40 protein-coding genes and 1 pseudogene (1 of these 41 running past the window's edge) are annotated in these 57671 nt (G+C 70.3%); 21 read left to right on the forward strand and 20 right to left on the reverse strand.

What is annotated here, in order from left to right:
- The 3 genes from ACWDR4_RS27645 to ACWDR4_RS27655 all read left to right on the forward strand — a co-directional run.
- A partial coding sequence (locus ACWDR4_RS27645) for a cyclase family protein (protein ID WP_450412684.1) occupies positions 1-942 on the forward strand: 942 nt, incomplete at its 5' end.
- Between the two features lie 189 nt (positions 943-1131).
- Complete coding sequence (locus ACWDR4_RS27650) at positions 1132-1860, forward strand: TetR/AcrR family transcriptional regulator (protein WP_450412686.1); 729 nt, start codon at positions 1132-1134, stop codon at positions 1858-1860.
- A gap of 98 nt (positions 1861-1958) precedes the next feature.
- Positions 1959-2717: an SDR family NAD(P)-dependent oxidoreductase gene (locus tag ACWDR4_RS27655; protein ID WP_450412688.1), complete on the forward strand. Its 759-nt coding sequence runs from the start codon at positions 1959-1961 to the stop codon at positions 2715-2717.
- A 63-nt stretch (positions 2718-2780) separates the two neighbouring features.
- Here the strand turns inward: ACWDR4_RS27655 and ACWDR4_RS27660 are convergent, their stop codons facing one another.
- The 7 genes and pseudogenes from ACWDR4_RS27660 to ACWDR4_RS27690 form a co-directional block, all read right to left on the reverse strand.
- Positions 2781-4925, reverse strand: a complete 2145-nt coding sequence (locus tag ACWDR4_RS27660; RefSeq protein ID WP_450412690.1) for a beta-galactosidase — start codon at positions 4923-4925, stop codon at positions 2781-2783.
- Between the two features lie 58 nt (positions 4926-4983).
- Complete coding sequence (locus ACWDR4_RS27665; RefSeq protein ID WP_450412692.1) at positions 4984-5922, reverse strand: carbohydrate ABC transporter permease; 939 nt, start codon at positions 5920-5922, stop codon at positions 4984-4986.
- Positions 5919-6800: a carbohydrate ABC transporter permease gene (locus ACWDR4_RS27670; RefSeq protein ID WP_450412694.1), complete on the reverse strand. Its 882-nt coding sequence runs from the start codon at positions 6798-6800 to the stop codon at positions 5919-5921. The genes ACWDR4_RS27665 and ACWDR4_RS27670 overlap by 4 nt, the downstream gene beginning before the upstream one ends.
- A complete protein-coding gene (locus ACWDR4_RS27675) occupies positions 6800-8188 on the reverse strand; it encodes an ABC transporter substrate-binding protein (protein ID WP_450412696.1) in 1389 nt (462 codons plus the stop codon). Before ACWDR4_RS27675 ends, ACWDR4_RS27670 begins: the two co-directional genes overlap by 1 nt.
- 137 nt (positions 8189-8325) lie before the next feature.
- Positions 8326-9433 (reverse strand): annotated as a pseudogene (locus tag ACWDR4_RS27680) (LacI family DNA-binding transcriptional regulator).
- Between the two features lie 319 nt (positions 9434-9752).
- Positions 9753-11159, reverse strand: a complete 1407-nt coding sequence (locus ACWDR4_RS27685) for a M20 family metallopeptidase (RefSeq protein WP_450412698.1) — start codon at positions 11157-11159, stop codon at positions 9753-9755.
- A 46-nt stretch (positions 11160-11205) separates the two neighbouring features.
- Complete coding sequence (locus ACWDR4_RS27690; RefSeq protein WP_450412700.1) at positions 11206-12288, reverse strand: Lrp/AsnC family transcriptional regulator; 1083 nt, start codon at positions 12286-12288, stop codon at positions 11206-11208.
- Positions 12289-12446: 158 nt separating this feature from the next.
- Between ACWDR4_RS27690 and ACWDR4_RS27695 the strand changes: the two genes are divergently transcribed.
- A complete protein-coding gene (locus ACWDR4_RS27695; protein ID WP_450412702.1) occupies positions 12447-14024 on the forward strand; it encodes an AbgT family transporter in 1578 nt (525 codons plus the stop codon).
- A 104-nt stretch (positions 14025-14128) separates the two neighbouring features.
- Entirely contained in the window at positions 14129-15283 is a 1155-nt protein-coding gene (locus ACWDR4_RS27700) for a M20 family metallopeptidase (RefSeq protein WP_450412704.1), read from the forward strand.
- Positions 15284-15649: 366 nt separating this feature from the next.
- On the opposite strand, the gene ACWDR4_RS27705 is transcribed toward ACWDR4_RS27700, so the two are convergent.
- Positions 15650-18745 carry a BTAD domain-containing putative transcriptional regulator gene (locus ACWDR4_RS27705; protein WP_450412706.1) on the reverse strand — a complete coding sequence of 1032 codons (3096 nt, stop codon included), beginning with the start codon at positions 18743-18745 and terminating at the stop codon, positions 15650-15652.
- Between the two features lie 209 nt (positions 18746-18954).
- On the opposite strand from ACWDR4_RS27705, the gene ACWDR4_RS27710 reads away from it, so the two are divergent.
- A complete protein-coding gene (locus tag ACWDR4_RS27710; protein WP_450412708.1) occupies positions 18955-21429 on the forward strand; it encodes an ATP-binding protein in 2475 nt (824 codons plus the stop codon).
- 270 nt (positions 21430-21699) lie between these two features.
- Here the strand turns inward: ACWDR4_RS27710 and ACWDR4_RS27715 are convergent, their stop codons facing one another.
- The 9 genes from ACWDR4_RS27715 to ACWDR4_RS27755 form a co-directional block, all read right to left on the reverse strand.
- On the reverse strand, positions 21700-22011 hold the full coding sequence (locus ACWDR4_RS27715) for a hypothetical protein (RefSeq protein ID WP_450412710.1): 312 nt from the start codon (positions 22009-22011) through the stop codon (positions 21700-21702).
- On the reverse strand, positions 22008-23216 hold the full coding sequence (locus ACWDR4_RS27720) for a hypothetical protein (RefSeq protein ID WP_450412712.1): 1209 nt from the start codon (positions 23214-23216) through the stop codon (positions 22008-22010). Before ACWDR4_RS27720 ends, ACWDR4_RS27715 begins: the two co-directional genes overlap by 4 nt.
- Positions 23217-23401: 185 nt before the next feature.
- Positions 23402-25570: an ArnT family glycosyltransferase gene (locus ACWDR4_RS27725; protein WP_450412714.1), complete on the reverse strand. Its 2169-nt coding sequence runs from the start codon at positions 25568-25570 to the stop codon at positions 23402-23404.
- Complete coding sequence (locus tag ACWDR4_RS27730; protein ID WP_450412716.1) at positions 25567-26412, reverse strand: dolichyl-phosphate beta-glucosyltransferase; 846 nt, start codon at positions 26410-26412, stop codon at positions 25567-25569. The genes ACWDR4_RS27725 and ACWDR4_RS27730 overlap by 4 nt, the downstream gene beginning before the upstream one ends.
- A 133-nt stretch (positions 26413-26545) precedes the next feature.
- On the reverse strand, positions 26546-27151 hold the full coding sequence (locus ACWDR4_RS27735) for a GTP-binding protein (RefSeq protein WP_450412718.1): 606 nt from the start codon (positions 27149-27151) through the stop codon (positions 26546-26548).
- Positions 27138-27494: a DUF742 domain-containing protein gene (locus ACWDR4_RS27740; protein WP_235474180.1), complete on the reverse strand. Its 357-nt coding sequence runs from the start codon at positions 27492-27494 to the stop codon at positions 27138-27140. Before ACWDR4_RS27740 ends, ACWDR4_RS27735 begins: the two co-directional genes overlap by 14 nt.
- 1 nt (position 27495) lies before the next feature.
- Positions 27496-27921: a roadblock/LC7 domain-containing protein gene (locus tag ACWDR4_RS27745; RefSeq protein WP_006377390.1), complete on the reverse strand. Its 426-nt coding sequence runs from the start codon at positions 27919-27921 to the stop codon at positions 27496-27498.
- Between the two features lie 14 nt (positions 27922-27935).
- The gene (locus ACWDR4_RS27750) at positions 27936-30380 is read right to left on the reverse strand and encodes a nitrate- and nitrite sensing domain-containing protein (RefSeq protein WP_450412721.1); all 2445 of its coding nucleotides are present in this window, start codon (positions 30378-30380) and stop codon (positions 27936-27938) included.
- A gap of 272 nt (positions 30381-30652) precedes the next feature.
- Entirely contained in the window at positions 30653-31672 is a 1020-nt protein-coding gene (locus tag ACWDR4_RS27755; RefSeq protein WP_450412723.1) for a substrate-binding domain-containing protein, read from the reverse strand.
- Between the two features lie 356 nt (positions 31673-32028).
- Here ACWDR4_RS27755 and ACWDR4_RS27760 point away from each other — a divergent pair, with 356 nt between their 5' ends.
- The 10 genes from ACWDR4_RS27760 (at position 32029) to fxsT (ACWDR4_RS27805) (ending at position 50192) form a co-directional block, all read left to right on the forward strand.
- A complete protein-coding gene (locus ACWDR4_RS27760) occupies positions 32029-33093 on the forward strand; it encodes an AAA family ATPase (RefSeq protein ID WP_450412725.1) in 1065 nt (354 codons plus the stop codon).
- Positions 33094-33125: 32 nt separating this feature from the next.
- Complete coding sequence (locus tag ACWDR4_RS27765) at positions 33126-36605, forward strand: SAV_2336 N-terminal domain-related protein (protein ID WP_450412727.1); 3480 nt, start codon at positions 33126-33128, stop codon at positions 36603-36605.
- 110 nt (positions 36606-36715) lie between these two features.
- Complete coding sequence (locus ACWDR4_RS27770; RefSeq protein ID WP_450412729.1) at positions 36716-36892, forward strand: YxD-tail cyclophane-containing RiPP peptide; 177 nt, start codon at positions 36716-36718, stop codon at positions 36890-36892.
- Between the two features lie 122 nt (positions 36893-37014).
- Positions 37015-38298 (forward strand): FxsB family cyclophane-forming radical SAM/SPASM peptide maturase, encoded by a 1284-nt coding sequence (locus tag ACWDR4_RS27775; protein ID WP_450412731.1) that lies wholly within the window; start codon positions 37015-37017, stop codon positions 38296-38298.
- Between the two features lie 111 nt (positions 38299-38409).
- Positions 38410-41361, forward strand: a complete 2952-nt coding sequence (fxsT, locus tag ACWDR4_RS27780) for an FxSxx-COOH system tetratricopeptide repeat protein (protein ID WP_450412733.1) — start codon at positions 38410-38412, stop codon at positions 41359-41361.
- Between the two features lie 364 nt (positions 41362-41725).
- A complete protein-coding gene (locus ACWDR4_RS27785; protein ID WP_450412735.1) occupies positions 41726-42940 on the forward strand; it encodes an FxsB family cyclophane-forming radical SAM/SPASM peptide maturase in 1215 nt (404 codons plus the stop codon).
- A gap of 57 nt (positions 42941-42997) precedes the next feature.
- Positions 42998-44302 carry a toll/interleukin-1 receptor domain-containing protein gene (locus tag ACWDR4_RS27790; protein WP_450412826.1) on the forward strand — a complete coding sequence of 435 codons (1305 nt, stop codon included), beginning with the start codon at positions 42998-43000 and terminating at the stop codon, positions 44300-44302.
- Positions 44303-44307: 5 nt separating this feature from the next.
- On the forward strand, positions 44308-45297 hold the full coding sequence (locus tag ACWDR4_RS27795) for an AAA family ATPase (protein ID WP_450412737.1): 990 nt from the start codon (positions 44308-44310) through the stop codon (positions 45295-45297).
- 4 nt (positions 45298-45301) lie between these two features.
- The gene (locus tag ACWDR4_RS27800; protein WP_450412739.1) at positions 45302-46291 is read left to right on the forward strand and encodes a hypothetical protein; all 990 of its coding nucleotides are present in this window, start codon (positions 45302-45304) and stop codon (positions 46289-46291) included.
- Between the two features lie 31 nt (positions 46292-46322).
- A complete protein-coding gene (fxsT, locus tag ACWDR4_RS27805; RefSeq protein ID WP_450412741.1) occupies positions 46323-50192 on the forward strand; it encodes an FxSxx-COOH system tetratricopeptide repeat protein in 3870 nt (1289 codons plus the stop codon).
- A 26-nt stretch (positions 50193-50218) separates the two neighbouring features.
- On the opposite strand, the gene ACWDR4_RS27810 is transcribed toward fxsT (ACWDR4_RS27805), so the two are convergent.
- The 3 genes from ACWDR4_RS27810 to ACWDR4_RS27820 form a co-directional block, all read right to left on the reverse strand.
- Positions 50219-51034, reverse strand: a complete 816-nt coding sequence (locus ACWDR4_RS27810; protein WP_450412743.1) for an SAM-dependent methyltransferase — start codon at positions 51032-51034, stop codon at positions 50219-50221.
- Between the two features lie 66 nt (positions 51035-51100).
- Positions 51101-51385 (reverse strand): DUF397 domain-containing protein, encoded by a 285-nt coding sequence (locus ACWDR4_RS27815; protein ID WP_450412745.1) that lies wholly within the window; start codon positions 51383-51385, stop codon positions 51101-51103.
- A gap of 1 nt (position 51386) precedes the next feature.
- Positions 51387-52262, reverse strand: a complete 876-nt coding sequence (locus ACWDR4_RS27820) for a helix-turn-helix domain-containing protein (protein ID WP_450412747.1) — start codon at positions 52260-52262, stop codon at positions 51387-51389.
- 293 nt (positions 52263-52555) lie between these two features.
- On the opposite strand from ACWDR4_RS27820, the gene ACWDR4_RS27825 reads away from it, so the two are divergent.
- The 5 genes from ACWDR4_RS27825 to ACWDR4_RS27845 form a co-directional block, all read left to right on the forward strand.
- The gene (locus ACWDR4_RS27825) at positions 52556-53446 is read left to right on the forward strand and encodes an ATP-binding protein (protein ID WP_450412749.1); all 891 of its coding nucleotides are present in this window, start codon (positions 52556-52558) and stop codon (positions 53444-53446) included.
- A complete protein-coding gene (locus ACWDR4_RS27830) occupies positions 53394-54002 on the forward strand; it encodes a hypothetical protein (RefSeq protein WP_450412751.1) in 609 nt (202 codons plus the stop codon). Before ACWDR4_RS27825 ends, ACWDR4_RS27830 begins: the two co-directional genes overlap by 53 nt.
- 147 nt (positions 54003-54149) lie before the next feature.
- On the forward strand, positions 54150-55364 hold the full coding sequence (locus tag ACWDR4_RS27835) for an MFS transporter (protein WP_450412753.1): 1215 nt from the start codon (positions 54150-54152) through the stop codon (positions 55362-55364).
- A 79-nt stretch (positions 55365-55443) separates the two neighbouring features.
- Positions 55444-57204 (forward strand): glycoside hydrolase family 35 protein, encoded by a 1761-nt coding sequence (locus ACWDR4_RS27840; protein ID WP_450412755.1) that lies wholly within the window; start codon positions 55444-55446, stop codon positions 57202-57204.
- Positions 57201-57671, forward strand: the 5' portion of a protein-coding gene (locus ACWDR4_RS27845) for a beta-galactosidase (RefSeq protein ID WP_450412757.1). It continues 1881 nt past the right edge of the window; 471 of the gene's 2352 nt are visible here — the first part of the coding sequence; its start codon is at positions 57201-57203; the stop codon falls past the right edge of the window. Before ACWDR4_RS27840 ends, ACWDR4_RS27845 begins: the two co-directional genes overlap by 4 nt.

Raw genomic sequence — 57671 nt, forward strand, 5'->3', positions numbered from 1 at the left:
CAGGGTGTGCGCGAGGTCGAGCACGGCATCGCCTTCAGCCTCAGTCTGCCGCTCGACTACCCGGGCGGTTCAGCCATGAACCAGCGCCGCTACCCGCCGATCCTGCGCCCCACCGAGGACCTCCAGCACAACCAGGACGTCTTCTACAACATCAAGGCCAGCGAGCACTTCTCCCCCGACCTGATCGACGTCTGGTCGGACGACGTGGTCACCCTGTGGCTCCAGTACTCGACCCAGTGGGACTCCCTCGCCCACCAGGGCGCCGAGTTCGACGCGGACTCCGACGGCGTGGCCGAACCCGTCTACTACAACGGCTACCGTCCCGACACCGACCTCGTCGGTCCCAAGGACGACGCCAAGGGCGACGGCAGCGGCAGTCTCAGCCACGCCCGTCACCTCGGCATGGAGCACATGGCCGAGCACGGGGTCCAGGGGCGCGGTGTCCTCATCGACATCGCCCACCACCTCGGCACCGGCTATCAGGCCGTCAACTACCGCCAGTTGCGCGAGATCATGGACGCCGACAACGTCGTCGTCGAACCCGGCGACATGCTCCTGCTGCACACCGGCTTCGCCACCCAGGTCCTTGCCTGGGAGAAGAACCCCGACCCGGTCGCCATCCACCAGACCGCCGCCTATCTCGACGCCGACGACCCCGCCCTGCTGGAGTGGATCGCCGAGTCGCAGATCTCCGCACTGGTCGCCGACAACTACGCGGTCGAGGGCGTCGGCGTCACCCAGGCCCAGGGCCCGCACACCCTGCTGCCGATCCACCACCTCTGCCTCTTCAAGCTCGGCGTCCCCCTCGGCGAGATGTGGAACCTCGGCCCGCTCGCGGCCTGGCTGCGCGAGCACAACCGCAGCCGCTTCCTGCTCACCGCGCCCCCGCTCAACCTCCCGGGGACTCAGGGCAGTCCCCTGACGCCCGTCGCCACGGTCTGACGACCCCAGAGATGTTCGGTGCGGGTCGGGAATCCTGCCCCCGACCCGCACCGAACTGCCGTTTCTCCGCGCCCCTCCCCACCTGGGGGCGCAAATTGATCGTGTATCGTCACGCGGTGCTACAGGCAATTCCGGGATGCCGGTTCTGGTACCCCGTGACGGCGTACCGGGTTTTGAAGGACTGGTGAAATGCCCCCCACTCGGCGGGAGCGCGGCAAGACCGAGCGCTACTACCGCATGCGCGAGAACGTGGTGGACATCGCCGTCGAGCTGTTCTCGAAGAACGGGTACACCGGTACTGGCGTCGCGGACATCGGCGAGGCGGCCGGACTGGCCCGGGGCGCCCTGTACTACTACATCGGCTCGAAGGAAGCGCTCCTCGCCGAGATCCACGACCGCGTCATGGATCCGCTGCTGAAGGAAGCCACCGCGATCGTCGAACTCGACCTGAGCTTCCAGACCCGGCTGCGCCTGCTGTCCGAATCCCTGCTCTGGCAGATCGTCAACAGGCAGGAACACGTCTGGGTGTTCCTGCACGAGTACCGCCAACTCCAGGGCGAGTACCGCGAGTTGTTCCGCGACAAACGGCATCGTTTCGAGTCGTGCATCCGCGACATACTCGCCGACGGCAACCGCCGGGGACTGCTCCAGGGGCGCCCGCAGGACGACTTGGAGCTGGCGACGCTCGCCTTCCTGAACCTGCACAACTACACGTACCAGTGGCTGGCCGGCCGCCGGGACATGCAGGTCGAGGAACTCTCCGCCTTCTACTGCGACATCTTCTTCAACGGCATCCTCACCGAGCCCGCCGACCGGGCGGGCGCCGAGGGCGAGCTGGCGGAGGGCCGGGCCGTCCTCCAGGGGCTGCGGGGCATCAAGCCCGAGGCCGGGTCAATGAAAACCAAGACCGAGGCGTAGCTCGCACTGTGTAGCTCGCACTGTTCTGTTCCCCTGCTCCAGGGCGTGCATTACTCTCAGAAATGTACCGACCGGTCGATCCATTCAAGGAGGACGGAATGCCGATATCCGCCGGGAACGCCGAGGTCGCCGGGCGACGTGTCGTGATCACCGGGGCCGGACGGGGTCTGGGGCGTGTTCTCGCGCAGGCCTTCGACGCCGCGGGGGCACGGCTGGGGCTCGTGGCCCGTTCCGAGGACGCCCTCAAGGAGGTCGCCGGGACGCTCCGGGGCGACCCCCTCATCTGCGCCGGGGACGTGCGCGAGGAGGCCTTCAACGAGTCCGTCGCCGAGGGCATGGTCGAGCGGTACGGCGGTGTGGACGCCTGGATCTGCAACGCCGGGGTCTCGCCCGGGGTCGCGGCGGTGACCGACACCAGCGCCGACGCCTGGCGCGAGGTCATCGACGTCAACCTGACCGGGACGTTCCTCGGGGCACGGGCGGGCGCGGCCGTGATGGGCGCCGGAGGGCGGATCATCGTCACCGGTTCCGTGCTGGGCGACCGGCCCAAGGGAGGCCTCGCCGCGTACTCGGCGTCGAAGAGCGGCGTCCAGTCCCTGGTGGGGGCGCTGGCACAGGAGTTGGGGCCGCGCGGGATCACCGTCAACACGGTCGCCCTCGGCTGGTTCGACACCGGGCTCGGCGCACACTGGCGGCGCAGCGCGGAGCGCGACAGCGGCATCGTCGACCACACGGCACTCGGACGCTGGGGCACCCCCGACGACCTCCCCGGCATCTACCTCTTCCTGGCCTCCGAGTCCTCGGCCTATGTGACCGGCACGACGATCACGGTCGACGGCGGCTACTCGCTGCTGTGACCGGCCGTTGCCGCGGAGTGGGCCTGTTGGCGTCGCGTGACGTCAACAGGCCCTGCCCGGTGGTCAGTTGGTGCTGAACACCCGTACGTCCCAGGCGCCGAGCTCCAGTTCGCTGCCCGCCGCGACCGGACCGCCGTCGTTCAGTACGTCCGTCAGGTCGGCCGGGGCCGTGACGCGCACGGGCTCCCAGCTCCAGTTGTGGACGATGTGCACGCGCCGCCCGTCCTCGGCCGTACCGGTGGTCGCCGTCACCGATTCCGGGAGGTCGCCCCAGGCACTGCGGGCGGCCGGGGTCAGCCAAGTGGCCAGCTCCCGGGCGAGGTCGCGGCCCGGGACCGTGCCGACGTACGTCACCTGCCCCGAGCCGTGGTGGCGGGTGGTGACCGCCGGCCAGCGGCCGAAGTGCGGGTGGTCGTACGTCACCAGCGGCTCGGCGTCGGTCACGGTGAGGCCGTCGGCCCAGTGCAACGCCGTCGCGCCGTCCGGGAGTTGGAGCGGGCCGCCGGGCACGGTACGCACCGGGATCCCGTCGGTCAGGTTGCTGAACTCGTCGTAGGTGACGCCCGCCGCGTCCACCAGGCGCCCGGGGGCGGGTTCGTGGCGGGCCCGCGCCTCGTGGTCGGCGTACGCCGTGCGCGGGCCGAGGACCAGGTGGCCGCCCGCGTGGGCGTATGCGGCGAGCCAGTCGAGGGTCGTGTCGTCGACGACGTACAGCGCCGGGACGACCAGGACCGGGTGCCGGACCACCGCTTCCTCGGGGGACAGGCTCTCCCGTTCGCCGCTCGGGTCGTGGAGCTGGCGGGCGTGGACGATCCTGACCTGGCGGCCGGCGTCGAAGGCGCCCCGGTAGAACGGGTCGAAGATCCGGTGGTAGGCGGTGTCGTCGGGGCCGCCGTCGCCCGTCGCGAGCGGCGGATACTTCTGCATCAGCCACTTGCTGGGCGTCGAGTAGACCATCGTGATGTCGGCGTCCGGTTCGAGACCGGCGACCAGTGGGCCCGCCGCGTCCAACTCGGCGCCCAGCCGGGCCAGTTCGGCGTACGTACGGCCGGGTCGGCCGTTGTGCGGGAGGACACCGCCCCAGTACGTCTCGGCGCCGAAGTGCAGGGTGTGCCAGTGCCAGTACTCGATCATCCTGGCCCCGCGCCCGACCAGCGCCCAGGCGGCCTGACGCCACTGGCCGTCGTAGGCGGGGCGGTTGTGCCAGGGCTCACCGATCGACGAGGCGTTGGTCTCGGTGACCAGGAACGGGGCCTGCTTGGAGGAGAACATCCAGTCGGCGGTCTGGTACAGGGCCCAGACGCCCGTCGTCCGCCAGCGCTGCGCGTGCGCGTCCGGGGTCAGGTCGGGGAGCGCGAGGCTGTCCTGCATCTCGTAGTACGGGTTGCCTGATGCGATGTCGAGCCGGACAGTCAGCTCGTCGTCCTGGACGGCCGGGCGGGTGTACGAGATGCAGGTGGTGACGAACTGGTCGGGGTTCGCGTACTCCCGGACGATGTCGGCCTGCCAGCCGATGAACTCGGTGACCTGGCGGGCCTGGAACTCCCGCCAGGCGACGTCGTACTGAGGCTGGACGTTGCCGTCCGGAGTCCACAGGTCGGCCCAGGTGGACAGGCGGTGCGACCAGTAGACGAGGCCCCATTCGCGGTTCAGGGTCTCGATGTCCCCGTACTTCGCCCGGAGATGGTCGACGAAGCGCTCGAACACGCCCCGGTTGTGAAGGAGTTCGTTGCCGGGTTCGTTGTCGACCTGGAAACCGATGACCGCCGGGTGGGCGGCGTACCGGGCGACGATCTTCCGGATCACCCGCTCGGCGTGGAACCGGAACGCGGGGTGCGTGAAGTCGACCTCCTGCCGGGCACCCCAGCCGATCCGCTGCCCGGTGGCCCGCTCGCCGGTGATCTCCGGGTACTGGCGGGCCAGCCACGGCGGCACGGCGTACGTCGGAGTCCCGAGGACCACGGAGATACCGCGCTCATGGGCGCCGTCGAGGACCGGCTCCAGCCAGTCGAGGTCGAAGTGCCCGTTTTCCGGCTCCCAGGTCGACCAGACCGACTCGCCGACCCGGATCACGGTGAACCGGGCCTCGGCCATCAGGTCCAGGTCGGCCTTGAGCTGTTCGCCGGGACGGTACTCGGGGCCATGGGTGGGCTGGTACTCGTGGTAGTACGCGGCGCCGAAGAGGACGCGGGCGGGCAGAACCGCCATGAAGTCAACCTCCAGGGAAGAAGGGGGAGTTGGACAACTTGCTTGGCCGGGCGGCGAGTTACTGCTTCACCCCGCCCGTGGCCAGACCGCTCTGCCAGTACCGCTGGAGCAGCAGGAAGGCCACGACGAGCGGGACCACCGAGATCATCGACCCGGTCACGACGAGCGCGAGCATGTCGCTGCTGGCACCCGCCCCGCCGTTCTGCGCCTGGGCGGCCCAGGAGGAGAGCCCGAGCGTGATCGGGTACAGATCCGAGTCGTTGAGCATGATCAGCGGCAGGAAGTAGTTGTTCCAGGTCGCCACCAGCGTGAACAGCAGCACGGTCACCAGGCCCGGGGCAAGGAGCCGCAGCACGATCTGGGAGAAGATCCGGAACTCCCCGGCCCCGTCCATCCGGGCGGCTTCGAGGAGGCTGTCGGGCACGGCGTCCTGGGCGTACACCCGCATCAGATACAGCCCGAAGGGGCTCACCAGCGAGGGCAGGATGATCGCCCACGGCGTGTTCACCAGCCCGACCTTCGCGAACAGCAGGTACGTCGGAATGGCCAGCGCCGTCGCCGGCACCATGACCGCGCCGAGTACGAGGTTGAAGGCGGCGCCGTTCCCACGGAACCGGAACTTGGCGAACCCGTACCCTGCCGCAGCCGCCAGCAACGCGGCACCGACGGCGCTGACACCGGCGTACAGCAGGGTGTTGAGCAGCCAGTGCAGGAAGACGCCGTCGTCCTGGGTGAAGGTGTCGCGGATGTTCGTCAGCAGCTGCGGGGCGTCGGAGAACCACAGGCCGAAGCTGTTGATCAGGTTCTGGGTGCTCTTCGTGGAGGCGATCAGCAGCCAGAGGAGGGGGAGGAGGAAGTAGGCGAGCACCGCCAGCATGGCGATCGTGAGGGGGGTGCTGCGGCGCTGGGACGGGCGTCGGCGCCGCTGATTCGGTGGTTCGGGTGCCTGGTCCGCCGTACGAACTACGCCGGTCGCGGGGGGAGTTGTGGTGGTCACGCGGGCCTCCTGCGGTTCGCGGTGAGCAGGAAGGCGTACGAGATGATCACGATGACCAGGCCGAGGAGGAAGGAGACCGCCGCCGCGTAGTTGATCTGCTGGCTGGTGAAGGCGAGCGTGTAGGCGTAGAGGTTGGCGGTGTACGAGCTGTCGATGACGTCCGGGACGATCTTCATCAGCAGGTTGGGCTCGTTGAAGAGCTGGAAGCTGCCGATCACCGAGAAGAGCAGGGTGAGCGTCAACGCAGGCCGCAGCGCCGGGAGTTTGACGGACCAGGCGATCCGCCAGGCGCCCGCTCCGTCCAGTGCGGCGGCCTCGTACAGGTCCGTCGGAATGGTCCGCAGGGCCGCGTACAGGATGATCATGTTGTAGCCGACGAACTCCCAGGTGACGATGTTCGCGAGGCTGCCGAGCATCCAGCTGTCGGTGAGGAAGTGCGGGGCGGGCAGGCTCAGTTTGTTGCTGAGCTGGGCGAACGGGCCGAAGTCCGGGCCGTAGAGGTAGCCCCACATCAGGGTGGCGACCACGCTCGGGACGGCGTACGGCACGAAGATGCCCAGCCGGATCACCCGGGCGAGCCGCAGCAGGCCGCTGTCCAGCGCGAGCGCGAAGAGCAGGGCGAGCAGCAGCATCACCGGGACCTGGATCACGAAGAAGGTAGCCACCCGGACGACACCCTCGCGGAGCTGCGGGTCCTTGACCGCGGTGAGGTAGTTGTCCAGGCCGACGAACGACGTGCCGCCGACCAACTTCTCCTGGAACAGGCTCAGATAGGCCGCGTAGCCGAGCGGGGCGAGGAAGAGGAGGAGGAACAGGACCATGAAGGGGGCGATGAACAGCGGGCCCGCTGATCGTGGTCGTACGAGGTGCTTGGGCATCAGGGGGCCGCCTTCACCGTGAAGCCCTGGCTCTTGGCGAACGTGGTGATCCGGGACTGCCAACTCCCCAGCGCGGCAACGGTGTCGGTCTTTCTGGCCAGGGAGTGGCCGACGGTCTCCGTCCAGTCGGTGGCCACCTGGTCGAGGAACGGCGGCCACTGGAAGGAGGGGTCGACCTGGGCGCTGATGCCGGCGAAGACCTCGTTGACCTTCTGGCCGCCGTAGAAGGCGGGGGTGGCGCCGATGTAACTCGCGTCCGCGAGCAGCGCCTTGGTGGCAGGGAAGAAGAACTGCTTCGTCGCGAACATCTTCGCGCTCTCCGCGTCGCTGTTGAGGAACTGGGCGAACAGGGCAGCGGCGATGGGGTTCTTGGTGGAGCGGATCACGGCTGTCGTCGAGCCGCCCCAGTTGCCGGCGCTCGGCTTGGCGGCATCCCACTGCGGCATCGGGGCGGCCCGCCACTTGCCGGAGGTGTCCTTGGCCGAGCCGGAGAGGAAGGCCGGGCCCCAGGCGCCGGTGATCCAGGTGGCGTACTTGCCCTTGTTGAGCGCCGCGTACCAGGAGTCCGTGAAGTCCGGCTCGACACCGATGACGCCCTCCTGCGCGAGCCCGCCCCAGAACGCCCCGAGCTTCTTGGAGACCACGTCGTCGACGCTGATGGTTATGTCGCTCTTGCCGGAGGTGACGTACGGCTTGGCGCCCGCCTGCCACAACAGCCCGTGCCAGGCGGCGACTTGGTTGGCGGCGAGGTTGGTGAGGTACACGTCCGGGTCGGCCTTGTGCAGCTTGCGCGCGGCCTCGGCGAACTCGTCCCAGGTCTTGGGGACTTCGATGCCGTGCTTGTCGAAGATGTCCTGCCGGTACAGCATGCCCATCGGGCCGGTGTCCTGCGGGATCGCCCACACCTCGCCGTCGCTGCCGCTGACCTGGCTCCAAGTCCAGTCGACGAACTGGGACTTGAGGGCGGAGGCGCCGTACGGCCGCAGGTCGAGCAGGCTGTCGGTGATCGTGAAGGTCGGGATGGCCTGGAACTCGATCTGCACCAGGTCGGGGGCGCCGCTGCCCGCCTTGAGGGCGGTGCGCAGCTTGGTGTACTCCGGGGTGCCCTGACCGGCGTTGACGGCCTTGACCTTGATCGCCGGGTACTTCTTCTCGAAGAGGGCGATCTCCTGGGCGATCTCCGGGACCCACGTCCAGAACGTCAGCTCCGTCGGGGTCGTCATCGCCTTGTCGATGTCGGCCTGGCCGACCGGCTTCGACGAGGTCGAGCCGCCGTCGGACCCGCCCCCGCCACAGGCGGACAGGGCCGCGCCGAGCGAGGCGGCACCGGCCGCGGTGAGGAGGAGGCGGCGGCTGAGGGCGGGGGAGGAGACGGGGTATTCGGGCATGGTGGACTCCGGCCGGGGCGAAAGAGGGTGAAGGAAGGGCGGGGAGGCGACTGGTGGGGCTGGCCGGCCTCTTGTCGGTGGAGCTACGAGTGGGGCTGCGGGTGTGGCTACCGGTGGGACCGGGCCTACGGGTGTCGCTACCGGTGGGGCGGGGGCGCGGTGGAGGACCGTACGACGAGGTCGACCGGTGGGTCGCTCGGCGGCAGGGGGTCCGCGTCCGGGTTCTCGATGGCGTGCAGGAGCCGCTTGAGGCCTTCCTGCGCCACGGCGTCGAACGGCTGCCGCACGGTGGTGAGCGGCGGTGTGATGTACGCGGCGACCGGGATGTCGTCGAACCCGACCACGCTGACGTCGTCCGGCACACGCCGACCGGCCTCAGTCAGCGCCCGGATCAGCCCGATCGCCATGTCGTCGTTGGCGGCGAACACGGCGGTCACCGAGGGATCGGCGGCGAGTTGACGTCCCGCCGCGTATCCGGAGGCCGCCGACCAGTCGCCCACGACGACGGGCGGCTCCGGCGCGCCATGGGCGGCGAGGGCGGCCCGCCAGGCGGTGAGCCGGTCCCTGGCCGCGAACCAGCGTGGCGGGCCCGACAGGTGATGGACCGTCACATGCCCGAGATCGAGGAGGTGTTGGGTGGCGGCCCGGGTGAGCAGGTCCGCACCGCCGCCCGAGGTGACCGGGTGGGCGGTGGCGAAGGGCGACGGCGCACCGATGACCAGGACCGGTACGTCGACGGACAGTTCGGCCAGGCCCGTACGCTCGCCCGGAGGCGAGCGCCTGGGCGGCGTTGTTCATCCGTTGACGCCCTCATCTGCCCGAGGGCAGGTGATTCCGGTCCGTACTGCTACGCAGTACCACCGCGGGTTCCTGTTTCACAGGCCTCTGCCGACCGGTGAGGGTCGGTCTTACGTGGCCTCCGCAGGCCTGACTTCCCGCCCGTCCGGCGGTAGGTCGGACAACTCCGTTGCCCGACAAGGCGATTCTAGCCATGCCACTGCGACCCTCCGGACCGCTATGAGCAGGATGCCCTTCACCTCCACCCTGAAGGGTGGAGTGATGCACAAGTGTTCGGTAGCCGAGGTCCTCGGCGGCCTGGAGAACACGGCGCCGTACGTCCTCGGAGACGTACCGCTCGCCGTTGAGAACCCGGGACACGGTCTTCTGGGAGACACCCGCGAGGCGTGCCACGTCGACGCTGCGGGGCGTCGACGAGGCCGCACCCCGCCCTGCCTGTCGTGTCACGGCGACTCTTCGCGGATCTCTGACTGCGCTGTCATGACTGCGCAGTCATATGTACGCAGTCGGAAGCGGCGCGTCAAGGGTTCGCGCAATCTCGACGTAACTTTCGCCGCACTTTCGCCACTGGAGTCAGGCGGCGGAGGTGCGGCGACGGGTGTCGGGTGGAGGGTGTCGGACGGCGGTGTCAGATGGCGGGTGTGCGGGTGTGCGGGTGTCGGACGGCGGCGTCGGATGATGGGTGTGCGGGTGCGGCGGTGTGCCGGTGTCGGACGGCGGTGTCAGACGGCCGGTGTGGGGGTGTGCCGGTATCAGGCGGCGGACGTCAGCGCGTGGTCGTGGTCGTGGCCGTCGGCAGTGGTTCGCCGAGGTCCCAGAACAGGCCGGCCATGATGCGCAGGCCCTCCCGCGCCACCGAACCGAGCAGGTGTTCGTCGGGCGCGTGCTGGGCGCAGGACGGGTGCGAATGCGGCACCCATACGGTGGGCAGGCCCAGGATCTCCGCGAAGGCGTCGTTGGGGAGCGTGCCGCCCAGGTTGGGCAGCAGGGCCGGGACCTTGCCGGTGCTGCGGCGCAGGGAGGCCGTCGCCCAGTGGACCCAGGGGTCGCCCGGGTCGAGGCGGGTCGCCGGGACCGCCTGGAGCAGCTCGACCTCGACCATCGGCAGGCCGTGGGCGTCCAGGTGGGCGCGGACGATCGACTCCAGGTCCTGCCAGGCGGTGCCGACGACGAACCGGAGCTGGACGTCCGCGTGCGCGCGGCCCGGGATGGCGCCGACCGGCTTGGCGGGGTCCCCGGCGGCCAGGGCGAGGACCTCCAGGGTGTTCCAGGCGAAGACCCGTTCGGCGGTCGTCAGACCGGGCTCACCCCAGTCGGCGTCGACCTCGGGGTCGGCCGGTCCGCCGCCGACGGTGATGTCGGAAAGCGCTGCCGCCACCGCTTCCGGTACGGCGGGCGGACGCAGCCCCTCCACCAGGATGCGGCCCCGGGCGTCGACCAGTGTCGCGAGGGCGCCGGCGAGCACGGTGGCGGGATTGCGCAGCGCGCCGCCCCAGTTGCCGGAGTGGTGGGCGCCGTCGCGCAGGGCCACGCGGAGCTGGAAGTTGGCGATGCCGCGAGAACCGAGGAACAGGGTCGGCCGGTCCGCAGAGATCCGGGGACCGTCGGAGGCGATCAGCAGATCGGCGGCGAGTTCGTCCTTCATCCGGCGGCACAGCTCGTGCAGCCCCGGCGAGCCGAACTCCTCGCCCGTCTCGACGAGCACCTTCAGATTGAAGCCGAGCCTGCCGCCCCGGGCCGCCAGGACCTGGTCGAGCGCGGCGAGGTTGACGGTGTGCTGGCCCTTGTTGTCGGCGGTGCCGCGCCCGTAGAGCCGGTCGCCCTCGACGACGAGCCCCCACGGGGACAGCCCGGAACGCCACCGGCCGTCCTGCCCGGGCACCACGTCCGCGTGCCCGTAGACGAGTACGGTCACCAGCTCGTCGCCCTCGTGCCGATGACCGAGGAGGAAGGGCCCCGCACCCGGTTCCGGATTGTCGACGACCCGGACATCCGCCCCCAACTTCTCTACGGCCGGGACGAGTTCGTCCTCCAGATACGTCCGCAGCGCGTCCGTGTCGACGGGCGGCCGGCTCTCCGTCGGGTACGCGATCCGGCGCCGCAGGTCGGCGAGGAAGTCGCCGGAGTCGTAGTAGGCCTCGGCCCGGCCGATGGCGGTGTCACGCGTGGTCATACGTTCCCTTCCCTCGGGTTTTTCTACGTGCTTCCTACGTGTCGTCCTACGTGTCGTCCTTGGTGTCTTCCTTGGTGCTTGCCGTCGGGCTGCCCTCCGTCGCCAGCCGTCCGTCCGCGCGGTTCAGCCAGTGCCGGCGCAGCGCCTCAAGGACCACCGAGACGTCGAAGGAGATCACCCCCGGCAGCTCGGCCAGGTCCTGGGTGAGGAACGCGGCGAGGCCGTCCTCGTCGCGGAAGACGCCCTGGTGGACGACGCAGAAGTTGCCTGCCGTCGTGGAGACGTACCGCGCGGAGGGGTGCCGGGCGAGCGCCTCGGCGACCCGCTGGATCGCGCCCGGCGACACGGTCAGGGCGACCACCGCCTCCAACGCGTAGCCGAGCAGCCCCGGTTCGATCTCGACGCGGGGGCGCACCAGACCGCGCTGGAGCAGCGACTGGGTGGTGCGGTAGGCGGTGGACTGGCCGATGCCCAGCTCCCGGGAGACCTGCGCGGCGGTGATCCGCCCGTCGGCCGCGAGCAGTCGCAGCGTGCGGAGTTCGTCGCCGCCCGGCGGGCCGGGGGCGCCGTCGGCGGCCGGCTCCTCGGCCGTCGACAGCATGTACTTGGCGAGCAACTGCCCCTGGTCCTCGGTCAGTCGGGGCAGCCGCCAGGCGTCGGACTTGGCGGTCGCGCCGAGGACGAGTTCGGAGCGGGCGGACCGTACGCCGGGGGTGGCGGGGATGGTCCGGCTGAGCAGTTCGCGGGTACGGGCGCGGCGTGCGGGCTGGACGGAGCAGTAGACATCGGCCTGCCCGGCGGTGACCGCGACGAGGGTCGCCTCGGGCAACTCGGCGAGCCTGCGGGCGACTTCGGGGGCCCGGCCCGGCTCGGCGGTCACCCACACGTGCCACGGGTTGCCCTCGCCGGACACCGACCAGTCGAGCTGGCCGATCACCCGCAGCAGCCGGTCGGACTCCAGCCGGGTCAGCCGCCGCCCGACGGTGCTCGCCGACAGCCCGAGCACCTCCGCCAGCAGGCTCAGCGGTGCGCGCGGGGCGTGCTGGAGTGCGGCGACGAGGTCCAGGTCGTCCTCGTCCAACTCGGCCGACGGGATCTCGTCGTGCGGACCGTCTGTCACGTACTCCATGTCACGTACTCCATGACACCCATCAACTCACAGAATGAATCCGCCAACCAGCCACTTCATATGAACGATATGAGCGCAACAAGCTTTTAACTTGCATGATTACGGCGACAGGGTCGTCAATGGGGGCAGCCGACGCCGATCAGGAAGGCTCCGCTCAGATGGCTTCCGTCGAGAAAGCTCCCGAAGAAAAGACCCCCGTCCCCTCCGCACCGCTCTCCGGTCTGCTCGGCCTGCTGGTCCGGATCGAGCGTGTCGGCAACAAACTCCCGCACCCCTTCTGGCTGTTCGGGGTGCTGGCCGTCGTACTCGCCCTGGTCAGTTGGGTGTTGGCCGCTGTCGGGGCCTCCGCTCCGAACCCCGCCAGCGGCGAGACGGCGACCGTCCGCAGCCTGGTCTCGGGCGCCGGCCTGCAGATGATGATCGGCGACGCGGTGACGAACTACGCCACCTTCCCGCCGCTCGGCACGATCCTCGTCGTCATGCTGGGCGTGGCCGTCGCCGACCGGGCGGGCCTGCTCCCCGCGATGCTGCGGGCCGCCGTCGCCCGGGTCCCCGCCCGCTGGCTGACGTTCACCCTGGCGTTCACCGGCATGGTCGCGCATGTCGCGTCGGACGCCGCGTACGTCGTCCTGGTGCCGCTCGGCGCGCTCGCGTTCAAGGCGGTGGGGCGCAGCCCGATGCTCGGCGCGGTGGTGGCGTTCGTGTCGGTCGCCGCCGGGTACGACGCGAGCCCGCTGGTCACGCCCATGGACGCGGTGCTCGCCGGCCTCACCACGGCCGCCGCCCACACCGTCGACCCGTCGTACGTGGTCAGCCCGCTCTCCAACTACTTCTTCTCCATCGGCTCCTCGCTGGTCCTGGCCACCGTCGTCACCGTGGTAACGGAGAAGGTCCTCGCCCGGCGGGTGGCGGCCATGCCGGAGGAGGCCGAGCCGGGCGAGGAAGGCTCGGTACAGGATGATTCCGACCCCCTGACCCTGCGTCCCGAGGAGCGGCGCGGGCTGCGTCGCGCGGGCCTGACCCTGCTGGTGTACGCCGCGATCGTGGTCGTGGCGATGATCCCGCACGGGTCGCCGCTGCGGGGCGAGGGCGGCAGCATCGTGCAGTCGCCTGTGCTCACCGGCATCGCGGTCGTCCTCGCGGTGGCGTTCCTGATCACCGGCGCGGTGTACGGGCGTGCGGTGGGCACCGTACGCACCGGCCGGGACATCCCCGACCACATGGCGAGCGGGCTGCGCGAGATGGCGCCGATCCTTGTGCTGTTCTTCGCCATCTCCCAGTTCCTGGCCTACTTCAAGTGGACCGGCGTCGGCGAGGTCATGGCGATCCGGGGTGCCGATCTGCTCAAGTCGGCAGGAATCACCGGCCCGTTGGCGTTCCTGGGCATCCTGCTCGTCTGTACGGTGATCAACCTGCTGGTGACGAGCGGCTCCGCCCAGTGGGCGCTGGTCGGTCCGGTCTTCGTACCGATGTTCATGCTGCTCGACATCCCGCCCGAGGTGACCCAGGCGGTGTACCGCATCGCCGACTCGTGCACCAACGCGGCGACCCCGATGAGCGCGTACTTCGTGATGACCCTGGGCGTCGTCCAGCGCTACCGGCGCTCGGCGGGCATCGGCACGCTGCTCTCCCTGACCCTGCCGCTGTGCCTGGTCATGCTGGCGACGTGGACCCTGCTGTTCTACGCCTGGTGGGCGCTGGGCATCCCGCTGGGACCGGGAGTGCCCGTCCGCTGAACCCCGGCTCCCCGGAAGCCGATGCTCCCCATGTTCCTTGACATTCCTGGGTAGTTACCCCCTTTCCACCGCCTTCTTCCTATGCCGTACGAGGAGAGCCGCCCGTGCCGTTGCCCGACATCGAGTCCCTGGCCCGTACCGCACTGCCCGAGCTGACCGACGACCTGCGGACCCTGGTCGAATGCGAAACCCCCAGCGACGACAAGGAGTTGCTGTCCGCCGGACTCGCCGCCATCGAGGCCTGGGCACACCGGCGCCTCGGTCCACCGGACGAGGCCCTGCGCCACGACGGCGGCGAGCACGGAGACGTACTCGAACTCCTCTACCGGGGCACCTCGGAGACGGAGGTGCTGCTGCTCGCCCACTACGACACCGTGTGGCCGGCCGGCACCCTCGCCGAGTGGCCGTTCACGGTGACGGACGACGGCCGGGTGAGCGCGCCGGGCGCGTTCGACATGAAGTGCGGCCTGGTACAGGCGGTCTGGGCACTGCGCCTGCTGCGCGAACGGAACCTGCCGCGCCCGACGGTACGGCTGCTCCTCAACGGCGACGAGGAGATCGGCAGCCCGTTCTCCCGCCCCCACATCGAGCGGCTCAGCGAGCATGTGGCGGCCACGCTGGTGTGTGAACCGGCGGCGGGGGAGGAGGGCGATCTGAAGACGGCCCGCAAGGGCGTCGGCCTCTTCGAGGTGGCCGTGGAGGGAGTGGAGGCCCACGCGGGCCTGGACCCGTACGGCGGCGCGAGCGCGGTCCACGCCCTCGCCGAACTGGTCACGCAGATCGCCAAGTTGGGCTCCCGCGAACACGGCACGACGCTCAACGTCGGTGTGATCAGCGGCGGTACGGGACGCAACGTCATCGCCGGACACGCCCGCTGCGGTGTCGACGTACGCATCTCCGACCCCGCCGAGGCGACCCGCATCGACACCGAACTGGCCGCCCTCACGGCCTCCGACCCCCGGGTACGGGTGTCCGTCACCGGCGGCTGGAACCGCCCGGCGATGGTACCGACACCCGCCTCTGAACTCCTCTTCAAACAGGCGCAGTCGGTAGCGGTAGACCTGGGCTTCACGGCCCGCGAGACGGCCGTGGGCGGCGCGAGCGACGGCAACTTCGTCTCCGCACTGGGACGCCCGGTCCTCGACGGCCTGGGCCCGGTCGGCGGGGGAGCCCACGCACGCGGCGAACACGTACTGCTGGCCCACGTCCCCACCCGGATCGCCCTCCTCGCGGGCCTGCTGATGGCCCACGTGGCATAGCCGGGCCCGCGAGGCAAGGTGGTGCGGTGACGACCGGTGAAACCCTTCGTCACCGCACCGGACGGGATTAGGCGACTGCGGTTCCGAGCCACGAGCTGGGAATGCAGATCAATATCCCGACTGCGAAGGTAACCAACGAGAGGCAGGCCAGTGCCTGGTAGTACACGGCTACCTTCGAAATCTTGCGGGCGGACATATTCTCTTTTTTCTCCTGCAACCACTAGGGGTCGGGCGCTGTTGCAACCCTGTGAAGAATCTATTCGGTGATCGCCTTGGAGTGCAAACTGGCAAAACATGGCTACCGGGGGCTATTCAACGAGTTCAAGGTCTGGTAGATGTTTGTCGCCGGGTGGCACGTGAATAGGGTCAGCCCGCTTCCTTCGCGCCTGCCTCGAACGATCCCGCGCGAAGTCCGGCCAGGCTCGCTCGTGCCTGTGACGCTTCCCTGGCCGCGCCGATCCGGTCCGCGACCTCGATGGCCTCGGCGATGTGCGCCGTGGCCGAGGCCTGCTGGCCCAGTTGGAGTTCGGCGAGTCCCAGCGCGTGCAGCGCCTGGGCCTGTTCGTGTGCGGCGCCCACGCTTCGGGCCAGGTCCAGGGCGTGCTGGTGCCGGGTCGCCGCTTCGCCGAACCTGCCCGCGGCGTGCAGGGCGGCACCCATCGCGTGCAGGGTGTCGGCGGCGTTGCGGCGGTCGCCGAGCCTGCGGAAGGTGGCCAGGGAATCCTTGTAGAGGTCGAGCATGGTGGTGAGTTCGTCCGGAGAATTCATGGTGCTGGCGAGATTCACCTGGGTGATGGCGCTCTCCGACGGGCTGCCTGTTTCACTGAGGGCCTCCAGCGATTCCTGGAGAATTCGGCGTGCGGTATCGGTTTCGCCCATGTGGAGATGGAGATCCGCGAGGTTGTTGAGGACGTGCGCGTATTCTCGTCCGTCCGCCGATCTTCGGAAATCGGTGAGGGCCGCGTGGAAATTCTCCCGGGATTCGTCGAAATTCCCCAGGTAGAGGTGTGTTATGCCGAGATTGTTCCGCGAGCGAGCGATCTGCCAGGGGTCTCCCGAGGCGAGACGTAGACGCAGGGTGGTGAGCTGGAATTCGAGTGCTTCCGTCAGGCGGCCGAGATTCCAGTGGAGAACTCCGAGCTGGTGGAGGGCCTCGGCCCTGGCCTCGGTGTCGCCGATCTCCCCGGCGCCCTGGAGCGCGCGCCGGTGGGCGGTACGGGCCTCCTCGTATCGGCCGCAGCGGGACAGGGCGTTGCCCAGGTCGATCAGCGCGTGGACCTCGGACTGGCGTTCGCCGGCCATGTGCCAGTGCTGCACGGCGGACGCGTGCATACGCCGGGCGTCCGCCGAGTAGCCCTCCTCGTCGAGGAATCCGGCCAGCGCGCTCGCGAGGAGGGCTGCCGCCCGCAGGCGCCCCGTAGCCCGGCAGCGGCGTTCGGCGGCGAGGAGTGCCGTGCGCTCCGCGAGGAGCCAGCGGCGGGCCGACCGGGGATCGTCCCAGGGCGGCACCGGATGCTCCGCAGGCGGGAGCGGACGTTGCGGGCGAAGGGCGCGCGGCTGGATCATTTTGTCGGCCGCGTCGGATGCCTGCACATAGAAATCGATCATTCTGTCCACGGCCCGGTCGCGCACGATGTCGGATTCCTCGGTCATGACCAGGTCGCGTGCGTATTCGCCAAGAAGATCGTGGAGCGTGTAGCGCTCGGGTGCGGGTTCGCGCACCAAGTGGGCGTCGAGCAGCACCTCCAGGATGTTTTCCGTCGCGTCGTGCGGAAGGCCGGCGAGGGCGGCGAGTGCGTATGCGTCTATGTCGGGACCGAATCGGAGGCCGAGAAATCGGAAAAGTGTTTGCTCTTCGCGCGTGAGTGTTCTGTACGAAACTTCGAACGCCGTGGCTATCCCGCCTCTGGTGCCGTCCCGGATTTCCTGGAGTCGCCCCTGTCCGTGTGTGAGTCGGCGCAGGAGATGGGCGGTCGTCCAGGAGGGGCGGGATGCCAGTCGCCCGGCGGCCAGTTCTATCGCGAGCGGCAAGTAGCCGGTCAGGCGGACGATGTCCGAGACCTCGCCCGTCTGGCGGGTGCGGTCCTCGCCGGCCACGGAACGGAACAGGGCGACGGCGTCCTTCGGTGGCAGCACGTCGAGCTGGATCGACCGGATGCCGGGCAGCCCCGTGAGCCGTCGGCGGCTGGTGACGATGACGAGGGACGGTGAGGCGCCCGGCAGCAGGGGGCGCAGCTGTTCCGGGCCCGCCGCGTCGTCCAGGATGACGATGGCGCGGCGGTTGCTGAGAAGGCTGTGCCACAGGCTCGCCAGCTCGTCCGGATCCTGCGGGAGATCCTTCGCGGGGACCCCGAAGGCACGGATCAGGGAGCTGAGCGCGGCCTCGGTGGTGAGAGCCTCCTGGCCGGGCGTGTGGGCGAGCAGGTCGAGGTGGACGGCCCCGTCCGGGTAGAGCGGCCCGAGCTGTCTCGCCGCATGCAGCGCCAGCAACGTCTTTCCGGCTCCGGCCATGCCCGACACGGTCTGCAGGGCGATGACGGTGCGTCCGGCCGCCGCACCCACTGAACCCGCCGCCAGGGGTGAGACGGTGTCGACGATTGCCGCCAACTCCTCCTCGCGGCCCACGAGTTCAGCGTGACCGGGCAGCGTCCGGGGTGCCGCGACCGCCGCCGCACCGGCGCCCACCGCGGCCTCGGGCCGGGGTAGGAAGGCCTGTACGGGCGCGCCGTTGAGGACGAGTCCGTGCAGCCGGGAGAGCGCCGCGCCCGGGTCCGCGCCGAGGTCGTCCCGCAGCCGGCGCCGGACACTCTCGAAGACGCGCAGCGCGTCGGCCTGCCGTCCGCTGCCGTAGGTGGCCGTCATCAGCTGGCCGGCGAGCAGTTCGTCGGTGGGGTGCTCCTCCAGGAGGTCGGTGAGGTCGGGGACCAGTTCGGCGAAGCGGCCCTCGCGCAGTTCGAGTTCGATACGGATCAGCTGCGCGGAGAGGTGCCGTTGCCCGAGGACGCCCCTGATGTGCTCGGCCCACAGTCCCGGCAGACCGGCCAGCGGCTCGCCTCGCCAGAGTGCACCCGCCTCACGCAGCAGATCGAGCGCCTGCCGGTCGTCACCGGTGTCGCTCAGGGTGCGTGCCCGGGCGGTCAGCCCCTGGAAGCGGTGGTAGTCCACCTGGTCGGGGCGCACGTTCAGGGAGTAGGTGTGCGCCTGCTGGACCAGCCGCGCTTCGCTGTCCAGCGCCCGGAGTCTTCGCCGGATCCGGGCGGCGTACGAGTGCAGGCTCGCCCGAGGGCGCGCGGGCGGGCTCTCGTCCCACAGCCGGTGGATCAGCGCGTCGAGGGAAACCGGGCGCCCCGCTTCGAACGCGAGCGCCGCGAGGAGCAGCCTCTCCTTGGCCGAGCCGAGCGGATCGGCGTACTGGTTTCCGCGCAGTTCGACCGGTCCCAGTAAGCGAATTTCCCAGTCCACCAGTGCCCCCGTCCGACGGTCGGCCCGCGCTCTGGCGTCGATAAGAATCGCATGCGGTCAATAACTGTTCAAATATTGCTACACCTTGAAATATTTAATGGCTCATTTTTGACGGATGTGAACCCGCCAAGAACTTGTTCGGTCTGATGCGGTCGGCGACCGGGTAGGACGTAAGACGTCGGGCATCGGGGGACCTGGGAGAGCGGCGCATGCAGCACGTGACGGCCGAGGAATTGCGCACGGCCCTGACACTGGCCGCCCGTCGGCCACATGCCCAGCGGACACTCGCCCACCTCGTGCGCGCATGGTCGGCACCGGCGATCTCCGAATCCGTACGGGCCTGGACCGAGCAGCCCACCGGAACGGGCGCGGCCGACAGCACCCGGGCCCTCGCCGTCCTGCTGGCGAGGGAAGCGGCGAACAGCCCTGCGCTCGCCGGGGAGTTACGGCGATGGCACGCCGATGTCCTGGCCATGGAGGCCGCCGACAACGCCCGCCATCAGGTCGCGAACAGCATCGGCACCTCCGCGAGCATCGTCGGACCGGTGGTCCAGGCCCGTGACATCACCGGCGGCGTCCACTTCCACCCCGTACTCGATCCGTCGGCGGCCAGGGCACCGGCCGTCCCGCGCCAAGTGCCGCCCGTGCCGGGTCACTTCATCAACCGGCACGCCGAACGGGCCGAGCTGGACAGGCTGGCGCACGCCTCGCCCGACGGCGCCACGATCGCCGTCATCAGCGGACCGGCCGGCATCGGCAAGACCGCACTGGCCCGCCGCTGGCTCCTCGGCCGCGTGGCCTCCTTCCCCGACGGGCAGTTGTACGCCGATCTGCGCGGCCACTCCGCCGACGGCCCCGCCCGCCCTGGCGAACTCCTCACGGAACTCCTGCGCTCCTTCGGCCATGAACGCATCCCCGCCGAGCTGAACGAGCAGGCGGCGCTGTGGCGTTCGGTCACCGCCGACGCACGCATCGCCCTGCTGCTCGACAATGCGCTCAGTGCCGCCCAGGTGCGCCCCCTGCTGCCCGGATCGATGGTGGCCCTCACGGTCGTGACCAGCCGGAACCGGCTCACCGGCCTCGGCTTGGAGGGCGCGGCCTTCGTCCCGCTGGACGCGTTGGGCACCGGTGACTCCATGGAACTGCTCAGCCGCCGGGTGGGCGCCGACCGGGTACGACAGGAGCCGGAAGCGGCGCTGGCCATGGCCCGGGCCTGCGCGGGGCTGCCGTTGGCCGTGTGCGTGGCCGGAGCGCGGGCCGCGTCCCGGCCACGGCAGTCGCTGGAGGTACTGGCACGGGCACTGAGCGGTGGAGGGGGAGAGGGCCCGCTGGAGGCGCTGCGGATGGGAGGCGAGTCCGCCGTACGCGCGGCGCTGCAGGAGTCGTACCGCCTTCTGGATCCCCAACTAGCGCATGCCTACCGGCATTTGAGCCTGGCCCCGGTACCTGTGCTCACTCCGTCCGTGGCCGCGGCGGTCTGTGATGCCGAGGGGGGTGCCATGGACCGGATGCTCGACGAACTGGTCGAGGTGCACCTTGTGGAGGATCTCGGGCCGGACCCGCGCACCGGCCTCGACCGCTACCGCTTCCACGACCTGATCCGTGCCCACGCGCAGGAACGCGCCGCCGAGGAGGAGACCATCGAGGACAGCGACCGGGCCGTACGACGCGTCGTGGATCACCACTTGGTCGTGGCCACGGCCGCCGAGGCCCTGCTCACCCCCAGCCACCGCACCCTGCGCCGCGACTGGGCCGAGCCGCCCGCCGCACCGCCGTTCACCGACGCCCCGGGCGCGCTGCGCTGGCTCGACGCGGAACGCGCCCGGCTGATGGCCGTACTGCGGACCGCGGCGGCCCGGGGCTGGGACGCTGCCGCCTGGCAACTCACCGACGCCCTCTGGCCGTTGTTCCTGCGCCTGCGCCCCTACGACCTGTGGATCGAGGCCCATGAGATCGGCCTCGCCGCGGCCCGCCGGGACCGGGACCGGGCCGGGATCAGCCGTATGCTCACCTCGGGCGGCGCCGGCCTGCGCAACGTGGGCCGTTACGAGGAAGCCCTGACCTGGTTCGGCCAGGCGCTGGACGTGGCCCGCGAGGACGTGGCGGTACTCGCGCCCCAAGAGACGGACCGTTCGCTGGAGTTGACGGCCGCCAGACGCAACGAGGCCCAGGCGCTGCACGGTCTGGGGCAGACGCACCGGCTCGCGGGCCAACTGGACCTGGCCCGCGAGTACTTCACCCGGGACCTGGCCCTGCGCGAGGAGATCGGCTACCGGCGAGGCGCCGCCCTGACCCGGCTCTGCCTGGGCGACACGGCGTTGGCGGACGACCGCCCGGCCGAGGCCCTCGGCCATCTCACCCGCGCCCGCACCGAACTCCTCGCCGAGAACGACCCGTACGACGCGGCCCGCGCGCTCGCCTACCTCGGCCGGGCCCACGCCCGCCTCGACGATCCCCGCTACGACCTCGCCGACAGCCAACTCCGCCAGGCGATCAGCGAGTTCGAACAGACCGGCTCGGTCCACTGGCAGGCGCGAGTGCTGGAGATGCTCGGCGAGGGGGCCGAGGAGCGCGGGGACACAGAGCAGGCGAGAGAGTGGTACGAGCAGTCGCTGGCGCGCTATGAGCCGGTCAGCGAGGTCGACGCGCGTCGTCTGGCGGACCGGCTGCGTGAGGTGGATTGAGTGCGGGGGCTGTCCGGGGCGCGGAGGCGCTGCCTTCTCCGGCTCGATGGAGGAACCGGGGACGAGGGGACTTCGAGCGGGCCGAGCTGATCCGCGCCCTTCGGCGAGGCCGATGCGCGCGGGCCGGTTGCGGCGTTTGCCGTGCTCCCGGTGCTCGGCCGGCGCGCGGGGCCGTTGCGCTCTCCGGCTCGGTGAAGGAAGCCGAAAAGCGTGGGGATGCCGAGCGGGCCAGGGACTCGTACGCGCAGTCCCTGGCCCGCGACGAGCCCGTCAGTGAAGCTGACGGGCACTGCCTGGCGGACCGGTTGCGGCGCTCGCCGTGACCCCGGCTCGCGTGCGGAGCACAGGGCCGACCCCGAACCGCGCCCGCGCGACACAACCACCGCCCGCCCCAGCGAGCAGCACCAGCAGGCAGCCCGGGTAGCGCCACAGCAGCAACCCGCCCAGCAGCCAGGCTTCGGCGGCCGGTCTCGGGCGGGTGCTGAACAGCACGTCGGCGCACTCGCACCAGTTTTCCCCGGTCTCTCCGGTGGCGTCGAGGCAGACGATCACCAGATCGCCGTCCGTCAGGGCGTCGCTCACGCCGATCTCCTGCTCCGCCGCCCACCCCACAGGCGGCGGGGGAGCGGGAGCGGGGGCAACACGGGTTCGTGGGCGGGCTCGCCGAGGCCCAGCAACCGGTACATCAACTTGCGGGTGTTGGGCCCGAACCGTCCCGGCTCCGAGGAGATGCGCCGCGCGATCCGGGCGTACCCCGTGGCTGGATAGACGGACCGGGCGTAGGCGAGTTGCTCGGGCAGGGCATGCGCGGGGGACAACGCCGGTGCCACGCGGGCGAGTTCGGCGCCCGGGGAGGTGGGATCGACGTCCGCCTCCGGGAAGCGGGCCAGGATGATGGGCGCACGGGTGAGCGTGGAGTACAGCGTCACGGAGCCGTGGTCGCCGATCACCCAGTCCGCGGCGACCAGCAGTGAACGCCAGTCCAGCTCCGGCGGGACGACGACGATGCCGTGCCGCCGTGCCGTCGACAGCCAGGACCGCACCTGCCAAGGGCCGTGCCCCGACCAGACGTTGGGGTGCACCAGCACCGCCACCCGGTACTCGTCGGCCGGCAGTTCCGTGAGGAGCCTGGGCAGCAGCGCGTCCAGCCGGTTGAAGGAGGACCCGGCACCCCAGGTCGAGGAGACCAGCAGCAGTTTCTGACCGCCGCGCAGCCCCAGCGCGGCACGGAAGCGGGCGCGCAGCGGCATGCTCGCCGCGATCCGGTCGTGCGTGGCGTCACCGACCACCTCGGTGACGGGCAGCGCCTCCGGGCACTCCCGCCGCAGCGTGTCCAGGTCGTCCCGGTGCGCGACCGCCAGCGCCTTGGGCACCAGCCGTCCGTCCCGTACCAGATACCGCCTGCCCAGCCCGCCGACGGTCCGGGGCGCTCCCGGATCCCGGTCGTCGGCGGGCCGCGAGAGCTTCATGTGCCCGGCGCCGTGCGGAAGTCGCAGCAGCGGGCCGTGGAGCCGGTCGACGCCCTGCGAACCGGCGGCCAGCACCAGGTCGAACTTGTCGTCGAGAGCGGCCTGCCAGGGCAGCAGGCTGTCGTGCTCCACGGGCACGGAGCGGGTCGCACCCGCATTGAAGGCGTGCGGAGCGATCGTGAAGTCGACTTGGATCCGCAGATCGGACTCCAGCAGCGACAGCACGTCACGCAGCCGCTGCCCGTACACCTGTGTGTGTACGACGGCCAGGACCCGCTTGCAGCCCGGCAGCGTCAGCCATTGCCGTGCACCGTCCATCGGTACCCCCGTTGTCGTGTTCCTGGTGAGTTGGAACGCTCGGTTCGGGGGTGCCCCGGTACCAGGTCGGAAGGCTTGCCACGGCCTTGCCGAAACCTTGCAGAGGCGGGAGGGGAGCAGAAAGACGGGCGGGCCGCCGGATGATCTCCGGCGGCCCGCCCGTGAGGAGGGAGAAGGAAGGTCGGTCAGCTCACGTCGGAGGCGTCCAGGCGGTACAGGCCGCTGCTGGTCGACGTGGACGTGGACGTCGAGGTCGACGAGCTGCTCGTCGAACTGGTGCTGTACTCCGACGAGTTGACCGCCGTGCCGTGCTCCTTCACCCAGGTGGCGATCTCGGAGTTGGTGCCCTGGCCGCCGTCGCTGCTGACGATGATGTAGTGCAACTTCCCCGACTTCACCAGGCTCTTGAGCTTGGCCAGGGTCATCGCGTTGTCGCTGCCCGACCAGCCGCCCATCGAGATCACGGGCTGGCCCGACTCCAGGATGATCGAGGACGCCGTCTGGTCGGTGGCCACCGCCAGCAGCCAAGTGGCCCCGTCCTGGTGCTTCTTGAGGTATGTGATCATGTCGGACGACACCTGGGTGCCGCCGCCCATCCCGCCGCCACCGCCACCGGTGCCTCCGCCGTCGCCGCTCGGACGCGTGCCCGACTCGGTAGCCGTCTCCGACGAACTCCCGCTGGAGGAGGACGAGTTGCCGGACGGGGGCGTCCCCATGGACTGGCCGCCGCTCTCGCTCGTCCCGCTGCTGCCGCTCGTACCCCTGGAGCCCTGCGGAGCACCGCCACCGCCGCCACCCATGCCGCCGCCCGTGCTGGGGCCGGCCGTCGGGTTGGTGCCGTTGGTGCTGGAGGTCGCGGCTGAGACCGAGTAGGCGGCCGGGCCGGCGAGCAGGGCGACCACCGCGGCCAGTGCCGCGATGCCCATCAGGCGGTGCCGCTTGGTGAAGCGGCCGATCAGCAGACCCAGGACCGAGACAGTGCCCGCCACCGCCACCACGATCTCCGCGACCGTGTACAGCGTGCCCGAGCCGGACACCCGCTGGAGCAGGACGACCGCCCAGACCGCGCTCGCCGCGACCGCCAGCGGGAGCACCCAGGCCCACTTCGCCGCCGAGCCCTCACGGAAGGCGCGGTAGAGCATGACGCCGCCGGCGCCCGCCAGGGCCGCGATACCGGGAGCCATGGCCGTGACGTAGTACGGGTGGAAGGTGCCCTCGGCGAGCGCGAAGGTCAGGTAGTGCAGGACGAACCAGCCGCCCCAGAGCATCAGCGCCGCGCGCTTGGCGTCGGTGCGGGGGGCCCGGCCGCGCAGGACCAGGCCCGCGACCAGGGCGATCAGTGCGAACGGGATCAGCCAGGAGATCTGGCCGCCCATGATCTCGTTGAACATGCGGTAGATGGACGCCGTACCGCCGAAGCTCGCGCCGTTTCCGGCCGAGCCCGTCGACGAACTCGCCCCGAAGATCCGGCCGAAGCCGTTGTAGCCGATGACCAGGTCCCAGACCGTGTTGTCGGTCGAACCGCCGATGTAGGGGCGGGAGGAGGCAGGGATAAGGTCGACGACCACCATCCACCAGGCGGAGGAGACGATCAGTGCGACTGTGGCCACCGCCAGGTTGCGGATGCGCTTGCCCAAGCCCGCGTTCGCCGCCCAGAGGTAGACCAGGAAGAAGACCGGCAGGACGACGTACGCCTGCATCATCTTGGTGTTGAACGCGAAGCCGATCGCCACCGCCGACCACACCAGCGGCATCAGCCGTCCGGTGCGCACCGACTTCATCAGGGCAGCCGCGCCCAGCAGCATCAGGAAGACCAGGATCGGGTCCGGGTTGGTGTCCCGGGTGATCGCCACCGTGATGGGGGTGAGGGTGAGCGCGAGGGCCGCGATCGTCGCCGCCACCGGGCCGAAGTCCCGCTTCACCATGCGGAACAGCAGGGCGACCGAGCCGGTGCCGACCGCGACCATCGGCAGCATCAACTGCCAGGTGCCGTAACCGAACACGCGGGCCGACAGGCCCATCACCCAGAGGGCGAAGGGGGGTTTGTCGACGGTGATGAAGCTGCCGGAGTCCAACGCCCCGAAGAAGAACGCCTTCCAGCTCTTCGTGCCGCTGTACACGGCCGCGTTGTAGAAGGTGTTGCCGGTGATGGAGGAGAGGTTCCAGGCGTAGAGCGCCGTGGCGAGGAGCAGGATTCCCCAGAGCGTCGGGCGGGTCCAGCTCGGGTCCTCGGGGGCGCCGGTGAACAGCCGCTTGGCGCGGGCCGCGAGACCGCCGCCGGAGGGCGGGGGTTCGGCGCGGTGGCGGGGCGCGGGTGCGCTGTCGCGGGTCGGCGGCGGGGCGAGGGTCGTCATGACGCGTACTCCAAGCTGGGGACGGGGCTGCTGCTGGTGACGTGCTGAGGCGCGCCTACGGGGCTCTGCGCGGGTACGCGACGCGGTACGGGGATCCGGGCGCGGCCGGTGACACTGGCGCGCAGCATCCGGCGTACGCCTCTGAGGTCGTCGAGGGCGGTGCGGACGATGTCGACCCGGCTGTCGGGGTCGTCGACCCAGTCGACCGGTACTTCGTGGATGCGCAGGCGGTTGCGCTGGGCCAGGACCAGCAACTCGGTGTCGAAGAACCAGGCGTTGTCCTCGATGTGGGGAGCCAACGCCCGGAAGACATCCGTGCGGACCGCCTTGAAGCCGCACTGGGCGTCCGAGAAGCGGGCCGCCAGGCCGAGCTTCAGGAGGAGGTTGTACGAGCGGGAGATGAACTCGCGCTTCGGGCCGCGCACCACGTCGGCCTGGCGGTGCAGCCGGCTGCCGATGGCCACGTCGCTGTGGCCGGAGAGCAGGGGGGCCACCAGCGGGAGGAAACCCGCGAGGCCGGTGGACAGGTCGACGTCCATGTAGGCGACCACGTCGGCTGTGGAGTCGCTCCACACGTGCTTCAGCGCGCGGCCCCGGCCCTTGGCGTCCAGGTGGACGGCGTGGACGTGGGGGAGGCGGAGCGTCAGGTCGGTCGCGACCTGCCAGGTGGCGTCGGTGCTGGCGTTGTCCGCGACCGTGATGCGGAACGGGAACGGGAAGGAGGCTTCGAGGTAGGCGTGGAGACGGCCGATGCTCTCGGCGAGTACGTGCGCCTCGTTGTACACCGGCACCACGATCTCGACCGAACGCTGCCGGACGCCCCTCGCGTTCGTTTCGTTCATGCCAGTGACGATCGGGGCCGTATCTGGGGCGACCCTGAGGCGACTCTGAGCGAGGAATGAGAATCAGCGGACTCACAGGTCGTACATAGGCTGCCTGTGCGAGAGCTGTCCCAAGGGCTTCCTCAGGGCCGTCTCAGGCCGTGTGCGCGTTCCCGCCGCCCGGCGCCGCCGACGCGATCAACTGGTCGATCAGCGCGATCAGTACGTCCCGGCACGACTCCCGGTCCCGTGCGTCGCACAGCAGGACCGGCGTGTGCTCCGGCAGCGCCAGCGACTCCCGGATCTCGTCCGGCTCGTACGGATGCTCCCCGTGGAAGCCGTTCACGCCGACGACGAACGGGATGTCCCGGCGCTCGAAGAAGTCGATCGCCGCGAAGCTCGACTCCGGCCGGCGCACGTCGATGAGGACCACGGCCCCCAGCGCGCCGATCGAGAGGTCGTTCCACATGAACCAGAACCGCTGCTGTCCCGGCGTACCGAAGAGGTACAGGATCAACTCGTGGCTCAGGGTGATGCGGCCGAAGTCGAGGGCCACGGTGGTGGCCTTCTTCTCCTCGATGCCGTCGAGGTCGTCGATGCCGAGGCCCGCCGCGGTGAGCGGTTCCTCGGTGCGCAGCGGCACGATCTCGCTGACCGAGCCGACCATCGTCGTCTTGCCCACGCCGAAGCCACCGGCGATGAGGATCTTGACCGTGTCGGGCGCCGAGGTCCCGTTCGCGGTCAGGCTAGAGCCGGCCAAGGCCGTCCCTCACTTTCTGGAGCAGGTCCATGTCCGTGGTGCGCGAGATCTGCCGCGGGGACTGGGCGGTGATCCGGCCGGCCTCCAGCAGATCGCACAGCATGATGACGACCACGCTCACCGGGAGGTCCAGATGGGCCGCCAGCTCCGCCACCACGACGGGCCGTGCGCACAGCCGCAGGATCCGAGCGTGCTCGGGCTGCGGGCGGGCGCCGCCGTCGGGCTGCGGCTCCACCGCCGTCACCGACGTGATCAGTGTGAAGTCGGCGCGGCTGGGCCGGGTCCGCCCGCCGGTGAGCGTGAACGGCCGTACGAGCCGGCCGGCCGCGTCGCTTCCGCTCACCTCACTCGCCGGCCGCGCCGACGACCCCGGCACGCGGGGCCGCGCTGAGGTGCTCACCGATCTTCTTCACCAGCATGTTCATCTGGTACGCCACCACCCCGACGTCGGCTCCCTGGCTGGTCAGCACGGCGAGATGGGCGCCGGGACCGGCCGCGGTGAGGATCAGGTAGCCGTTGCGCATCTCGATCAGCGCCTGGCGCACCGGACCGCCGCGGAAGTCCATGCTGACGCCCTTGCTGAGGCTCATCAGCCCGGACGCGGTCGCCGCGAGCCGCTCGGCGTCGTCGCGCAGGAACGCCGTCGACCTGCTGACGACCAGTCCGTCCTCGGAGAGCACGACGGCGTGGTTCACCTCGGCTACCCGGTCCACGAGTCCGGTGAGCAACTGGTCCAGCTCGGTGTGCGTGGCGGGGGTGGGGCGTGTCATTTCTCTGTCCTTCATCAGCGGTCTGCGGGCGGAGTCGAGGTGACCGGAGTGCCTGCGTCGGGGAGCGGTGCGTCGGGTTCCTGAGGCGAGTCGTCCTCCCCATGGTCGTACTGCTCTTCGGCGTCGTCGTCACGGGCCTGGAGGGTTCCGCGCTGGAAACCGGAGAGCGAGGAGGCCGCGCGCTCCGCCGAGAACTCGTCGAGCGCGTCCTCGGACGTGCCCTCGGGTTCGGTGTCCTCCCGCAGCTCGGCGGCCAGACTGGTCTGCGGCACCCGGCGCGGCAGCGGGGTCAGTCCGCCCTTGCGGGCACCGCCGCCCTTCTCGGCCTTCCGTTCACCGCTTCGGCCCGCCCCGACGAGGGCGGCCTGCCGGGGCGCGGGGCCCGCGTCGGCGGTCCGGACCCGGGCCGCGACGGGCGGTGCCTCCCGGTCCCGGGTGCGCTCGTGCGCCGGACGCTCCGCGGCGACCGGTCCCGGCACCTCGGCGGACGCCTCCTTCGCACCCGAGGAGTCCCTGTCCGGCGCGGCGAGTTCGCGTACGACGACATCGTGCGGGATCAGCACGATCGCCGTCGTGCCGCCGTACGGCGAGGAGCGCAGCGTGACCTGGATGCCGTGCCGGACGGCGAGGCGCGCGATCACGAACATGCCGAGCCGCAGGTCGTCGGCGAGCGCCACCACGTCGAACTGCGGGGCCTCGGACAGGTGTTCGTTGAAGGACGCGTAGTCCTCCTCGGACATGCCGAGACCGCGGTCCTCGACCTCGATGGCCAGCCCCTTGGCGACCATCGCGGCCCGTACGCCGACCGGGCTGGGCGCGGGGGAGTAGGCGGTCGCGTTGTCGATCAGCTCGGCCAGCAGATGGATGACGTCGGCCACAGCGGGCGGCGCGAGATACACGTCCTCCTCGGTCTGCACCTCGACGCGCTGGTACTCGGCGACCTCACCGACGGCACTGCGCAGGATGTCGATCAGCGCGACCGGCTCGGTCCAGCTGCGGCCGGGCCGTTCACCGCTGATGATGACGAGGTTCTCCTCGTAGCGGCGCAACTGGCTTGCCGTCGAGTCGAGTTCGTACAGGCCCTTGAGGATCTCCGGGTCCTGGTGGGCGCGTTCCAGCGCGTCCAGCTTGGTGAGCTGGAGGTTGACCAGGTTCTGGCTCTGCCGGGCGATGCCCAGGATGACCTTCTGGAACCCGCGCCGGGTGTCGGCGAGTTCGACCGCGGTGTGTACGGCGGTGCGTTGCGCCGCGTTGAACGCGTGGGCCACCTGGCCGAGTTCGTCGTGGCCGTAGTCCAGCGGCGGGGTGGCCGACTCGACGTCGACCTTCTCGCCCCGGTTGAGCCGCGCGACCACGTCCGGCAGCCGGTCCTCGGCCAGGCCCAGGGTGGCCATGCGCAGCCCGCGCAGCCGGCGGGACAGGGACCGGGTGATGCGCCAGGACAGCACGATGCACAGCAGCAGCGCGACGAATCCGCCCGCGCTCAGCGAGGCCGCCTTGATCAGCAGCGACTGTGCCTCGTCGGCGCTGCGGGTGAGGAGTCCCCTGGTCTCGTCGTGGATGAGCGAGCCGTACTGGACGCTCAGTTCGTCCATCGCGGCGTTCCACTGCTTCTGCTTCTCCGGCAGGGTGATCTTCCGGTCGGCGCCGCCGCCGGGCGTGCCCGAGGCGAGCACCTGGTCCTCGATCGAGTTCAGGGTCTTCCAGGCGGAGCCCTGCATGACCGCCTCGGTGCGGGTCTTCGCCGTGCCGCTCAGGGACTGGATCAGCTGGTCCTCGACGACCCAGCGCCGGGCGCTGACCAGCCGGACGTACGCCTCCCACTCCGGCTGGTCGAAATGCCCGGAGGGCCAGGACAGGGTGAGCTGTGAGTCCTCCTGGGCGACCAGTTCGGCGGCCTGCTCCAGTGAGACGAGCGGGCCGGCCTGGGAGGTGAGGTCGCCGTCGTCGACCTGGGACAGCTCCTGGAAGGCGTGGATCTGGTTGCTGATGATCGACGAGTACTGGTCCAGCGCCTGCTGGGCGGAGATGTCGGTGAGCCTGTCGACCTGACCGCGGTAGTACTCCAGGCTGCCCGCCGCCGCGATGACCGAGTACATCCGCTCCCCGATACGGTCGGGGGCCTCCTGGATGGCCTTCGTCTGGCCGACCAGTTTCGCGACCGCCGCGTCCGTGACCTTGCGCTGTGCGTCCAGGGCGCTGCGGTCGCCCCTGGGCGAGGCCAGCCACGCGGCCGACAGGGTGCGCTCCTTCTGCAAGGCCATCGTGGCGTCGGTGCCCATGGCACCGGTCGCCCTGCTGAGCCCCGTCTGGTCCCGCAGCCGCAGGCCCTCCGAGAACATCTGAATCGTCGTCACGCCCCACATCGCGGCGAGGGTGACGCTCGGCACCAGCGCGAGCAGGATCAGCGAGAGACGTATGGAGCCGAGACGGCGCCGGGCACCTTTGCGTGGAGGCATCGTCGTCCTAGAGCGATCAGCGGTGAGCGGGAGTGACAAGAGACAAGTGGCAGGTGACAACTGACAGGTGGCAGCGGAAGCGGAACAGGCGCCGGAACATGTTTCCGGGTCCGCAGGATGCTATCCGTACAAGTGAACGTACGCACCGTGAGCCCCCAAAGCTTGGTGCAGCCGTTGTACGACGGTTGCCGCGCAGGAGGGTTGGGGAGCGAGGCGGAAGGGGATACGGAGGGCCCGCGGAAGGGCGGTCGGCGCGTACAGGGGGTGGCGGCTCAGCGGGTGCCGTTGGCGGCGAACCTGGCGACGTCGGCGATGTTCTGCTTGGTGACGAAGGCGGGCCCGGTCAGTACGGGAGCCGCTCCGCCGCCGCTGAAGTTGCCGTTGGTCCTGTACAGCCAGAGCGAGTCGACGGCGAGATAACCTTGCAGGTAGGGCTGTTGGTCCACGGCGAACTGCACATCACCGCTCTTGACCGCGTTGACGATGTCGTTGTTGAGGTCGAACGTGGCGATCTTCGCCTTGCTGCCCGACTCGTCCACCGACTTCACCGCCGCGAGCGCGAACTGCGCGCCCAGCGTCACGACTTCGTCGATGCTCGGGTCCTGGTTCAGCCGGGCCGCGACGACCGCGGTCACCGTGTCCATGTCGGTGCCGTTCACGTACAGGTTCTCGGTCTCGCCGGTGAACGTCTTCTTCATCCCGGCGCAGCGCGCCTCCAGGGCGACGTTCCCCTGCTCGTGGATGACGCAGAGGGCGTGCTTGACCTTGAGGGTGTCCAGTTTATCCCCGAGGGCGCGCCCGGCGGTCCTCTCGTCCTGCCCGAAGAACGCCGTCAGGCCCGCGGAACGCCAGGCGTCGATACCCGAGTTGAGACCGACCACGGGTATCCCCGCCGACTCCGCCTGCGCGACCGCGCTCTTCATCGCCTCAGGCTTGGCGAGGGTGACGGCGATCCCGTCGACCTTGTTCTTGACCGCGTCGCGCACCAGGGCGGCCTGGGCGGCGGCATCGGGGTCGCTCGCGTACGTCAGTTCGATGTTGTCCTTGGCTGCGGCGGCCTGCGCGCCCTTCTGTACACGCTCCCAGAAGGCGTCGCCCTTGGCGCCGTGGGTGATCAGGGCGACCTTGATCCGGGCGGTGCCGGCACCGGCGGCGCCCTGGTCGGAGTCCGACCCGTCGGAGCCGGAACCCGAACAGCCGGCCGCGAGAAGACATACGGCGGCCACACCGGCGGCAACGGCCGTGACACGGGCGGATCGTGCGGAACCGGAAGAGGCGGGGGGTGTGTTCATGGGAGTGCGGCACCTCGCAGCGCGGCCGAGGAGGGGAAGGAGAAGAGGAGAAGCGGGGGAGTGGGTACGGCGAAATCTGCGCGATCGTCGGTCGACGTGCACTGACTGTCCGACTTTCGCTGGGGCGGAGCCAATCGGATGTGACGCCTGGTAGTCAAGTGAGCAACCAGTCGGAACCGGGTCCACAAGCCGGTTCGGGGTGTGCCCGGCGCGTGTGATCCCCCTCGGTCGGTCCTGGGTAGTGTCAGAAGGATTGCCGGTGCGGAGGAGGAATGGAAGGGGAAATGGGACCTCCGGTTCCCTTTCGTGCCCCCGGTGATCAGGCTCCCCGCCCGTCCTGCACCGAGGAGCGTGACGTGAACGAGTGGCTGATCTACCGAGGCACCGGACAACCGCACGACGGAGTCGACCGGCTCCCGGACCCGCCCGCCTGGCGCCGCTTCGACGGCGGCCCACTGATCCGGCCGCCGGCCGCCGTCGACACCGTCTCCGCCCGAAGGCTCGGCCAGAGCCGCGTCTTCGCCGAGCACTACCGGCCGACCCCGGCCGAACTGGAGCTGGTCAACGCGGCGTTGTACCTGCGCCGCCCGCTGCTCGTCACCGGCGAACCGGGCAGCGGCAAGAGCACACTCGCCCACGCCGTGGCCCACGAACTGGGCCTGGGCCGGGTCCTGCACTGGCCCATCGTCAGCCGTACCCAACTCACCGACGGCCTCTACAAATACGACGCGTTGGGCCGCTTGCAGGACCTCCAGATCACCCGCCCGCGAGACCGGCCGGAGGACGGGGCGGTGCCCCTGACGTCCGGCCAACTGCCTCCGGAGGCACCCGACCTGCTCGCCCAGGGCATCGGCCGTTACCTCCAACTGGGCCCGCTGGGCACCGCGTTGCTCCCCACGGCACGGCCCCGGGTACTCCTCGTCGACGAGCTGGACAAGAGCGACATCGACCTGCCCAACGACCTCCTCGGGGTCCTGGAGGAGGGCGAGTTCGGCGTCCCCGAACTGGAGCGGATCGCCGAACACCGCCCGGTGGTACGGGTCCGCGACCACGACGGGCGCTCCGTGGAGGTCCACGAAGGTCGGGTCCGCTGCCGGGCCTTCCCCTTCATCGTCCTCACGAGCAACGGTGAACGGGACTTCCCTTTACCGTTGTTGAGGCGTTGCGTCCACCTCCACCTGGAGCCCCCGGACGAGGACCGGCTCGCCGCCATGGTCCGCGCCCACTTCGGCGAGGACGCGGCCGACCAGCACGCCGACGTCATCGCCCGGTTCCTGGAACGCAGGCCCGGCGAACAACGGGCGGCCGACCAGCTCCTCAACGCCATCTACCTCACCCGCCACGCCCAGGACGAGGAACCAGGCACCCGCGCCCACCTCGCCGAACAACTCATGCGTCCGTTGAATCGGCCGGCGAGGTGAGCGGGGGCGGGGGGTCGGTGGAGCGGTCGGGGGTGCCGGACCTGCCGGGGGCGCCGGGGTCGCCGGACCCGTCGGGGTCTCCGGACGAGTTGGGCATGCCGGGGCTGTCGGAGCTGGGCCCGCTGAGCCCGTCGGGGTCTCCGGATCAGCTGGGGTCGCCGGGGGCGCCGGACCAGTTGGGCACGCGGGGGTCGCTGGAGCCGCCGGACCTGCCGGAGCCACTGGGGTTGCCGGACCAGCTGGGCACGCGGGGGTCGCCGGAGCCGCCGGACCTGTCGGGGTCGCTGAGGTCGTCGGGGTCGCTGGACCCGCTGGGTTCGCTGGTCCGGCGTCTGGGGGAGGCGGGGGTCAGGACGGGGGCCACTGAACTTGCCGACGCGCTCTGGCTGGCGGGGCGGATGGCCGAGGCGGGTTCGGGGGGTGCTGTGGGTGGTGGCGGGGAGGATGCCCCGGGCGGCTCACCTCCAGGGGAGAGTGGCCCCACGCCGGATCCGTCCGACCCGCCGGACGGCCCACTGCCCGCCCAACTCCTCGCGGTGGTCCGGGAACAGCGGGCGGAGCGGACGTACGACGCGCCGGGCGCCGAGATCCTCGTGCCGACGGCGTCCGCCTTTCCGGGCCTGCTGTCCCTGGGGCACGCCCTGCGCCCCCTCCAGAGCCGGCCGGTGCCGACCGGACCGCCACGGCCCCGGAACGACGACGTGCTCGACGAGTCCCGCACCGCGCAGGCGAGCGCCGTCGGGGACTGCGCCCTGCCGGTCTTCCGGGCCGACCGGCGCCGGCAGTCCCGGATGCAGCTGCTCGCCGACGACTCGCCGTCAATGGGCGCCTGGGAACGCACCCTGGAGGAACTGCGCCTCGCCTGCGAACAGTCCGGCGCCTTCCGGTCGGTGACCGTCCACCGGCTGCGCCCGCACCCCGACGGCGGAGTCGGTGTGCTGTGCCGGGCGGGCGGCAGCGAGTGGCTCGCCCCGGCGGACGGTCTGCGCGACCCGAGCGGCCGGACGGTCACTCTGCTGCTCAGCGACTGCTCCGGTCCGCTGTGGCGACACGGCGCCGCCCAGCGGCTGCTCCACCGGCGACTGCGCACGGGCCCGCTGGCCGTCGTACAGCCACTGCCCGTCCGCCTGTGGCCGCAGACCCTGCTGCCCACCGAACCCGGCACCCTCTGGCGCACGGCGGGCCCCGGCGGCACATTCGGCTTCCGGCCGTTCCACGACCCGGGTCCCGGGGACGGCCGGGCGCTGCCGGTCCCGGTCCTGCCGCCGACGCCCGCCGCACTCGGCGCTTGGGCGCGTTTGCTGTCGGAACGTTCGGCGGACGCGCTGACGGCCTCCGTGGCCCTGGTCGGGCCCGCGGACACGGGAACGGCACCCGCTCCCCGCCCCGACCGCACCCCGGAACAGCTGGTCGAGAACTTCCGCGCCGCCGCCTCCCCGGCCGCCCGCCGCCTCGCGGTCTACCTCTCGGCGGCGCCACTGGCGTACCCCGTGATGCAAGTCGTACAGCGAGCCCTGCTGCCCGGAACCGGCCCGGTCGAACTGGCCGAGGTGCTCTTCAGCGACCTGCTGGTGGAGGTGGCGGACGAGAGCGACGGCCCCGGTCCCTGGTACGAATTTGCCCCGGGCGTAAGGGACTTACTGCTTCGCAGACTGGAGCTGGACGAGGCCCGCGCGGTGCTGGAGCAGTGCTCGCGCTATCTGGAACGGGTGTGGGGAGCCCGCGCCCGGAACTTCCCTGCGGTGGTGGTCGGCCACCTGTCGGGCACGGCCGTCCGGGCCGGGACCGGCCGCCCGGACGACACCGAGGAGACACCTGACCGCCCGGTCCCGCAGCCCTTCGCGGACGTACCCCGCAGGGTGCTGCGCAGATTCCAGCCGGGATACGTCGAGAACACCTCGATCGCCTCTGACGCCTCAAACACCCCGACTAACCGGTCGCAGTCGCAATCACGGGTCCTCCGGCTGGCCCGTACCCGCCTCACCCGCTACGAACGCCAGGGCGGCATCCGCGACCTCTGGGACGCCGTACGCATCCTGCGTGCGACTGCGCCCGGCGCGGAGACGGCGGCACTCCTCGCCGAGTGTCTGCTCGGCCTCTGGGACATCCACCGGGACCGCGCGGTGCTGCGGGAGGCCGAGGACACCGTCCGCACGGCGGCGGACCCCGCCGGCTCGCCGTCGGCCCGCGCGCACCTCGTCCTCGGCAGGGTCCTCCGGGCCCGCGCGGCGACCGAGCCCGACGACGAGGCGAGGGCCCGGACACTGGCCGAGGCGGCCGAGAGCCTGGAGCGCGCCTACGCCCTCCTCCGCTCCGAGCCGGGCCCCCTGCTCGATGTCCTGCTCCACGTCGTCGAGGTGGTCCGCGCCCGCTACCGGCTCCTCGGCGACCGACGACTGCTGTACGGGGCCCAGGTGCGGCTCGACGCCCTGCTGGAGGGCTGGCCGGGCGAACACCCCCTGCCCGGCACGGCGTTGCTGGCGCGCGGCGGGCTGCTGACGGAGCTGTACGCCAACGCGCGCGAACGCGACTCGGCCGACGAGGCACGGGCGCTCGCCGTCCAGGCGGCGGCGGACTTCGAGTCGGCCGCGGAGTCGGCGGAGCGCGCGGGGGAACCGCCGGGGGTCGTCTGCCGGGCGCGGCTCGAACTGGCCGCGGCCCGGGCGGTCGTGACGGGGAATCAGGGCGCGGAGGGAGTTGTCGGCGCCTTGGAAGAGGCGCTGCGGGCCGCCGGAACAGGCGCGCACACGGGCGAGTTGAGGCTGCGCGCCCTGTGGCGGCTGGCCGAGGCCCACACCGCCCGCTGGACCCGCGGCGCCGAACCGGCCGAACTGGACATCGCCGACGGGTATTTCGCGCGAGCGCAGGCGCAGTTGAGTACTGATGATCCACGGCGCCCGGAGTTGTTGGCGGCGCGGGGCGGTGCGCTGCTGAGCAAGGCGGGGCACAACGACGACGTGGCTGTTGCCACGGACGCCGTACGAGTCCTGCGCGCCGCCCTCGCCCAGACCCCTGAGAGCGACCCGCGGCTGCCGGCCCGCAGACTTCTCTTCGGACGTGCCCTGATCCTGCATCAGCGGGCGGGCGGCTCGCTCACCGACCTCCATGAGGCCGAGTGGATCCTGGCCCGCGCGGCCCGGGGCGCCATGGCCGGCCAGGATGCCGGCACGGAGGCCCTCGCCTGGTTGGAACGCGGCGACGCACTGCGGGCCCTGGCCCGCCCGCAGAACGCCACGACGGCGTACGAGGACCGGGCCGCCGAGTCCTACCGTCGCGCGGCGACTGCCGCCGAGGCCGCGGGCGAACTCCTCCTCTGCGCCCGCGCCCAGCACCGGAGAGGAACGGTCCTGGAACGCACGGCGGGCCCGGCCAGCGCCCTCGACGCGTATCGCGCCGCCTGGGCCAACTGGCAGGCGGCGGGCGACGACCAGCACCCCCAGGCCCGCACGACCCTGGAACGGATGCGCGCCCTGACCGTCCGCACAGCCGGTACCGCCCGGGGTTCGGCCTGATTGGCTCGTTTTTTCGGCCACGCTGGGCAGGAGAGCCCAGAAGAAAGGTTTCCGTGTATTGCCCGCACGGGTATTTGCCGAGGGCCGACGTGCCTGGGGAGGAGCGCAGCGTGTCGAATCCTGCGACCGGTGAGCCGACTGGGTGGGATGAGCCTCTTCCGGATCTCACAAAGGTTGTGTGGGAGGAACTGCCGGAGGGGAACGGCCATTCCGTGTTGACGGAGGTGCTTGCGATGCTGGCGAAGAGGCCTGCCCGGACAGTGGCGTATTACGACGACGCGCCATGATCACAGTTGACTGACGACGGAACCGAATAGGGCTACGACGCTCTGTTCCGGTCACTTGCATCCGTGATCGTTTTCCGTGGTCCCCGCGCGGGCATGCACGACCCAGGCAGGGAGGGGGACGCATGCCTACGTTGTCGCAGGGCTGTGCCGGAGGCGTCGTCTGCAATCCCGAACCCGCCCCCTGGCCCTTGGCGATACTCGACGTTGCGCACCTGCGCCACCTGGGGCTTCGTCCGGTGCCGCTGCGCCAGTTCACGCTGAAAGTGCACAGCCGCTGCAATTTGTCATGTTCATACTGTTACGTCTACCACGGCTCCGACGGCTCCTGGCGTGATCACCCGCCCCGGGTGGCCCCCCACGTGATGCGCCGCACTGCTCACCGGATAGCCGAGCATGTCGTGGCGCACGGGCTGCGCGATGTCCGGGTCGATTTTCATGGTGGCGAGCCCCTGCTCTCGGGTCCGGACATCCTGCTGGAGTACGTGACGGAGATCCGTGCCGCCGTTCCCGCCGCCTGCGCGGCACGGGCGACCGTTCAGACCAATGGCACCCTGCTGACCGAGCGGGTCCTGTTCAGGCTGGCGGAGGCCGGGATCCGGGTCGGCCTCAGCCTTGACGGCGGGGCGCCCGAACTCAACCGGCGTCGCGTCGATCACGCGGGCCGTTCGTCCTGGCCGGCCGTGGAGAAGGCGGCCGGACTGCTCGCCCGGCATCCACAGTCGTATGCCGGGCTGCTCTGCACCATCGACCTCGATCAGGATCCGATCGCGGTCTACCGCTCACTTGTCGCGCTGCGCCCTCCCTCTCTCGACCTTCTGCTGCCCCACGCGAACTGGTCGTCCCCGCCGCCCGGACTGCCGGTGCGCGCGCCCGAGGCCGCCAGGGTCGGAAGCCGTGGCGCGACACCGTACGGCGATTGGCTGGCCACAGTGTTCGACCTGTGGTGGGACAGCCGAGGTTCCGAGCGACCGCCGCGTATCCGGCTCTTCATGGAGATCGTCGCCTTGCTGCTGGGCGGTTTCAGCGCCACGGAAGCGGTCGGACTGTCACCCACGGGCGCTGTCGTGGTGGAGACCGACGGCGCCATCGAACAGCTTGATTCGCTGAAGCAGGCGTACGAAGGGGCGGTCCTGACGGGGCTCGACGTCTTCCGGAACTCGTTCGACGAGGTTCTGGACCACCCCGGCGTCGCCGCGCGTCAACTAGGTGAGGCGGCTCTTGCGGCCGTGTGCCGTTCCTGCCCGGTGATGCGTGTCTGTGGCGGCGGAAATTACGCGCATCGTTACCGGGAGGGCAGTGGTTTTCGCCATCCGACGGTTTATTGCAGGGACCTCGAACGTCTGATCAGACATGTTGCGGCGAGGTTGGACGACCTGCTCAGGACGGAACAGTTGCCAAACGGATGAAATATCGGTTGAGGGTGCTGCGCAGAGGAATTGTGGGCGTGTCATCTCGCCCTAGGTGAATATTGTCGGTGTGATTATTTGGATCATCTTTCGAATATGAGGAGTGGTTGCATGGGGCACGGGCGCGGGGGAGTCGGATCGCACGGCCACTATGTGATCAGCTTTGCGGGATTCAACCGGCCTTGGGCCACCTGGATTGCGTACCAATTGGAGCAACTGGGCCATCGGACGACACTGTTGCGGTGGGACCCGCCCGTCAGCATGTCGCTGGCGGAGGCCTTGCGCGGCCTGTTGGACGCGTCCGGGCGGATACTGCTCGTCCTGGACGACTGGTACTTCAATCTGGGGCCGCGCAGCGACGAACAGTGGAGCGTGGCTCTGCGCGAAGTCGTCCCGGAGTACAAGGACCGGTTCACCGCGGTCAGCGTGGCCACCCGAGCCATTCCGCCCGGCGGTGAGCGCCTGCAACCCGTCGACCTGCGTGACTTGGATTCCAGTGAGGCACGGCGGCGGATCCTGGTCCGGCTGGAACTGCCGACTGCGGGCGCACCCCAGAGCAACGACAATGCGCCGCGATTCCCCAACGATCCTCCGTCAGTGGTCAATATTCCTCGACGGAACCTGCGCTTCACCGGCCGGGACGGTGCGCTGGACGAACTCCACTCTCTGCTGAACCGATCCGGAGACGGCACTTCACGGGTCGCGCTCCGTGGAATCTCAGGCGTGGGGAAGAGCCAGATCGCGATCGAATACGCCCACCGGTTCGGCAACGACTACGACGTGGTGTGGTGGGTCAACGCCGGATTCCGGGCCACCGCCCGCGAACAGTTCGCCGACCTCGCACCCCGGTTGGACCTCTGGGTCGGCGCGGAACCGGGGGAGCGGATCCGCGCCGTGCACGAGGCACTGCGTACCGGCAAACCGCACCGCCGCTGGTTGGTGATCTTCGACAGTGCGGACGACATGTCCCAGGTCGAGGATCTGCTGCCCGAAGGCAACGGGCACGTCCTCGTCACCACACTGACCCAGGACTGGGCCACGTCGGGCAGGCTTTCCGAGATTCCCGTCCTGCCGTTCATCCGCGAGGAGTCGGTCGCCTACGTGCGTCGCCGCGCCCCGCGCCTCACTGAGCAGGAAGCCGACCAACTGGCGGACGCCGTACAGGATCTGCCCCTGCTGCTGGCACAGACGGCCGCATGGCTGGACACCAACAGAATGCCCGCCAAGGACTACATCGAACTGGTCCGCAAGGGTGGGGCCAACCAGATCGGCATCCGTATCTCGGACGACTACCCCATGGGGTTCCAGACCAGCTGGTCAATAACTCTCAACACGTTGGAGACGAACTATCCGGAGGCATCCGAACTCCTGCGACTGTTCGCGCTCTTCTCCCCGGACGGCATTCCCGTGCGCCTGGTCCAGAAATCTCATCCGGCGGACCTGCCCGACCATCTCGCCTCGCTCGCGGCCGATCCGATCCGCTGGTATTCGGCATTGCAGCGGTTGTCCGAGTCGACCGCGGTGCAACTTACTTACGACAGCTCGTCGGAGGATGAACCCGTGGTGGCCGGTGCGACCATGCACCGGCTCTACCACAGCTTTCTGACCAGCACGCTTCCGGAGGAGCGACGGGAATCGATGTCCTTTTTCGCGTGCGAAGTGCTGTCCGGTGCCGACCCGCGGGATCCGGGTGAGGCCACCGAATGGCCCAAGTACGCCGGTTTGCTCGCACAATTGGAGACGTCCGGGGCACTCGACAGCAGCAGGCCGGTAGTGCGCGCACTGGTCCTCAATTGCGTCGACTACCTGAGAGCGCGCGGTGAGGGCCGTGACGGGCTCGCCCTGTGCGAACAGACTCTGGCTCGTTGGCGCAGCCGTTTGGAACCGGACGACCCCGACATGCTCAAGCTGACCTTCCAGCACGCCAACATGCTGCGTCGAGTCGGACGATTCCGTGAGGCCGAGGCCGTGGGGCGTGCGGTCGTGGACAGACTGAGTCGGGTCAGGGCAGCCGACGACCCCGAGTTGGTGCGTGCGAAGTACGGCCTGGGCGGCACGCTGAATGCCCTGGGGTCTTATGACGACGCCTACGACCTGTTCGAGTCCTCTGCCAGTGGGGTCGCGAACTCGTCCTTGCTCACCAACCTCGGGATCACGCTGGCGCTGCGGGGGGAGTACCAACGGGCGGCTGACCTGCACCGAGAGACCCTGAAGATGCGGCGCTCGGAACTGGGCGAGTCCCATTCGCAGACGCTGCTCTCGGGCCTTTACTACGCTTGGTCTCTCCGTCTCCTTGGGCAGTACGAGGAGGCGAGGTCCCGCCAGGAACGCAATCTCGGCTTCTGGGAGAGCGCGGACAAATGGCACCCGAACACTCTCCTCGCGGAGCACAGTCTCGCGCTGTGTCTTCGCCGCGCGGGTGACCTGGCACAGGCCGGTGACCGTATGCGGCGCGTCGTGGAACGCAGTCTCCTCAAGCACGGCTCCCGTCACTCCGACACCCTCCACGCACAGGCGGACTACGCCGCCTTCCTGCGCGAGCACGGTGACCTGGCCCAGGCCCACGCTCGGGCCGGTGAGGTGGCCAAGGGGTATCGAGACCTGGTCGGGCCGGCCCACCCGTTCACCATTGGTACGACGGGCAACATCGGCCTGGTCCTGTGGAAGTACGGCGAGCGCGAGGAAGCCCGGCAGATCGCTGAGGAGACTTTGAGCGGGATGACCGATGCCGTCGGTCCGGACCACCCCTGGACCCTCGGTTGTGCTCTGAATCTCTCCGGAGCGCGCAGCCTCGCAGGAGATGAGGAAGGTGCCGTGCAACTCAGTGGCCAGACACTCGCACAGGCCAAGCGGGTACTGGGCGAGGGCCACCCGATGACGCTGTCCTGCAAGGCGGCGCTGTCCGCGGACCTGAGGCTGCTGCGGCGTGGCCCGGAAGCCGAGAGGCTGGAGAGGGAGGCCCTGCGTCAGCTCACGGAGAAGTACGGTTCCAGCCATCCGCACACCAAGGCGGTAGGTCGGCGGGACAGGCCGTACTGGGACTTCGAGCCGCAGCTGACGTGACCGATCCGGGGTGACCGATTCACTTGTGTCGCATGTCATGTGACACACCGTCGCCGAAACTGCTACCGTCACGCCCGTCACACGCGCGGGTCCGCCCGCGTGTCTTTATCTCACCTGGAGAAGGCTTGCCTGTTCCTCGGGGCGTGGCGCCTTCGTTCAGCGCCCAGCGTCGCAATTCCCAGCTGTTGCCGAGTTTCGCCGGTCGGGATCTGGCCATGTTGGCCGCGGGCGCGACGCGACCCGTTCTCGTGGCGGTGGCGGAGACACTGATGCGGCGGGCCGGAGAGCCGGCCCGATGCGCGTTCTACGAGGACTCCCCTTACATCTCGCCGGAGCAGCCGTCCCGCCTCCCCCGCCGGTGACGGTGGCACCGCCTTTCTGGCCCGCGCAAGGGCTCGACGTCGAGGCGGTCCGGCATGCGGCGGGCGTCAGCCCCACCCCGTTCCAGCAGTTCGTGCTGAAGGTCCACAGTCGCTGCAATCTCGCCTGCGCCTACTGCTACGTCTACGAAGGCCCCGACCAGAGCTGGCGCGAACGTCCCCGTGTCGTGCCCGAGGACGTCGTGGACGCGGCTGCCCGGCGTATCGCCGAGCATGCCGCCGCCCACGGGCTGCGTGATGTGCACGTCAACCTCCACGGCGGTGAGCCGCTGCTGTCCGGTCCGGGGCCCCTCGTGCGGTACGTCACCGCTGTGCGGCGGGCCGTTGCCGAGAAGGCCGGCGAGGACGTGTGCCGGGTGCACGTCTCCATGCAGACGAACGCGACCCTTCTCACCGACGCCGTTGTCACGGAACTCGCCGACGCCGGGATCAAGATCGGTGTCAGCCTCGACGGTGGGCTCGCCCGGCACAACAGCCGGCGTGTCGACCGGCGGGGGCGTCCCGCCTGGCCCGCTGCCACCCGGGGGTTACGTGTCCTCGCGCGGTACCCGGACACGTACGCCGGAATCCTCTGCACCATCGATCCCGCGACGGATCCCATCGAGGTCTACGAGTCGCTCCTGGAGTTCGAGCCGCCGAGTCTGGATCTGCTTCTCCCGCACGCCAACTGGTCTGCCCTGCCGCCGAGTACGGGTGCTCCGGCTCCGTACGGAGAGTGGCTCGCGGCCGTATTCGACCAATGGTTTGACGCCGAGCGCATGCGGACGACCATCCGGCTGTTCACCGAAGTGATCGGGCTGCTCATGGGGCTGCCCAGCGGTACCGAGGCGGTCGGCACCTCGCCCGTGGTGGCGGTCGTCGTCGACACCGACGGGGCGATCGAGCAGGTCGACTCGCTCAAGACCACGTACGCCGGTGCTCCGGTCACCGGGCTCGACGTATTCCGGCACGCCTTCGACCAGGCACTCGACCACCCCGGCATCGCCGCCCGTCAGCTGGGGCTGGCCGCGCTCTCGGCCGAGTGTCAGGAGTGTGCCCTGGTTCAGGTGTGCGGCGGTGGCAACTACGCCCACCGCTTCCGGACCGACACCGGTTTCCTGAATCCCTCCGTCTACTGCACCGACCTCGAACATCTGATCAGGCACATTGCCCAGCGGCTCAGTTCGGCGGTCGGTGACGCACGATTGCGGGAGGCCTGAACCGCCGTCAGAATCCCTCTAGGGCGGGGGACCTGAGGGGGCGGGGGATTGAGCAAGGTGTTCATCAGCCACAGCGCGCGCGGCGACACCTATGCCACAGAGGTGCGCTTACAGGTCGTACACGGGCTGCGGGAGCGCGGATACGACGTTCTCGTCGACGCCGAGGGACTGTTGCCGGGGGAGAAGTGGCATCCACGGCTGTACGAGTGGCTGTTGGAGTGCCAGGCCGCCGTCGTCCTGCTCAACAGGGCGGCGCTGGCGTCGGACTGGGTGCACCGGGAAGTCGACATCCTGATGTGGCGGCACCACTTCAACCGTTCGTTCTTCGTGCTGCCCGCGCCGGTCGGAGACGTGACGCCGGAGGACATGCGGGGAGCCCGTTTCGAGGATCTGATGTCCCTTCAGCTCGTGCAGCCGGTGACCGGCGCGGGCGAGAAGGAACCGCCGGATCCCGTCGACGCCGCCGCGGCGATCGTACGGGCGTTCCCGCCGCTGCCGCCGCAGTCCGATGACGACGACCCCGTACAGCGCTGGGCCGAGGACATCACCGCACAGTTGAGCCAGGTACGGACGATGAGCCGGCTCGCCAGCATGGGGCGGGCGCTCGGGCTGCACGACCGGCATCTGGCGGGAGCCCCGGTGAGTGACGTCAGCTGTGGGTTCCTCGCCGCGCAGATGCTGCACACCCATGACGCCGTACGGCTGCGCAACGCCGTTGCCGAGATCGCCCGGCACATGGACAGCACCGCCCTCGACCAGCTCGTCCATCTGGTGCTGCCCGTCTGGATCGACCCCACCTCGGCCCGGCGCGTCCTGCCGGACGACGAGGGGGACGTACCCCGGACCGTGGTCCTCAACGTCCGGAACCCGGACACCGGGGAGTACTACCTCGGGCGGGCCTTCTGCATGGACCACAGCCGGTACACGCCCATCGTGGTGATGGCGCCGCCCCCGGGCGAGGAGGACCCGGAGGAGGAGCTGCGGTACCGGTGCGAGCGGACCATACGGGCGCGGTTCGGAATGACGGACCGGGAACCGCTGGCCAGCGCCCCGCAACTGCCGGACTGCGACACGTATGCGGTCGTCTTCGCCGAGCACTGTTCCCTGGAAGAGGCGGAACGGGTGGTCGACTGGCTGCACGGGCAGATTCCATGGCTGCACATACTTCTCATCCCGAGAGACGAACTGACCGACGACGAACCGAGACCGGGGCGGCTCGCCGAGGCCTCGCTGCTCGTCCCGGAGTTCGGGGCCGACGACGAACGCATCGCGATCAGAGTCGCGTACGGGATGCTCAACGACTGGGGTCACGGCCGGGGCGGGGACGACGGCCGGCCGGGCCGCACCAGGGGGAGGGGATGAGCCCGATGGCCGGACACCAGAGCCCCGGGGAGTGGTTCCGCAGTCCTGACCGGGGGGACGGCGAGATCTATGTGATGTCACCGCGGATCGAGGAAGCGGTGATGGTGGCGCTCGCCACGGGGCGGCCGTTGCTGCTGCGCGGCAGGCCGGGCTCCGGTAAGTCGTCGCTCGCGCCCTTCATCGCCCGGCAGCGCGGATGGCGTTACTACGACCATGTGATCACCTATGCCACTCGGTCGACGGAGCTGTTGTGGCGCTACGACAGCGTCCGTCGGCTCGCCGACGCACAGGCCTACAGGAAGGGGGCGGTCGGGCTCGACGACGCCTCCTATGTGGAGCCGGGAGTGCTGTGGTGGGCGCTGGCACCGCAGTCGGCGCGCCGTCGGGGACGGGCCGTCGGCCAGGCAGTCGTCGGGGGTGAGTGTATGGACCCCTCCGCCGACATCAACGCGGGCCGTAGTCCCGACCATGCCGTCGTACTCATCGACGAGATCGACAAGGCCGACCCGGACGTGCCCAACAGCCTTCTGGTGCCGCTGGGTTCGCATCGGTTCACCGTGGTGGAGACCGGTGCCGAGGTGGGTCTGGAGCCGCCGACCGGGGACATCGACCCACGGTTCGCCCGGCATCTCGTCGTCATCACGACCAATGACGAGCGCGAGTTGCCGCAGGCGTTTCTGCGGCGGTGCGTCGTGGAGTCCCTGCCCGACCACGATGTGCCGAGCCTGGTCAGGATCGCCGAGGAGCACATGAAGACCTGGCACGGGAGCGTCGGCGACGCTGAGCTGCGGCTGGCGGAGGCGCTGGCAGTGGAGCTGGGCAAGGTGCGGGAACAGGCGATGACGATCGGGCTGCGGGAGCCCAGTACCGCCGAGTTCCTGGACGCGCTGCGTGCCTGCCTCACGCTCGGTATTCCTCTTGGCAGCGAGCGCTGGGAATGGCTGAAGAACTGCGTTCTGATCAAGCGTCAGCAGATCGCGGGAGACGAGTGGTGATGTCATGTCGATGAGGCCGGTGACGCGGGAGATCTGGCTGGGCGACGTGGCCCGGGCCGCCACCACGCTCGGCATGACCGATCAGGCGGGGTGGGAGCGGGTGGCCGCGCTGCTCGGCCTCGGCCCGGGCGGCGAGCCCCTGCCCGTCGCCGAACCGCCGAGAGACGTCACGGACCTCCCGCCCCCGCCCACCGACCCGGGGCGGGCCGGCCTGACGGGAGACGGCGAGCCGGAGCCGTACGCCGAGCCGTCCGGCGCCCCCCGACGGACAGTGGCCGACGAGGAGTCCACGCTGCTCGTGCCCGTGGGCCACCGGCCGCCGCGCCGCACCGGCTGGGCCGTCGACCCGCTCCCCGCGCCCCGGTCCACGCCCGCCGCGGAGGCCGGTGCACCGTCGCACCTTCCGCTGCTGGCCCCCCGCTCCACCGCCGCCGTACTCCATGCCGCGCTGGCCCGGGTCACGCCGGAGGGAGACCTGGACGTCGAGCGGGCCGCCGACCACATGGCTCGTGGGCTGCCTCTCGCGGAGATCCCGCGCCGTCCGCTGCCGACCCTGCGCTACGGAGTGCAGATCCTCGCCGACATCTCCGCCTCCATGGAACCCTTCGCCCGGGATGTCGAGGACGTCATCGAACAGGTCCGCAGCCTCGTCGGCGTCGCCGGAACCCGGGTGCTGCGCTTCGCCGACTGCCCGTCCCGAGGCGTCGGCGCGGGCCCGCGCGGCACCTGGCGGCCCTACCAGCCACCCCAGCACGGCACGCGGGTACTCCTGCTGTCCGGCCTGGGCAGGATCGGCCCGGTGTTCGACCCGCACCGCGGCACCGAACGCGAATGGCGGGAGATCCTGCTCCGGATCAGGCAGCACGGCTGCGACACGGTCGCCCTCGTGCCGCTTCCCGAACGGCTCTGGCCCGCCTGGTGGCAGTCCCGGTTACGGGTGGTGGCCTGGGACCGGGGGACCACCGTCGGGCGGGTTGTCGGAGGGCTGCGATGAGGTTCCGGGGAAGCGGCGCGGGTGGTCCCCCATGAGCCCCCCGGCCCGCCAGGGCCATGAACTCGCCGTCCTGCTCAGCGTCGCGAGCCGCATCGAGCCCGAGCTGATGCGTGCGGTACGCATCACGGTGGCGCCGCTGCTCGATGTCTCGGCCGAGGTCGACCTGTGGTTCGGGAACCTTGTGGAGCGGCGCGGGTACGGCTACGTCTCGCTCCGCGGCGACCTGTTGCCGTCGCTGCGTGCCGAACTCGCCGACCGGCTCGCCGGTTCACCGTCCGGGGCACCCGTGCACACCCTGTGGTCCGTGATCGAACGGCTGCACAAGAACCGTTCGCCGGCGCTGTTCGCCGAGGAGTGGGCGACCTGGCTCGCGATCCGGGACGGTGCGGGCGCCGACCTGGCAATCGAACGCGCGCTGAAGCCCGCCCTGCGGGCCCTGGTCGAGCAGGGTCGGGACGGGGTCGCCCGCTGGTTCGCCGGTGCCTGGCCGCGGCTGCCCGAGCCGGTCCGCCGTACCACCACCGCCTGGCAGCTCGCCACGGTCACCAGCGCCCGGCTGTCCGGCGTGACCCTGCGTCCCGAGCTTCCGGAACGCCTCTCGGTCACCGACATCGGGCTGATCGCGGCCCGGTTGCCCCGTGTCGCGCTCCGGGTACGCCGGTACGGGCCGGATCTGCTGCTCGGTGAACGGGCCGACGGTGTGGGCGGGTTCACCATCGAGGTTCCGGACACCGACCCCAGAGTGCTGGACCTGCTCGACGACCCGCTGCCCCGCACCCTGCTGGCGAGCCGGGGCACCACTGTCACCGAGCGCGTCGGCTGGGGGCCGGTGCAACTGCTCGCGGCCGACGGCGCCGTGTACGCCCTGCCCGCCCCCAGCCCCGTACTCGAACAACCGGCGCGGGCGCGGAGGTCCGCCGAACCCGACCGGCGGATCACCGTCGCCCACACCGGTGCCAGCCAGGCCTGGGGCACCTGGGTCGCCGACCAGGCGGAGGACGCGGGGTTCGGCGTGACGGCGGTGACATGGCACCCGGACCCCGGGCGGATGCTGTGGGACGAACTCGGTGAACTGCTGCGTGGACCGGGGCGGACACTGCTCGTGCTGGGGGACACCGACTGCCGGCTCGGCGGGCGCGGAGACGCCGAATGGAACGCGGCCCTGCCCGAAGCCGCCGCCGACTGGCCGGGGCAGCTGGCGGCAGTGCTCGTCGGCGCGGGCGAACGGCCCGCCGCCGTCGGGGCGTTGCCCCTGGCCGACCTGCGCGGAGTCGACCAACGCGAGGCCGTACGCCGCCTGTTCGCCCTCCTCGGTACGCCGCTGACGGAGACCGGCACCGGAAGCGACGACCGCCGAACCGTCGATCCGCGGTTCCCCGGCACCGCACCCGCCGTCTCCAACGCCCCGCACCGCAACCCCCGGTTCACCGGGCGGGAAACACTGCTCGCCCGGATACGGCAGACCCTGCTCGCCCCCGGCCCGGAACCCGGTGCGGCCGACCGCCACCGCTGTGTGCTGCTCGGCCCGTCCGGGACGGGCAAGACGCAGACGGCCACCGAGTACGTCCACCGGTACGGCAACGAGTACGACGTCGTGTGGTGGATCAGCGCCGGCTTCCAGGGCACGGCCCGCGAGCAACTCTCCGAACTCGCACCGAAGTTGGGCCTCACCGCCGGGCAGGGGATCGGCAACCGGATCCGCGCGGTCCAGGCGGCGCTGCGCATCGGACAGCCGCACCACCGCTGGCTGCTGGTGCTGGACCGTGCCGACGACATGACCGAGATCGAGGACCTGCTCCCAGAGGGTGTGGGGCACGTCCTCATCACCTCCAACAGCCGCGCCTGGGCCGACAACGACCGCGTCCACCGCATCGACGTACCCACCTTCTCCCGCGCGGAGTCGATCGCGTACACGAGGAGTCGCGCCCCCCGGCTGAACCTCGCCGAGGCCGATCTGCTCGCGGAAGCCGTGCAGGACCTGCCGCTGCTGCTGTCCCACACAGCGGCCTGGCTGGACGCCCACCCCATGCCCGTCGCCGAGTACCTGGAACTCGTCCACAACGGTCACTCGGCCAGGCTGGAGCACCCGGGCGGGGTCGGCGATGCGGCCGAGTATCCGCGGGCGCTGGAGAGCAGTTGGTCGATCACGCTGGAGTCGCTTCAGCGACGCCATCCGGTGGCTGTCGAACTACTCGGACTCTTCACCTGCTTCTCGCCGGACTCCGTCCCCGTACGGCTGCTGCGGACGGAGTATCCGGCCGGCCTGGCGCCGCGCATCGCGGCCCTGGCTCCCGACCGCCAGGCATGGGACGGGGCGCTGCTGATGCTGGCGGAGACGTCGGCGGTGCGACTGGTGTTCGGCGAGGACGGGGTCGAGCGGGCCGAGGTGCACCACTTCTACCACTCCCTGCTGAGGGACGGCCTCAGCGAGGACGAGCGGGATCTGTACTCGCAGGTCGCGTGTGGTGTGCTGGCGGCTGCCGATCCGGGCGACCCGCTCGACACCCGGACATGGTCGCGCTACGCCGAGTTGATTCCGCATCTGGAGATCTCCGGAGCGTTGGACAGTACCCGGGACGCGGTGTCACGACTGGTCCTGAACTGTGTCGAGTACCTGCGCGGCCGTGGTGAGGCACGCACAGGTCTACGGCTGTGCGAACTGGCCATCGCGCGATGGCACAGCCGGATGCCGCCGGACAGCAGCGAGATGCTCATCCTCACCCACCAGCACGCGAACATGCTCCGGCGGATGGGGCGTTACCGGGAGGCGGAGGCCGTGGGGCGGACAGTCGTCGATCGGCTGTCGGCACGGCGGCAGGCCGAGGACCACGAACTGCTGCGCGCCAAGAACGGGTTGGGCGGAACCCTGGTGGCGTTGGGGGCGTATCGCGAGGCGTACGAGCTGTGCGAGGACATCGTTCGGGTCGAGACGGCGGTGTACGGAGTCAGGAGAGTCCGGAGCAGGCAGACCCTGTCCAACCTCGCCAACGTGCTGGGCCTGCTCGGGCGTTACGACGAATCGCTGAAGTCGTACACCTCGATAGTCGAGCGGCTGCGGGAAGAACTGGGCCACAGACACTACCGAACGCTCTACAACGAACTGCGCTGCTGCTGGACGCTGCGCCTCCTAGGCCACTACGGGGAGGCTCTCGTCCGGCAAGAGGCAAACCTGAGCGACTACCACCAACTCATGGGCCGTTACGGCGTCAACCCGATGGTCGCCGAACACAACCTGGCCCTGTGCCTGCGCCGCTCCGGCCAACTGCCCCTAGCCGAGCGGAACATGCGTGAGGTCGTCGACCTCGCCCGCCAGCTCTACGGCCCCCGCCACCCCCAAGCCCTCTTCGTCGCCGCCGACTACGCCTCCCTGCTCCGCGAACACCGCGACCTGGACCGCTCCTGGACCCTCGCCGACCGGGTCGCCGGCGACTACGCGGACCTGCTGGGCAACGCCCACCCCTTCTCCGTGGGCACTGCGGGCAATGTCGGTCTGACGCTCTGGGAGTCGGGGGACCGGGACGAGGCGCTCCGCATCGCCGAGCGCGCACTGCGCGGGATGACCGCCGCGATGGGCGCCGACCACCCCTGGACGCTGGGCTGTTCGCTGAATGTCGCTGGAGCGCGCAGCCTTGTGGGGGACCCTGAGGGGGCCGCCGGTTACAGCCGCGACTGCATGGCACGGTCGGCGCGGGCGGTGGGCAGCGCGCATCCTCTCACCCTGATGGGCAAGGCGGCACTCGCGGCCGACCTGCGCTCGCTGCGGCAGACCGATGCCGCCGACCGCCTGGAGCGGGAGACGCTCGGGCAGCTCGTCGAGGCGCTGGGGGCGGACAGCCCGTTCACCCTGGCGGTGCGCCAGGGTGAACGGCCCTACTGGGACTTCGAACCGCAGCCTGAGTGACTGCGGTCACCGGGTCACAGCTACCGTTACGGCTTCCGAGCCACCGCCCCGTACATCGCGATGTCCTCGTCCCTGATCCCCTCGCCGCTCGTCTCGTCCGGGTGCCACTTGTGGACCTGGACGATGCCCGGCTCGATCAGCTCCAGGCCCTCGAAGAACTCCTCGGCCTCCGGGAACGTACGCAGGCGCATCGGCATGTTGCGGGCCTTGTACTCGCGGGCGACCCGGCCCACCTCCTCCGGGGCGAACTCGGCGGTGCCGATGGACATCGCCAGGTAGCTGCCGGAGGGGAGGGGGTCGAGGAGGCGGCGGACGATGCCCACCGCGTCGTCCTCGTCCAGGACGAAGTGGACGATCGCGATCACCGTGAGCGCGACCGGCTTGGTCAGGTCGAGGGTCTCGCGGAAGTCGGGGGAGTCGAGGATGGCCTCCGGGTGCTGGAAGTCGGCCTCGATGTACGCCGTCCTGCCCTCGGGCGTGCTGGCCAGCAGCCCCTGGGAGAGGGTGAGGACGATCGGGTCGTTGTCGACGTAGACCACCCGGGACTCGGGCGCCACCGACTGGGCGATCTCGTGCAGGTTGGGCGAGGTCGGGATGCCGGTGCCTATGTCGAGGAACTGGCGAATGCCCACTTCCTTGGCCAGGTAGGCCACCGCGCGGTTCATCCAGTCGCGGTTGGCCTTCATGTGGATCGGCAGGGCGGGCCACTCGTGCGACATGGCGTCGCCCGCTTCCTTGTCGGCGGGGTAGTAGTCCTTACCGCCGAGGATGTAGTCGTAGATCCGCGCGGAGTGTGCGTTCTCCGTGTCGATCCGGTCGGCCGGCCATCCGTTGTCGGGCACGCCGCCCCTCCCATTCAGGTCGTGAGTCTGAGTCAAGTCTCAGTAGAAGCAAAGCAGTTCGGTTGATCAGAGCAGGAAGTCTGCTGCACCCGCCTTCACACCGGCCAGAAAACTCGTCATCTCGCGCGGGGTGAAGACCAGGGCCGGGCTGTCGGGATCGGTGGACTGCCGGACGGCGACCCGGCCGTCGGCGAGCTTCATCACTTCGACGCAGGCGCCGCCCGCGTCGTCGCTCCACGGCTTCGACCAGCCCCGGGCGCCGAGTTCACGTGCGGGCATGCCATTGCGTACGGGGTGGTGGGAGTGACTGGAGTGGGTGTTCGGGTGGTGGGGGTGTGTGGGGTGGTGCATGTCAGAGCTCCTTGCGAATCGCACCGAGGATGGCCTCGGTCTTTCTGGCGGGCGCCGACTGCGCGCCCAACCGGTCCAGAGCCTCGCGATAGACGACGACATCGTCGGCCTTGTCGAGATACACCGCGCCGACCAGACCGCTCAGATAGACGATGTCCGGCAGCTCGGGTGCCCTGAAACGGAAGAGATGGAACGCTCCGGCCCGCATCGCGGGATGCGGACCGTTGCCGAACGGCATGATCTGCAAGGTCACATGAGGCAGCTCGTTCATCGCGATCAGATGGTCGATCTGCGCGCGCATCACCTCCGGACCGCCGACCGGCCACCGCAGCACGGTCTCGTCCATCACGATCCACACGCGCGGCGGCGACTCGCGCGTGAGCAACTCCTGGCGTCGCAGGCGCAGTGCCACCCGGCGGTCCGTCGCCTCCGACGAGGCGTGCGGATTGCCGGCCCCCAGCAGTGCACGCGCGTAGTCCGCCGTCTGGAACAGACCCGGCACGAACTGCGATTCGTACGCACGGATCTGCAACGCGGCCTGTTCCAGGCTCAGATACGCGGCGAACCAGTCGGGCAGTACGTCCCGGTAGTTGTGCCACCAGCCGCGTTTGTTGGCCTCGCGGACCGACTTGAGGAACGTGTCGATCTCCTGCTGGTCCGTCACCCCGTACGTCTGCAGCAGTTTCTCGACGTCCGGCAGGCGGAGCCGGGCCACCTTGGCGGCTTCCATCCTGCGGATCGTGGAGTGGCTGACACCGATCGCCACACCCGCGTCCTCGTACGTGAGGCCGGCGCGCGTCCGCAGCTCCTCCATCTGTCTGCCGAGGATCATGCGCAGGACGGAGGGGGCGCCACCCCAGTCGGTCTCCGCGGTCACACCTACCCCCTCACACCGGGCTCAGGGTCGCAGTCTGTCACGATCATCTTTCGACGGGAGCAGCATGCACCGCACGAATTGCAAATTTCAACTTGCTGGTTGCGAGCCGTTGTTGTCAGGTGTCACAGTGTTCGTACCTTCCCGGAAACGGTGAACGACGAGTCTGAATGGCCCTGTTGGGGGAGAAGGGGCTGCAACCTGCGCTTATTCGACGCGGGTTGACCTACTCGTGGCTCGCGTCGGGGTGGCGTCGCACCGGCCAGGGTGCGCAGGCAGACGAAAGGCGAACGGCGATGGCTCCGCCCTCCCTCCCCCAGCCACTCGGCCGACTGCCCAGGGACAGGCTCGCCGGCGGCCCCTCCAAGTACTCTCCGCAGTCGGGCATGTTCGCTCTGCCCGCGACGCCCGTCTCCGTGGGCGCGGCCCGCCGGAAGGTGCGCGACCTGCTCGACACCTGGGGCGTCGGCGCCGACACCACCGACAACGTCCTCCTGATGACTTCCGAACTCGTCACCAACGCCCTCACCCACACCGCCAGCGAGCGCGTCGTGTGCCGGCTGCGTCTGTCCGCCGGGCGGCTGCACATCGAGGTCGAGGACGAGAACCGCGGCGGGACCCTGCCGGCCCAGCGCATACCCGGCCCCGACGAACAGTGCGGACGCGGACTCCTGCTGGTCGGCATGCTGAGCAGCGACTGGGGCGTCCGCGACGCCCCGCACGGCTCCGGACGCATTGTCTGGGCCGAACTCCCGCTAGAGGAAGCGGAGGTGACGGACGCCACTACTGGCCCGGCGGCATCACCCTCCGTCGCGGCATCGTCCCCCGGCTCGGGCTCGCCCTCCGCCTCGACCTCGACCTCGACTTCGCCCCCCGGTTCGGGCTCGCCCTCCGGCTCGGGCTCAGCTTCCGGCGAGACCTCTGCTCCTGCCGAGAGCACGACCTCCGTGACCGCCGAGCCCCCCGCCCCACCTGCCGCGCCCGACGCCCCGGCACCGGTCAGACCCGACCCCGTCTTACCCCCGACGCCACCCGCCGCCCACGCGGCACAGGTCGCAGCACCGGCTCCCTGGCAGCCGCCGGCCCCGCACCGCACCCGGCCCGTCCCCCACTCGGCCGAAGGAACCGCCTCACATGGACCGTATGGAACAGCAGCGCCGCACCACCCCCCGTACTCCCGTTCCTGACCCGCGCCCGCTCGGCCCGGTCACCCACCTCACGCTCCCGCCGTTCTACGCACCTCCCGCAACAAAGTCCCGGCGTGAGCGCCTCGGCATCCCTGACGCCCCCGGTGATATCCGCCACGGTTCGGCAGCGCCCCAAAGGGGCGCGGGGAACTGCGCGACCAGCCACGACGGCGCCGCAGCGAACCGACAAAACCTCGCGGCGACCGCCGCGCTCGGCTGCGACGCCGTCGGGACGCCCCGTGAGCACGGGCAGCGGATCATGGACAGCCTGCCCCGCGTCGGCTGTGTCTTCGCCGACGACCAGCGCTGGTGGTGGATCGTGCCGTCCGGCTCCCACGTCGGAGTCACCTGGCCGCCGAGCACCCGCTACGCGATCGGCGCCCAGCTCGCCGACCCGTCCTGGACCCGGACCCGACCGGCGTCCCCGTCCGTCCGGCCCCGGCTGATCCACAGCCCCGAGGACGGCTCTCCGTACACCCCGCCGATACCGCTGTACTTCCTCGCCTGCCGACTGGCCGGCAGCGTTCCGAGCTGGTCGCTCGGCACCGGCGGCTGATCCCGCCAACTCCCTTGCGAATCCCCTGAGGCGAAAGGCCTCGGGGGATCTTGACGGCACAAATGTTACCGGTAACATCGATGCCGTCCCCGCACCGGAGCGAGGACGAGTCAGCCGCGTTCTCGACCACAGGTGACGGGAGTCCACGTGACCGACCAACCGACGGGACGACCGACGGTCACCGAGCGACACAGCACTCCCGGCAACCCGGCTGCTCCCGTCTTCAGCCCCGCCGCCGTGGTCGCCTCCTGCGTCGGCTTCGTGCTGATCGGGGCCCTCCAGGCCCTGTACGGTCCGGCGATCCCGGCCTTCCGCGACGAGTTCGGGCTCTCCCCGTCGGCCGCCGGTCTCGGGCTGAGCGCCCACTTCGTCGGCGGGGTCGCCGGAGTGCTCCTCTTCGACCGGCTGTACGTCCGGATCGGCAACCGGCGTGTCCTCGGCAGCTCGTACGTCCTGATGGCCGTCGGCGCCGCGGGCTTCGCGCTGGCGCCGAACTGGCCCGCCGCGCTGGCCGCCGCCCTGCTCGCGGGGCTCGGCTTCGGCGGTATCGACTACGGCCTCAACCAGCTGTTCGCGGTCGGCTTCGGCAACCGTTCGACGGCGATGCTGAACATCCTCAACGCCCACTTCGGCATCGGCGCGATCCTCGGCCCGGCGCTGATCGGCGCGGTCGGCTCGGAGCACTATCCGGCCGTTTTCCTCGCCTTTTCCCTCGCCAACCTGCCCCTGCTGCTGTGCCTTCGGGGCGTACGGGAACACGTACCGCAGTCGACCCCCGCACCCGAGTCCGGCGCCCCCGGAGGGCAGGTGCTCGCCCGCAGCCTGGGCTCCGTACTCGGTGTCTTCGTCACCCTCTATGTCCTGCACGTCGGCATCGAGGCGGGCGTCGGCGGCTGGGAGCCGACACACCTGGAGACGGTCGGATACGGCGCCGGAGCCGCCGCCACGGCCACCTCCGTGTACTGGCTGATGATGACGATCGGCCGTTTCCTGGTCGCGCCGCTCGCCCTGCGCTACTCAGCCCAGTCGATCATCGCGGTGTCCTGCGCCGGTATGACCGTCTGCCTGCTGCTGGCCGCGATACCCGGACTCGCCCCCTACGCCTACGCGGGCGTCGGCCTCTTCATCGCGCCGATCTTCCCCACCGGGCTCCCCTGGCTGAACCGGGCCGCCCCGCGCGCCCGGAGGGCCGGTGCCGTGGTCATCGCCGCGTCGATGGCCGGGGGAGTGGCCGCCGGACCGGTGCTCGGCAAGGCCATCGAGTGGTCCGGCGTACGGGCCGTGCCGCTGCTCCTCGGCGGGGTCTCGGCGCTGTGTCTGGCGGCCACGGCCTGGCTGATCCGGGCGACTCGGGCCCACTGAATCCCCCTCTCAGCACCCTCGCTCACCAACCACCTCCAGCGAACCGGCTGGAGTCCACGAACCGAAGGGAAGCCCCCGCATGCCCGCCCTGACAACGACGTCCGACGGTTTCCTGCTGCACGGCGAGCCGTTCCGGATCATCTCCGGCGCGATGCACTACTTCCGCGTCCACCCCGACCAGTGGGCCGACCGGCTGCGCAAGGCCCGGCTGATGGGCCTCAACACCGTGGAGACGTACGTCCCCTGGAACCTCCACCAGCCCGAGCCCGGCACCCTCGCCCTCGACGGCATCCTCGATCTGCCGCGCTATCTGCGGCTGGCCAAGGCGGAGGGGCTGCACGTCCTGCTGCGGCCAGGCCCGTTCATCTGCGCCGAGTGGGACGGCGGCGGGCTGCCCTCCTGGCTCACCACCGACCCCGACATCCGGCTGCGCTCCAGCGACCCCCGTTTCACGGGTGCCATCGACCGCTATCTGGACCTCCTGCTGCCGCCTCTGCTGCCCTACCTCGCCGAGTCCGGCGGTCCCGTCATCGCGGTGCAGGTGGAGAACGAGTACGGCGCGTACGGCGACGACGCCGCGTATCTCGAACACCTCGCGGAGGCCCTGCGCTCGCGCGGGATCAGGGAGTTGCTCTTCACCTGCGACCAGGCCAACCCCGAGCACCTGGCGGCGGGCAGCCTTCCCGGGGTGCTCACGACCGGCACCTTCGGCAGCAAAGTCGCCGCGTCCCTGGAGCAGTTGAGAGCGCATCAGCCCGAAGGGCCCCTGATGTGCGCGGAGTTCTGGATCGGCTGGTTCGACCACTGGGGCGAGGAGCACCACGTCCGGGACGCGGCCGACGCCGCCGCCGACCTGGACCGGCTGCTCTCCGCGGGCGCGTCCGTCAACATCTACATGTTCCACGGCGGCACCAACTTCGCCTTCACCAACGGCGCCAACCACGACCACGCCTACCAGCCCATGGTCACGTCCTACGACTACGACGCCGCCCTCACCGAGAACGGCGACCCGGGACCGAAGTACCACGCCTTCCGCGAGGTGATCGCCCGGCACGCGCCCGTCCCCGACGAGCCGGTACCCGCGCCGAGTCGCAAACTCCCGCCCATCGGAGTGGAGTTGGGGCAGCAGGTGCCTCTGCTGCCCAACGTTGGGCTCCTCGCCAAGCCCGTGCGCACCGAGGAACCGGCGACCATGGACGAGCTGGGGCTGCGTGCCGGGTACGTCCTCTACCGCACCACCGCTCCCCTCTCGGGCGACGGGCTGCTGCACTTCGCCGGCGGAGTGGGCGACCGGGCTCAGGTGTTCGTCGACGGCGCCCCCGTCGGCGTACTCGAACGCGAGCGGCACGACGAGACCCTGCCCGTCCGGATTCCCTTCGCCGGAGCGGCAGTTGACGTGCTCGTCGAGAACATGGGCGGGGTCAACTACGGGCCGCGCATCGGCTCCCCGAAGGGCCTTCTCGGGGCGGTCACCTTCAACGGCACCGCCCTGCACGGCTGGGACAGCCACCCCCTTACCCTCGACGACCTCAGCGCACTGCCCTTCGTGCCCTCCGACGCGGCCCCGGCGACCCAACCCGCCTTCTACAAGGGCACGTTCGAGGTCCAGGCCCCCGCCGACACCTTCCTGTCGCTGCCCGGCTGGACCAAAGGGCAGGCCTGGATCAACAACTTCCACCTCGGCCGTTACTGGAACCGTGGCCCGCAGCGCACCCTTTACGTCCCCGCGCCCGTACTGCGCCCGGGCGCCAACGAATTGGTGCTCCTTGAGCTGAACGCCACCACCTCCGCGCAGGCGCTGCTCACCGACACCCCCGACCTCGGACCGGTGAAACCGTGACCCACCACTCCCTCCGGGTCCCCGCGCCCGCCGGACCCCCGCTCACCGGCCACCTCCCCTTCGCCGACGCGCCGGGAGCCGTCGACCCGATCGAGGTGACCAGCCGTTGGTTCACCCGTGGCGGACGCCCCTGGTTCCCCGTCTCCGGCGAGTTCCACTACTCCCGCTACCCGGCCGGGGAGTGGGAGGAGGAGCTGCTGAAGATGAAGGCCGCCGGGGTGACGGCAGTCGCCAGCTACCTCATCTGGATCCACCACGAGGAGATCGAGGGCCGGGTCAGCTTCGACGGCGACCGCGATCTGCGCCGCTTCGCTGAACTCTGCGCCCGCCACGGCCTCGACTTCATCCCGCGCATCGGGCCCTGGAGCCACGCCGAGGTACGCAACGGCGGCCTGCCCGACTGGCTGCTCGCCCGCACCCACGCACCCCGCACCGACGACCCCGCCTATCTGGGACCCGTACGCGGC

This window comes from Streptomyces sp. NPDC000878 (assembly GCF_053599695.1).

Bases quoted from the DNA above. Each gene is read 5' to 3' on its own strand.
- ACWDR4_RS27650 (WP_450412686.1), top strand. From the start codon at position 1,132: ATGCCCCCCACTCGGCGGGAGCGCGGCAAGACCGAGCGCTACTACCGC.
- ACWDR4_RS27655 (WP_450412688.1), top strand. From the start codon at position 1,959: ATGCCGATATCCGCCGGGAACGCCGAGGTCGCCGGGCGACGTGTCGTG.
- ACWDR4_RS27660 (WP_450412690.1), bottom strand. From the start codon at position 4,925: ATGGCGGTTCTGCCCGCCCGCGTCCTCTTCGGCGCCGCGTACTACCAC.
- ACWDR4_RS27670 (WP_450412694.1), bottom strand. From the start codon at position 6,800: ATGCCCAAGCACCTCGTACGACCACGATCAGCGGGCCCGCTGTTCATC.
- ACWDR4_RS27675 (WP_450412696.1), bottom strand. From the start codon at position 8,188: ATGCCCGAATACCCCGTCTCCTCCCCCGCCCTCAGCCGCCGCCTCCTC.
- ACWDR4_RS27685 (WP_450412698.1), bottom strand. From the start codon at position 11,159: ATGACCACGCGTGACACCGCCATCGGCCGGGCCGAGGCCTACTACGAC.
- ACWDR4_RS27690 (WP_450412700.1), bottom strand. From the start codon at position 12,288: ATGGAGTACGTGACAGACGGTCCGCACGACGAGATCCCGTCGGCCGAG.
- ACWDR4_RS27695 (WP_450412702.1), top strand. From the start codon at position 12,447: ATGGCTTCCGTCGAGAAAGCTCCCGAAGAAAAGACCCCCGTCCCCTCC.
- ACWDR4_RS27710 (WP_450412708.1), top strand. From the start codon at position 18,955: ATGCAGCACGTGACGGCCGAGGAATTGCGCACGGCCCTGACACTGGCC.
- ACWDR4_RS27720 (WP_450412712.1), bottom strand. From the start codon at position 23,216: ATGGACGGTGCACGGCAATGGCTGACGCTGCCGGGCTGCAAGCGGGTC.
- ACWDR4_RS27725 (WP_450412714.1), bottom strand. From the start codon at position 25,570: ATGACGACCCTCGCCCCGCCGCCGACCCGCGACAGCGCACCCGCGCCC.
- ACWDR4_RS27730 (WP_450412716.1), bottom strand. From the start codon at position 26,412: ATGAACGAAACGAACGCGAGGGGCGTCCGGCAGCGTTCGGTCGAGATC.
- ACWDR4_RS27745 (WP_006377390.1), bottom strand. From the start codon at position 27,921: ATGACACGCCCCACCCCCGCCACGCACACCGAGCTGGACCAGTTGCTC.
- ACWDR4_RS27750 (WP_450412721.1), bottom strand. From the start codon at position 30,380: ATGCCTCCACGCAAAGGTGCCCGGCGCCGTCTCGGCTCCATACGTCTC.
- ACWDR4_RS27755 (WP_450412723.1), bottom strand. From the start codon at position 31,672: ATGAACACACCCCCCGCCTCTTCCGGTTCCGCACGATCCGCCCGTGTC.
- ACWDR4_RS27775 (WP_450412731.1), top strand. From the start codon at position 37,015: ATGCCTACGTTGTCGCAGGGCTGTGCCGGAGGCGTCGTCTGCAATCCC.
- fxsT (WP_450412733.1), top strand. From the start codon at position 38,410: ATGGGGCACGGGCGCGGGGGAGTCGGATCGCACGGCCACTATGTGATC.
- ACWDR4_RS27795 (WP_450412737.1), top strand. From the start codon at position 44,308: ATGGCCGGACACCAGAGCCCCGGGGAGTGGTTCCGCAGTCCTGACCGG.
- ACWDR4_RS27800 (WP_450412739.1), top strand. From the start codon at position 45,302: ATGTCGATGAGGCCGGTGACGCGGGAGATCTGGCTGGGCGACGTGGCC.
- fxsT (WP_450412741.1), top strand. From the start codon at position 46,323: ATGAGCCCCCCGGCCCGCCAGGGCCATGAACTCGCCGTCCTGCTCAGC.
- ACWDR4_RS27815 (WP_450412745.1), bottom strand. From the start codon at position 51,385: ATGCACCACCCCACACACCCCCACCACCCGAACACCCACTCCAGTCAC.
- ACWDR4_RS27825 (WP_450412749.1), top strand. From the start codon at position 52,556: ATGGCTCCGCCCTCCCTCCCCCAGCCACTCGGCCGACTGCCCAGGGAC.
- ACWDR4_RS27830 (WP_450412751.1), top strand. From the start codon at position 53,394: ATGGACCGTATGGAACAGCAGCGCCGCACCACCCCCCGTACTCCCGTT.
- ACWDR4_RS27840 (WP_450412755.1), top strand. From the start codon at position 55,444: ATGCCCGCCCTGACAACGACGTCCGACGGTTTCCTGCTGCACGGCGAG.